47 protein-coding genes and 4 pseudogenes (2 of these 51 only partly in view) are annotated in these 57,671 nt (G+C 62.8%); 17 read left to right on the forward strand and 34 right to left on the reverse strand.

The features are described 5' to 3' along the window. The 5 genes and pseudogenes from ACAX43_RS05955 to ACAX43_RS05975 form a co-directional block, all read right to left on the reverse strand. Window positions 1-639: the start of a DUF6531 domain-containing protein gene (locus ACAX43_RS05955; RefSeq protein ID WP_370707484.1), read on the reverse strand. The gene continues 1,518 nt to the left of window position 1, outside the view; the window shows 639 of its 2,157 coding nt (coding positions 1-639); its start codon is at window positions 637-639; the stop codon falls past the left edge of the window. Window positions 640-1,619: 980 nt separating this feature from the next. Then, window positions 1,620-1,928, reverse strand: a pseudogene (locus tag ACAX43_RS05960) (alcohol dehydrogenase catalytic domain-containing protein); the annotation flags it as partial. Between the two features lie 68 nt (window positions 1,929-1,996). Continuing rightward, window positions 1,997-2,435 (reverse strand): annotated as a pseudogene (locus tag ACAX43_RS05965) (ABC transporter permease); the annotation flags it as partial. Continuing rightward, window positions 2,427-2,645, reverse strand: a pseudogene (locus ACAX43_RS05970) (ATP-binding cassette domain-containing protein); the annotation flags it as partial. The pseudogenes ACAX43_RS05970 and ACAX43_RS05965, both read right to left, overlap by 9 nt. A 23-nt stretch (window positions 2,646-2,668) precedes the next feature. Then, window positions 2,669-3,649, reverse strand: a complete 981-nt coding sequence (locus ACAX43_RS05975; RefSeq protein WP_370707485.1) for a helix-turn-helix domain-containing protein — start codon at window positions 3,647-3,649, stop codon at window positions 2,669-2,671. A 385-nt stretch (window positions 3,650-4,034) separates the two neighbouring features. Between ACAX43_RS05975 and dalD the strand changes: the two genes are divergently transcribed. The 3 genes from dalD (at window position 4,035) to ACAX43_RS05990 (ending at window position 8,019) form a co-directional block, all read left to right on the forward strand. Beyond that, window positions 4,035-5,444: a D-arabinitol 4-dehydrogenase gene (gene dalD / locus ACAX43_RS05980; protein WP_370707486.1), complete on the forward strand. Its 1,410-nt coding sequence runs from the start codon at window positions 4,035-4,037 to the stop codon at window positions 5,442-5,444. Between the two features lie 67 nt (window positions 5,445-5,511). Further along, complete coding sequence (gene xylB, locus ACAX43_RS05985) at window positions 5,512-6,993, forward strand: xylulokinase (protein ID WP_370707487.1); 1,482 nt, start codon at window positions 5,512-5,514, stop codon at window positions 6,991-6,993. A gap of 78 nt (window positions 6,994-7,071) precedes the next feature. Continuing rightward, on the forward strand, window positions 7,072-8,019 hold the full coding sequence (locus ACAX43_RS05990) for a sugar-binding transcriptional regulator (protein WP_370707488.1): 948 nt from the start codon (window positions 7,072-7,074) through the stop codon (window positions 8,017-8,019). Between the two features lie 44 nt (window positions 8,020-8,063). Here ACAX43_RS05990 and ACAX43_RS05995 read toward each other — a convergent pair whose 3' ends face one another. From ACAX43_RS05995 to ACAX43_RS06025, 7 genes are all read right to left on the reverse strand, one after another. Continuing rightward, entirely contained in the window at window positions 8,064-8,360 is a 297-nt protein-coding gene (locus ACAX43_RS05995) for a DUF1330 domain-containing protein (protein WP_370707489.1), read from the reverse strand. Window positions 8,361-8,434: 74 nt separating this feature from the next. Next, window positions 8,435-9,544, reverse strand: coding sequence for an ABC transporter ATP-binding protein (locus ACAX43_RS06000; protein WP_370707490.1), 1,110 nt, complete (start codon window positions 9,542-9,544; stop codon window positions 8,435-8,437). 151 nt (window positions 9,545-9,695) lie between these two features. Continuing rightward, window positions 9,696-10,409, reverse strand: a complete 714-nt coding sequence (locus ACAX43_RS06005) for an HAD family hydrolase (protein ID WP_370707491.1) — start codon at window positions 10,407-10,409, stop codon at window positions 9,696-9,698. Further along, window positions 10,406-11,239 (reverse strand): carbohydrate ABC transporter permease, encoded by an 834-nt coding sequence (locus ACAX43_RS06010; RefSeq protein WP_370707737.1) that lies wholly within the window; start codon window positions 11,237-11,239, stop codon window positions 10,406-10,408. Before ACAX43_RS06010 ends, ACAX43_RS06005 begins: the two co-directional genes overlap by 4 nt. Before the next feature lie 38 nt (window positions 11,240-11,277). Then, window positions 11,278-12,213, reverse strand: a complete 936-nt coding sequence (locus tag ACAX43_RS06015) for a carbohydrate ABC transporter permease (RefSeq protein WP_370707492.1) — start codon at window positions 12,211-12,213, stop codon at window positions 11,278-11,280. A gap of 194 nt (window positions 12,214-12,407) precedes the next feature. Continuing rightward, a complete protein-coding gene (locus ACAX43_RS06020) occupies window positions 12,408-13,730 on the reverse strand; it encodes a sugar ABC transporter substrate-binding protein (protein WP_370707493.1) in 1,323 nt (440 codons plus the stop codon). 84 nt (window positions 13,731-13,814) lie between these two features. Then, entirely contained in the window at window positions 13,815-14,597 is a 783-nt protein-coding gene (locus ACAX43_RS06025) for an L-iditol 2-dehydrogenase (RefSeq protein WP_370707494.1), read from the reverse strand. Window positions 14,598-15,096: 499 nt separating this feature from the next. Between ACAX43_RS06025 and ACAX43_RS06030 the strand changes: the two genes are divergently transcribed. Genes ACAX43_RS06030 through ACAX43_RS06040 form a run of 3 tightly spaced genes read left to right on the forward strand, consistent with a single transcriptional unit; the run spans window position 15,097 to window position 17,802 of the window. Then, on the forward strand, window positions 15,097-16,065 hold the full coding sequence (locus ACAX43_RS06030; RefSeq protein WP_370707495.1) for a metal ABC transporter solute-binding protein: 969 nt from the start codon (window positions 15,097-15,099) through the stop codon (window positions 16,063-16,065). After that, on the forward strand, window positions 16,062-17,027 hold the full coding sequence (locus ACAX43_RS06035; protein WP_370707496.1) for an ABC transporter ATP-binding protein: 966 nt from the start codon (window positions 16,062-16,064) through the stop codon (window positions 17,025-17,027). The genes ACAX43_RS06030 and ACAX43_RS06035 overlap by 4 nt, the downstream gene beginning before the upstream one ends. Next, on the forward strand, window positions 17,020-17,802 hold the full coding sequence (locus ACAX43_RS06040; protein WP_370707497.1) for a metal ABC transporter permease: 783 nt from the start codon (window positions 17,020-17,022) through the stop codon (window positions 17,800-17,802). Before ACAX43_RS06035 ends, ACAX43_RS06040 begins: the two co-directional genes overlap by 8 nt. 143 nt (window positions 17,803-17,945) lie before the next feature. On the opposite strand, the gene fghA is transcribed toward ACAX43_RS06040, so the two are convergent. From fghA to ACAX43_RS06055, 3 genes are all read right to left on the reverse strand, one after another. Then, window positions 17,946-18,797, reverse strand: a complete 852-nt coding sequence (gene fghA, locus ACAX43_RS06045; protein ID WP_370707498.1) for an S-formylglutathione hydrolase — start codon at window positions 18,795-18,797, stop codon at window positions 17,946-17,948. 33 nt (window positions 18,798-18,830) lie between these two features. Further along, window positions 18,831-19,937: an S-(hydroxymethyl)glutathione dehydrogenase/class III alcohol dehydrogenase gene (locus ACAX43_RS06050; protein WP_074282323.1), complete on the reverse strand. Its 1,107-nt coding sequence runs from the start codon at window positions 19,935-19,937 to the stop codon at window positions 18,831-18,833. Window positions 19,938-20,161: 224 nt separating this feature from the next. Further along, on the reverse strand, window positions 20,162-21,811 hold the full coding sequence (locus tag ACAX43_RS06055) for a xylulokinase (protein ID WP_370707499.1): 1,650 nt from the start codon (window positions 21,809-21,811) through the stop codon (window positions 20,162-20,164). A gap of 424 nt (window positions 21,812-22,235) precedes the next feature. Here ACAX43_RS06055 and ACAX43_RS06060 point away from each other — a divergent pair, with 424 nt between their 5' ends. Next, window positions 22,236-23,645: a nucleobase:cation symporter-2 family protein gene (locus ACAX43_RS06060; protein ID WP_370707500.1), complete on the forward strand. Its 1,410-nt coding sequence runs from the start codon at window positions 22,236-22,238 to the stop codon at window positions 23,643-23,645. 181 nt (window positions 23,646-23,826) lie between these two features. Here ACAX43_RS06060 and ACAX43_RS06065 read toward each other — a convergent pair whose 3' ends face one another. Genes ACAX43_RS06065 through ACAX43_RS06075 form a run of 3 tightly spaced genes read right to left on the reverse strand, consistent with a single transcriptional unit; the run spans window position 23,827 to window position 29,836 of the window. Beyond that, window positions 23,827-25,374 (reverse strand): efflux transporter outer membrane subunit, encoded by a 1,548-nt coding sequence (locus ACAX43_RS06065; protein ID WP_370707501.1) that lies wholly within the window; start codon window positions 25,372-25,374, stop codon window positions 23,827-23,829. A 1-nt stretch (window position 25,375) separates the two neighbouring features. Further along, window positions 25,376-28,585 (reverse strand): efflux RND transporter permease subunit, encoded by a 3,210-nt coding sequence (locus ACAX43_RS06070; RefSeq protein ID WP_370707502.1) that lies wholly within the window; start codon window positions 28,583-28,585, stop codon window positions 25,376-25,378. Between the two features lie 18 nt (window positions 28,586-28,603). Next, window positions 28,604-29,836 (reverse strand): efflux RND transporter periplasmic adaptor subunit, encoded by a 1,233-nt coding sequence (locus ACAX43_RS06075; RefSeq protein ID WP_370707503.1) that lies wholly within the window; start codon window positions 29,834-29,836, stop codon window positions 28,604-28,606. A 430-nt stretch (window positions 29,837-30,266) separates the two neighbouring features. Between ACAX43_RS06075 and ACAX43_RS06080 the strand changes: the two genes are divergently transcribed. Beyond that, the gene (locus ACAX43_RS06080) at window positions 30,267-30,935 is read left to right on the forward strand and encodes a TetR family transcriptional regulator (protein ID WP_370707738.1); all 669 of its coding nucleotides are present in this window, start codon (window positions 30,267-30,269) and stop codon (window positions 30,933-30,935) included. A gap of 115 nt (window positions 30,936-31,050) precedes the next feature. Here the strand turns inward: ACAX43_RS06080 and ACAX43_RS06085 are convergent, their stop codons facing one another. Further along, window positions 31,051-31,683 carry a cysteine hydrolase family protein gene (locus ACAX43_RS06085; protein ID WP_370707504.1) on the reverse strand — a complete coding sequence of 211 codons (633 nt, stop codon included), beginning with the start codon at window positions 31,681-31,683 and terminating at the stop codon, window positions 31,051-31,053. A gap of 185 nt (window positions 31,684-31,868) precedes the next feature. Between ACAX43_RS06085 and ACAX43_RS06090 the strand changes: the two genes are divergently transcribed. Then, on the forward strand, window positions 31,869-32,864 hold the full coding sequence (locus tag ACAX43_RS06090) for a helix-turn-helix domain-containing protein (RefSeq protein WP_370707739.1): 996 nt from the start codon (window positions 31,869-31,871) through the stop codon (window positions 32,862-32,864). A 4-nt stretch (window positions 32,865-32,868) separates the two neighbouring features. Here the strand turns inward: ACAX43_RS06090 and ACAX43_RS06095 are convergent, their stop codons facing one another. The 6 genes from ACAX43_RS06095 to ACAX43_RS06120 all read right to left on the reverse strand — a co-directional run bounded on the left by ACAX43_RS06095 (window position 32,869) and on the right by ACAX43_RS06120 (window position 38,641). After that, window positions 32,869-33,630, reverse strand: a complete 762-nt coding sequence (locus ACAX43_RS06095; protein ID WP_370707505.1) for a CoxG family protein — start codon at window positions 33,628-33,630, stop codon at window positions 32,869-32,871. Between the two features lie 33 nt (window positions 33,631-33,663). Beyond that, on the reverse strand, window positions 33,664-34,056 hold the full coding sequence (locus ACAX43_RS06100) for a DUF427 domain-containing protein (protein ID WP_370707506.1): 393 nt from the start codon (window positions 34,054-34,056) through the stop codon (window positions 33,664-33,666). A gap of 151 nt (window positions 34,057-34,207) precedes the next feature. After that, on the reverse strand, window positions 34,208-34,705 hold the full coding sequence (locus ACAX43_RS06105) for a carboxypeptidase regulatory-like domain-containing protein (RefSeq protein WP_370707507.1): 498 nt from the start codon (window positions 34,703-34,705) through the stop codon (window positions 34,208-34,210). A gap of 292 nt (window positions 34,706-34,997) precedes the next feature. Then, window positions 34,998-36,515 (reverse strand): DegQ family serine endoprotease, encoded by a 1,518-nt coding sequence (locus tag ACAX43_RS06110; RefSeq protein WP_370707508.1) that lies wholly within the window; start codon window positions 36,513-36,515, stop codon window positions 34,998-35,000. 157 nt (window positions 36,516-36,672) lie between these two features. After that, window positions 36,673-37,974 carry an ATP-binding protein gene (locus ACAX43_RS06115; RefSeq protein WP_370707509.1) on the reverse strand — a complete coding sequence of 434 codons (1,302 nt, stop codon included), beginning with the start codon at window positions 37,972-37,974 and terminating at the stop codon, window positions 36,673-36,675. Window positions 37,975-37,978: 4 nt separating this feature from the next. Next, a complete protein-coding gene (locus ACAX43_RS06120; RefSeq protein WP_370707510.1) occupies window positions 37,979-38,641 on the reverse strand; it encodes a response regulator in 663 nt (220 codons plus the stop codon). 195 nt (window positions 38,642-38,836) lie between these two features. On the opposite strand from ACAX43_RS06120, the gene dacB reads away from it, so the two are divergent. The 3 genes from dacB (at window position 38,837) to ACAX43_RS06135 (ending at window position 42,955) form a co-directional block, all read left to right on the forward strand. After that, the gene (gene dacB, locus ACAX43_RS06125) at window positions 38,837-40,480 is read left to right on the forward strand and encodes a D-alanyl-D-alanine carboxypeptidase/D-alanyl-D-alanine-endopeptidase (protein ID WP_370707511.1); all 1,644 of its coding nucleotides are present in this window, start codon (window positions 38,837-38,839) and stop codon (window positions 40,478-40,480) included. Between the two features lie 194 nt (window positions 40,481-40,674). Beyond that, window positions 40,675-41,625, forward strand: coding sequence for a sterol desaturase family protein (locus ACAX43_RS06130; RefSeq protein ID WP_370707512.1), 951 nt, complete (start codon window positions 40,675-40,677; stop codon window positions 41,623-41,625). A gap of 82 nt (window positions 41,626-41,707) precedes the next feature. Further along, window positions 41,708-42,955 (forward strand): SGNH/GDSL hydrolase family protein, encoded by a 1,248-nt coding sequence (locus ACAX43_RS06135; RefSeq protein WP_370707513.1) that lies wholly within the window; start codon window positions 41,708-41,710, stop codon window positions 42,953-42,955. A gap of 112 nt (window positions 42,956-43,067) precedes the next feature. Here ACAX43_RS06135 and ACAX43_RS06140 read toward each other — a convergent pair whose 3' ends face one another. The 9 genes from ACAX43_RS06140 to ACAX43_RS06180 form a co-directional block, all read right to left on the reverse strand. Further along, window positions 43,068-44,123: an L-threonylcarbamoyladenylate synthase gene (locus tag ACAX43_RS06140; protein ID WP_370707514.1), complete on the reverse strand. Its 1,056-nt coding sequence runs from the start codon at window positions 44,121-44,123 to the stop codon at window positions 43,068-43,070. An 11-nt stretch (window positions 44,124-44,134) separates the two neighbouring features. After that, the gene (locus ACAX43_RS06145; protein WP_370707515.1) at window positions 44,135-45,331 is read right to left on the reverse strand and encodes a 5-(carboxyamino)imidazole ribonucleotide synthase; all 1,197 of its coding nucleotides are present in this window, start codon (window positions 45,329-45,331) and stop codon (window positions 44,135-44,137) included. Between the two features lie 101 nt (window positions 45,332-45,432). Further along, on the reverse strand, window positions 45,433-45,951 hold the full coding sequence (gene purE, locus ACAX43_RS06150) for a 5-(carboxyamino)imidazole ribonucleotide mutase (RefSeq protein ID WP_370707516.1): 519 nt from the start codon (window positions 45,949-45,951) through the stop codon (window positions 45,433-45,435). A gap of 52 nt (window positions 45,952-46,003) precedes the next feature. Beyond that, window positions 46,004-46,894, reverse strand: coding sequence for a phosphoribosylaminoimidazolesuccinocarboxamide synthase (locus tag ACAX43_RS06155; protein WP_074282302.1), 891 nt, complete (start codon window positions 46,892-46,894; stop codon window positions 46,004-46,006). Window positions 46,895-47,015: 121 nt separating this feature from the next. Then, window positions 47,016-48,080: a class II fructose-bisphosphate aldolase gene (gene fba / locus ACAX43_RS06160; protein WP_370707517.1), complete on the reverse strand. Its 1,065-nt coding sequence runs from the start codon at window positions 48,078-48,080 to the stop codon at window positions 47,016-47,018. A gap of 396 nt (window positions 48,081-48,476) precedes the next feature. After that, window positions 48,477-49,913: a pyruvate kinase gene (gene pyk / locus ACAX43_RS06165; protein ID WP_370707518.1), complete on the reverse strand. Its 1,437-nt coding sequence runs from the start codon at window positions 49,911-49,913 to the stop codon at window positions 48,477-48,479. Window positions 49,914-50,355: 442 nt separating this feature from the next. Then, window positions 50,356-51,549 (reverse strand): phosphoglycerate kinase, encoded by a 1,194-nt coding sequence (locus ACAX43_RS06170; protein WP_370707519.1) that lies wholly within the window; start codon window positions 51,547-51,549, stop codon window positions 50,356-50,358. A gap of 272 nt (window positions 51,550-51,821) precedes the next feature. Next, on the reverse strand, window positions 51,822-52,145 hold the full coding sequence (locus tag ACAX43_RS06175) for an AzlD domain-containing protein (protein WP_370707520.1): 324 nt from the start codon (window positions 52,143-52,145) through the stop codon (window positions 51,822-51,824). Next, window positions 52,142-52,888 carry an AzlC family ABC transporter permease gene (locus ACAX43_RS06180; RefSeq protein ID WP_370707521.1) on the reverse strand — a complete coding sequence of 249 codons (747 nt, stop codon included), beginning with the start codon at window positions 52,886-52,888 and terminating at the stop codon, window positions 52,142-52,144. Before ACAX43_RS06180 ends, ACAX43_RS06175 begins: the two co-directional genes overlap by 4 nt. Window positions 52,889-53,197: 309 nt before the next feature. Between ACAX43_RS06180 and ACAX43_RS06185 the strand changes: the two genes are divergently transcribed. The 5 genes and pseudogenes from ACAX43_RS06185 to ACAX43_RS06205 all read left to right on the forward strand — a co-directional run. After that, on the forward strand, window positions 53,198-54,121 hold the full coding sequence (locus ACAX43_RS06185) for a branched-chain amino acid transaminase (protein ID WP_370707522.1): 924 nt from the start codon (window positions 53,198-53,200) through the stop codon (window positions 54,119-54,121). 78 nt (window positions 54,122-54,199) lie between these two features. Beyond that, window positions 54,200-54,394: a zinc-finger domain-containing protein gene (locus ACAX43_RS06190; protein ID WP_017772808.1), complete on the forward strand. Its 195-nt coding sequence runs from the start codon at window positions 54,200-54,202 to the stop codon at window positions 54,392-54,394. A gap of 263 nt (window positions 54,395-54,657) precedes the next feature. Continuing rightward, complete coding sequence (gene waaF, locus ACAX43_RS06195; protein WP_370707523.1) at window positions 54,658-55,683, forward strand: lipopolysaccharide heptosyltransferase II; 1,026 nt, start codon at window positions 54,658-54,660, stop codon at window positions 55,681-55,683. Window positions 55,684-56,204: 521 nt separating this feature from the next. Continuing rightward, window positions 56,205-57,245 carry a phage tail sheath family protein gene (locus tag ACAX43_RS06200; RefSeq protein WP_370707524.1) on the forward strand — a complete coding sequence of 347 codons (1,041 nt, stop codon included), beginning with the start codon at window positions 56,205-56,207 and terminating at the stop codon, window positions 57,243-57,245. Between the two features lie 159 nt (window positions 57,246-57,404). Next, window positions 57,405-57,671: pseudogene (locus ACAX43_RS06205) on the forward strand (IS5 family transposase); it runs 1,138 nt beyond the window's last position.

Here is a 57,671-nt window from a genome sequence, read left to right on the forward strand (position 1 = left end):
ATTACTGCTTCCGTCATAGCCGTATTGCGTAAGGCCGCCGCTGGGGTCTGTCATGCGGTAGACACGGCCTACCGTGTCGTACTCAAGCTTGATCGACAGTAACTCATACTTCGGAACCGCACCTGCCGCACGCTGGTTGATGGTCGCGAGCCGCCCCGCGCCGTCATAGGTGAGTGTTCGGGTGAAGCCGGTATGTGTTTTTTCGGACAGCAGGACGCCCTGTGCTGAATACGATTCAACGGTGTCTGTCGTTAGGTCCGTCAGAGCCCATCCAGAACCGTTCTGAGCGAGAGCGAGCCCACTGAAGCTGCTCGTTTTCCACTGTCCGTTTGTAAGTCGGAAAGTGAGCGGGTGGCCGTTTGCACGATAGGCTATGACCTGGGGTGAACTACCGCTCGTCCCAACCACGTTGAGTTGTCGCTGCCAGTTATTCATCCATACCGGCCCCATAGCGGCAGCCGATTTGAGAAACGGCGAGGATAGGTAGCTTCGAGTGAATGTCAGCGGTATTCCATCGCCGCTACGGAAGTCGTTTTCCGAGAGCGTTACCTTGCCGTTGGCCGCATAGACCGGATCGGCAACCGGACAAGACTCGTCGGGATCCGTAGGTGTGGCGCACCACTCGTCAATTGCCGCCATGTCGTTTCTACATCCGTAACTACCCATGCCGCTTGGGGTATTGCTTGCCACGTCCAGACGGCAGCTCGCTGTACCCGGCGTCGCGCCGGACTTCGAATAAAGCGTCCAGCAGTCGTCAGCGCACACAGTGGAGGTCACCAGCAGTAACGCCCACGCGGCCATCAGACGGGCTAGCTTGCCTCCAATCCCGCAAGGGGGGGACTTTTATTCTCATACATCTCCCTTTTGTAGTACGTCGTTAGAAATGCGTAACAATTCGACGTTGCATCAGGGAGAACCGAAACTAGAATAGGAACAGTCTGAAAATGCCAGTCGCGCTATAAATCTTTACAAATCGGCTGGAATCAGCAGCACCAGGAAGGACCGACGCTAGCGGCGCACCAATAACCTCCCATTGAGGGCACTCGATGATAGTGAAAAGCGCCAAGGTGACGACCTACGATGAACGGAATAACTCGGCGCGAGTCATCGTTGACCATGGCGCCGTGAACGATTTGCAGGTTGCATGAGGTTCGGCCCTTGACCTCAACACACCTTGCGGCGTCATCGAACTGAGCGAGTTGGAAATGGGCGCAGACGAAGTACAATCGCTATAACACGTGACCAATGAAAAGACCCGTTCGCGTGCGAGCCGTGGAACTCCATTCGCAATCTGCGAGCCGGGCGGACACAGTTATGTTTTAGACGCGATTTTCCGCTACACCATCGGCGTACCAATCGCAACCAATAGCGCGCATATCACTCATCGTGCCGTACAGCCGCCATCAATTGGCAAATCACCGCAACAGAATCGCAATCAAAGCTGGATCTCACTTCGCAGGATCACCCCCGCCTGCGCCGGCGTTGGCGTCAAAGTCACAGTGGGATTGACGCTATTCGTGACCAGCTTCAACGCCGGATACAAATCTGTCTAGACGTCGAGCGCTGTTCACGCAACGCCATCCACAACGCATCCGGCCGCGCGCGTTCAATCAGTGTCAATAGCGACACTTGCCGCACGGCACCTTCTGTTCGACGATCATACGGGTTGCCGAGCTTCAGGCCAAAATGGTCGGCCACGCCCTCGTCGATTTCTTCGACGAACCGTAGAACTCGTGGCCCGGAATCACCAGCGCATTGACCCACGGACTTGGTCTGCCCCCAAACATTTCCGAGCCCGAATGGCATTTTCAATCGCTAGCGCAGATGTAGCGCGCGGCGATGCAGATCACCGGATCATGCGCAAGGGCCTTAGGCTTTGCCACTTGTTCGGCGCGATAGTCGTTAAGAGCATAGACAATGGCCGTCATGTTCTGCTTATCGGATTAGTGAATTGAGTCATTGCATGGTCCTGCTAAAAGAGGAAGTCAGTGAAGAGTTACTTTCTACGGTCGCGGCTGATGTAGATCGCGAGCAAAATAATTCCTCCCTTGATCACGTTCTGCGCATATGGAGTCACGCCGACCATGTTCAGGTCATTGTTAAGTACGCCGTGCAACAATGCACCGATCAAGGTGTCGATGATCGAGCCGCGTCCGCGAGAGAGGTTCCCCCATCACCAAAGCGGGGATGGCGTCGAGCTCGAGGCCGACGCCCGCGTTCTGCTGACCGCTCATCAAACGCGCGCCAAGCGCACGCCGGATCAGCGCGTCGCCTGCTCGTTACCGTTGATCGCATACACGTACGGGCCGAATGGCATGCGTTCGAGCAACACACACGCGATCGCGTAGATCACAACCGGCGCCTGGATGCCAAAGATCTTGCCGCTGCAGAAGAAGCACCCAATCCGGCAGGCCGTCGATCAGATTGCCACGCGTCGGTTCGTCGAAGATAAGAGTGTTGGTGTGCTGGTTCGGCCAGCGCGCAATCATCACCTTCTGCTGATTGCCGCCGGCGAGCGTTGCGACTTCGGTGTGCCTCGTCGGTGCTTCGAAGCCCGCGCGTTTCATGATGTCGGCAGTGACGCGCGCCTCGCTTCGCTGATCGATGTAGAAACGCAACGAGCGATACCTGCCGGGGTTGTTGACTTCGGCCTAAACCTTGCGCGTCACTACGTGACTGGATAAGCAGCCGCGACGGTACAAGGCAAACCGGGCGCGAGCACGATCGCGGGCGCATCGCCAATGCCCGCGCCGCGCGCGGCCGCTTCTTCGGAAACATCGCGGCTCGCGTCATTCAGTTGCTGACAGCGACGGAATTTCGAAGGCGCCATGCCCTTCACCGCGAGGAACTGCCGGTTGAAATTCGACAGGTTGTTAAAGCCCGCCTTGAAGCAGATATCAGTGACGCTCAAGTCATCGTCAGTGAGCAATTGGCATGCGAGGTTGATACGCATCCGGTTCACGTACTGCACGAATGGCAGGCCCGTATGGCGACGGAAGTAACGCGAAAACGCACTGACGCTTTGCCCAGCCAACTGCGCCAGATCCGACTCCCGCAAATCGTTTGACAGATTCTTGCCAATATACGAGAGCGCGTGGTTGATGCGAGTCGACGCGAAACCGGTCGGGTCCGCCTGGTAGGCAGGACTCGCAAGCATCTCGCGATCCTCGGCGTTCATCAGAATGTCGACTATCGACATGAACAGCACGAGACGGCGCAGCCCGCGTGCAGCCAGCAATTCAAGGAACAACGGCTGGACCGCCGCGCTCGTCTGCATTCCGAACGACACACCGCGGCGCGAGTCGGCGAGCAGCGCTTCAACCTGACGCCATTCAGGAAAACTGTCCACGCAACTCGCCACGAACGCCTGCCCAAACTGCACAACCAGATTGCGTTGCGCAATGCTCTCGCCTTCCGGTACGTCGCTAACCCAGTTGTGCGGCAGGTTCGGCCCCGTCAACACCAGGTTGCCGGGCGCGAAGTTGCTGATATGGTCGCCGACGAACATCTTGCCGGTCGTCGCCACGATCAGATGGAGTTCGTATTCCGGGTGAAAGTGCCAGCGCACCGTGCGATACGGATAGCCGTGCGACCACACTTTGAACGATTCGTCACGGCGTACGGCAACGAGTTCGAGATCGGGTTGCATTGCGTCTTCCTCCATGAAGCGGCACGTTGCAGGCGCCGCTGACCTTCGTCTTGTATAACGAAAAGTAGTCCTCAAACGCGCTCTTCACCACTAAAAATGAAACCGCAGACCGATACTTTTTTGCATTCGGGTTAGTCCCGACCCACTTAAAGTCAAATTTTGTGCAATGCAATACACACGGCAAGACGCGTCCTGCAACGCACCGGCCTCTCGCCTGCCATGCCGAAAGCCGCGCCACGCCGCGCTGCGCCACAAAAAGCCCGGCACGTCGCCTTGACTTTCGTTTCACCGGGTACGATCATTCGCTCACAGACAGAGCAAATGCTCCACATCAAGAAAAACGCACGCTGCGAGCCGTGCGATCAAAGACATTCAGGAGACGCACATGAACAGCGGGCAAGGCAGCGGCGCGGCCGCACACGTGATCCTGCACATCGGCGCGGGATCGTTTCATCGCGCGCATCAGGCGTGGTATCTCCATCGGCTGAACGAGGCGAAGGTGCCCGGCGAGCCGCACTGGTCGCTGACCGTGGGCAATATCCGCAGCGACATGAATGCCGTGCTCGAGGCGCTCGCCGCGCAAGACGGCGTCTATACGCTCGAAACCGTCACGCCGCAGGGCGAACGCGCTTACGAGACGATTCGTTCGATCGAACGCGTGCTGCCGTGGTCCGAGAGCCTCGATATGCTGATTGAGGCGGGCGCCGATCCGGCCTGCAAGATCATCGCGTTCACGGTCACCGAAGGCGGCTATTACCTCGACGAACAGGACGAACTCGACACGGCCAATGCCGATCTCGCGGCGGACCTGAAAGGCGGCCACACCACGATCTACGGCGCGCTCGCGGCGATTCTCGACGCACGCATGAAACGCGGCGCCGGCCCGGTCACGCTGCAGACCTGCGATAACCTGCGCAGCAACGGCGAGCGTTTTCATGCGGGCATGAGCGAGTTTCTCGAACGGCGCGGCGCGGACGAACTGGCGCAATGGTTCGACGACAACACCGCATGCCCGAGTTCGATGGTCGACCGCATCACGCCGCGTCCCACGCCGGACGTGCGTGAGCGCGTGAAAGCCGCCACCGGCGTCGACGATGCCTGCCCGGTGATGGGCGAAGCGTTCATCCAATGGGTGATCGAAGACCGTTTCATCGCCGGACGTCCCGCGTGGGAAAAGGTCGGTGCGGAACTGGTCGACTCGGTGCTGCCGTACGAGGAGGCCAAGATCCGCATCCTCAATGCGCCGCATAGCTGCATTGCGTGGGCTGGCACGCTGGTCGGGCTGAACTACATCCACGAGGGCACGCTCGATCCGGACGTTCACAAATTCGCCTTCGACTACGTGACCGAAGACGTGATTCCGTGCCTCACGCCGAGCCCGCTCGATCTCGAACGCTATCGCGACGTGGTGCTCGAACGCTTCGGCAATCCGTATATTCAGGACACCAACCAACGCGTCGCGGCCGACGGCTTTTCCAAGCTGCCTGGCTTTATCGCACCGACGCTCGCGGAGTGCTTCGAGCGCGGCGCCACGCCGGCGGCGACGGCGATGCTGCCGGCCCTGTTCTTCCGCTTCCTCGAACGCTGGAACGCCGGCAAGCTGCCGTATGCGTATCAGGACGGCGTGATGGACGAACGCGTGGCCCGTGGCTTTTTTGCCGCGCCCGATCCGTTGCAGGCATTCGCCGCTGACCGGTTACTGTGGGGCAGCATGGCGCAGACGCCTGAGCTTGAATCGGCATTGGCGGGCGCATTGGCGCGCGTCGACGTGTGGCTGGCCAAACGCCAGGCATAACGCGCATGGCACCGCCCGCCATGTGCGGCTAAAGTAGCGCATCCCTAACGACGAAGGTTCCGCGCCCATGTATCTCGGCATCGACCTCGGCACGTCCGAAGTGAAAGTCCTGCTGCTCGCCTCCGATGGACGCGTGATCGGCACCGCAGGCTCACCCTTTACCGTTTCGCGTCCGCATCAGCGCTGGGCCGAACAGAATCCCGAAGACTGGTGGGCCGGCACGCGCACGGCGTTGGCCGCGTTGCGCGCCAAACATCCCGACGAGTTCGCGCAGATTCGCGGCATTGGCCTGTCCGGGCAGATGCACGGCGCCGTGCTGCTGGATGCAGAGGACCGCGTGCTGCGGCCCGCGATTCTGTGGAACGACATGCGCAGCGACAAGGAATGCGCGGAGCTGACCGAGCGCGCGCCGGAACTGCACACCGTCGCAGGCAATCTCGCGATGCCCGGTTTCACCGCACCGAAGCTGCTCTGGGTCGCGCGTCACGAGCCCAAAATATTCGCGCAAACGGCCTGCGTGCTGTTGCCGAAGGACTACCTGCGTTTGCGGCTGACCGGCGGCAAGGTGTCCGATCCATCAGATGCCGCCGGCACGCTGTGGCTCGACGTCGCCCAACGTGACTGGTCCGATTCGCTGCTCGCCGCCTGCAACATGACGCGTGCGCAGATGCCGAGCTTGTGCGAAGGCAGCGAACCGTCCGGCACCCTGCTTCCCCACGTGGCGCGCGAGTTCGGTTTGAGCGACGGCGTGATCGTCGCGGCCGGCGGCGGCGACAACGCCACGAGCGCGATCGGCATCGGCGCGACGCAACCGGGCGACGGCTTCGTGTCGCTTGGCACCTCGGGCGTGCTGTGCGTGGTGGGCGACAGTTTCCGGCCGAATTCGGCCTCCGCGGTGCATGCGTTCTGTCACGCGATTCCGGATCGCTGGCATCAGATGAGCGTGGTGCTGTCGGCGGCCAGTTGTTTGCGCTGGGTCTGCAGGCTCACCTCCACGGACGAGCCGACTCTGCTCGCCGAAATCGAGGCGCTCCCATCGGACGCACTCAACACCGCACCGCTCTTCCTGCCTTATCTGTCGGGCGAACGCACGCCGCACAACGACCCGTATGCGCAGGGCGTGTTCTTCGGCATGAATCACGCGACCGATCGCGCGTTGCTTGGCTATGCGGTGCTCGAAGGCGTGACGCTCGCGCTCACCGACGGCCTCGACGCGTTGCGCGCAGCCGGCACGGAGGCGAAGGCCCTGTCCCTGCTCGGCGGCGGCGCTCGCAGCGACTACTGGGCGCAATTGCTCGCCGACGCGCTCGACACCGCCACCCGCAAACACGGCGGCGGCGAAACCGGCGCGGCGCTCGGTGCGGCACGCCTCGGCTGGCTGGCGACCGGCGGCGACCCGGCCAAGGTGCTGACCAAACCGCCGATCGAAAAGGAGTTCACGCCGAACCCGCACCGGCACGCCGAACTGCGCAAGCGGCTCGAAGCGTATCGCGCGCTCTACCGCCACGTGCGCCCGCTGTTCGACTCCGCGCGCCAGCCACTCGCCTAAACCGGCAAACCGCAGCCGGTTCTCGTTGATACGCGAGGACCGCTGCTATCATCGGCGCACTTCAAGCGAACCGTCACCGTGCCCAAGTCCACAGAAAAATTAGATCTTGCTACCCGCGCCGCGTGGCTTTACTACGTCGCCGGCAATACCCAGAACGAGATCGCCGAGAAATTGCAGGTGTCGCGCCCGGTCGCGCAACGGCTGGTCGCCTTTGCTGTCGAGAAGAATCTGATCCGCGTGCGCGTCGATCATAAACTGGCCGATTGCCTCGCGCTCGCCGATCAGCTGTCGAAGCGCTATGGTCTGAGCATGTGCGAAGTGGTGCCGATCGACAGCGATACTTCCGAGGAAGTCGACCGCAAGCTGGCCGTGGCCGGCGCGCAGGTCATGGAGCGCTATCTCGGCGAGGAAAAACCGATGGTGGTCGCGGTGAGCAGCGGCCGCACGCTAAAGGCCTCGGTCGATCAGATCGCGCAACTGGAGCGTCCGCAGCACCGATTGGTATCGATGGTCGGCGCGATCGCCCAGGACGGCTCCTCGAACCGCTATGACGTCGCGCTGCACATTTCCGAAAAGACCGGCGGCAAGCATTTTCTGCTGCCCGCGCCGCTACTCGCCGATAGCGAGGCCGAGCGCGCGCAATGGTGCAATCACCGGCTTTACCGGATCGTCGAATCGCTCTCGGCTGAGGCGGATGTCGCGTTCGTCGGCATCGGCAATATCGGGCCGAAATGCCCGCTGCACGAAGACGGCTTTATCACGTCCGCGGAAGTGGATGAGTTGATGCAGAGCGGTGCCGTGGCCGAAATGCTCGGCCTGCCGATCGATTCAGCCGGCGCGCACGTCGAGTCGCCGACCGGCCGGCGCGTGACCAGCATCGCGCTGGAGTCCCCGCCGCGACGCCCCACCATCGGTTTTGCCGGCGGCGAGCGCAAGCGTGAAGCGCTGATCGCGGTGCTCAAAGGCGGCTGGCTGTCGGGACTCGTTACCGACGAATTGTGCGCGCGCGCCGCGCTGGAAGCCTGAGCGGTCGAATTGCGCGAGCTCACTGAGCACGCGGCGCCCTGCCGCTACAACACTGGCAGCCCTTCCGTGATGATGATGCGATACTCGCCGCCCTGCAGCCGCGTTTCGCTGACCGCCTGATACGCCGGGCTGCGATACCACGCGATCGCTTCGTTGTAGCTGGGGAATTCGAGGATCAGGATTTCTTCGATCGGCGGCCCCTCCACCACTTCTTTCTGCCCGTGGCTCGCCAGCACCATGACCGGATGCTTCTCGAAGACTGCCGGCGCGTCCTGTTTGTATTCCTCCAGTTTGGCGGGGTCGAGCGTTTTCTCGCGCGTAATGACGACGTAGGCAGGCATGAGCGTTTCCTGGAGCGTGAATAAACCTGACTGGACGGGAAAGCGGCGCGCCCGCCGCTTTCCCAATCACCTACTCACGCGGCCAGCACTTCGACGATCTTACGCTGGAATGCTTTCCCTTCGCTGTCGAACAAATGGCAGTGTTCCGGCGTCGCGCCGAGCCTTTGTGTCTCGCCCTTGGTGTGCCGTTCGAGCGGCGGAATGCGCGCGATGAGGCCATCGGGCGCGACGCTCGATTCCGCATACAAATACGCGGCATCGCCGAGCGATTCGACCGCCATCGTGCGCGCCGACACGCCGTCGTCGCTCATGCCGACGTGCAGATGTTCGGGACGGATGCCGACCGTCACCTTGTCGCCCTGCTTCACCACGCCTGGTTCCACCGCGACGCGCTGCGTCTCGCCGGTTTCGTAGCGAACGGTGACGCCGTCGTGCGTCACCGACTGCACCACGCCTTCCATGAAGTTCATCTTCGGCGAGCCGATGAAGCCGGCGACAAAACGATTGGCCGGCGCGTGATAGAGCATGGTCGGGCTGCCGACCTGCTCGACGTTGCCCGCCGACAGCACCACGATCTTGTCGGCTAGCGTCATCGCCTCGACCTGATCGTGCGTCACGTAGATCATCGTGGTCTTCAATTCGTCGTGCAGGCGCGCGAATTCGAGGCGCATCTTCACGCGCAATGCGGCGTCGAGATTCGACAGCGGTTCGTCGAACAGAAACACTTTCGGTTTGCGCGTAATCGCGCGGCCGATTGCGACACGCTGGCGTTGACCGCCGGAAAGCTGCTTCGGCTTGCGATCGAGCAAATGGTCGATGTGCAGGATCTTCGCCGCGTTGCGCACGGCGGCGTCGATCTCGGGCTTCCTGGTGCCCGCGAGTTTCAGGCCGAACGCCATGTTGTCGTACAGCGTCATGTGCGGATACAGCGCGTACGACTGGAACACCATCGCGATGCCGCGCTTGGCGGGCGGCACGTCGTTCACTCGCGTGCCGTCGATGGTCAGATCGCCGCCGCTGATGTCTTCGAGGCCGGCGATCATCCGCATCAGCGTCGATTTACCGCAACCGCTCGGGCCCACGAACACGACGAACTCGCCGTCCAGGATGTCGAGGTTGATGTCGCGCATCACTTCGTTGTCGTCGTAGGCCTTTCTGATGTTGCGCAGAGTTACGCTTGCCATGATGTGTCTCCGTGTAATGCTGTGTGTCGCGTATCCGTTGCTTCGGCTGCTTCTATCGTTTCAATTGCTTCAGCAGCCGGGTTGATTCGCTTCTCGATGTACCGTCCATGTGCACCTGTGTGCCGCTCATTTGCCGTGACATGTGCCGCGCTCACGGCGCGGCCGCCGTCGCGCTCAGCGTCCATTGCGCGACCAGTTCCGGCAACTGCTGCATGTCGTCGAATACGTGACGCGCGCCGGCTGCATGCAACGCGTCGATCTGCGCGTCACTCGCATGGCCGCCACCGATGAACCCCAACACCGTCATGCCCGCCGCGGTCGCGGCCGTCACGCCGGTCACGCTGTCTTCCACCACGAGACAGGCGGACGGGGCGAAGCCGACACCTCGCGCGGCGGCCAGATAGACATCGGGCGCGGGCTTCGGATTCGGCACCGCGTCGGCGCAAAAGAGGCGGTCGCCAAAGAACCTCACGAGGCCCGTGCGTGCCAGCACGTGCTCCACATACGGCCGGAAACTGTTGCTCGCGCACGCTTTGGTGAGCGGCACCTGCGCCAGCGCGGACTCGATCCCTGCAACGGCGGGCGCTTGCATGGCCGCCGCTTCCACCGCTCGCCGGATCGCATCGATATCCTCGACAGACAGGCTCTTACCGAGTTGCGCCGCCGTGCCTTGCAACACCTTTTCGATGCGCAAGCCGAGCAGGGGCAGTACCACCGGCTCGACATTGGCATCGGGCCAGCGAGCTTCGAGTTCGTGCACCAGCATGCGCGCCGCCACGGCTTCGCTGTCGATCAGCACGCCATCGCAATCGCAGATCAGCGCGAAATTACCTACATGCGCGCTTGCAGTCGTGCCTGCTGTCATTTGACCGCCCCGAAGGTAAGGCCGCGCACCAGTTGCTTCTGCGACAGCCAACCGACAATCAGGATCGGCGCAACCGCGAGCAACGATGCAGCAGAGAGCTTCGCCCAGAACAGACCTTCAGGACTCGAATACGACGCGATGAACACGGTCAGCGGCGCGGCGTTCGAACTCGACAGGTTGATGCTCCAGAACGCTTCGTTCCACGACAGGATGACCAGCAGCAGCGCAGTGGACGCGAGCCCCGGCAGCGACATCGGCATCAGCAGGTAGACGATTTCCTGCCACGTCGCGGCGCCGTCGATCCGGCCTGCTTCGAGAATGTCGCGCGGAATTTCGGCGAAGTACGTGAACGACATCCACACGGCAATCGGCAGATTGATCAGCGTGTAGACGATCACCAGACCCGATACCGTATCGAGCAGGCCGCTGTTCTTCCACAGCAGATAGATTGGCACCAGCACGCCGACCGACGGCATCATCTTGGTCGACAGCATCCACAACAGCACTTTCTGCGTGCGGCGTGTCGGAAAGAAGGCCATGGCGTAAGCAGCCGGCACGGCGAGAATCAGGCACAGCACCGTGACACCCGCCGAAATCAGGATTGAATTCCACGCGAACGAAAAGTAGTTGCTGCGCGCGAACACCTCTCGGAAGCTATCGAGCGTCGGGATGAAAAACAGCGACGACGAATACGCCTGCTGCTCCGTCTTGAACGCGGTGATCGTCATCCAGAAGATCGGGAAGAACAGCAGCAAAGCGACCAGCCAGGCAATCACGCCGGGAATACCGCGGCGAATCGCGGCGAACGGCGACTTGGCCGGCACGGTCATGGGCGCCGTGCTCGACGCCGGTGTAGAGGCAACGTGGCTCATTTTTCGTACTCCCCTTTCAGGTTCTTCGCGAGCATCCGCACAAGGAAGAACGACACGATATTGGCCAGCACGACAGCGAGAATGCCGCCTGCCGAAGCGAGACCGACGTCGAACTGTTGCAGACCCAACGAATAGATCAGGTACGACAGATTGGTGGTCGCGGTGCCCGGACCGCCGCCTGTGGTCGTATAGATTTCAGCGAAGATCGACAGCAGGAAAATCGTCTCCATCATCACCACGACCGCGATGGCCCGTTTCAGGTGAGGCAGCGTGATGTAGAAAAACATCGAGAATGGACCCGCACCGTCGATACGCGCCGCTTCCTTCTGTTCCTGATCGAGCGACTGGATCGCGGTGAACAGAATCAGGAACGCGAACGGCAACCACTGCCACGCCACGATCATGATCACCGCGGTGAGCGGGTACTCGGCGAACCAGTCGATCGGCTGCAGGCCGATCGCGCGCATGCCCTGTGCGATCAGGCCATACACCGGATGCAGGATCATGTTCTTCCAGATCAACGCGCTCACGGTCGGCATCACGAAGAACGGTGCGATGGCGAGCAGCCGCGCAATGCCCTGGCCGTAGAACTTGCGGTCGAACAGGATCGCCATCAGCACACCGCCGACCACCGTGATCACCAGCACCGAGATGATCAGTTCCAGCGTGTGCCCGATCGAAGGTCCAAACGACGGATCGCTGGCGAGATATTTGTAGTTGTCGAAACCGGCGAAGCCCTTCAGATCCGGATTCAACAGGTTGTAGCGCGAGAACGAAAACCAGATCGTCATCGCAAGCGGAATCGCCATCCACAGTACCAGGACTGCAACCGAGGGCGAGACTAGCCAGCGGGCGGAATTGGCTTTGCGGACTTCGCGTTCTTTTTCTGTCTGGGGATGGGCATGCATGAGAGGTAGGCGCAGAGGACGCATGATTGACCACCTGTTCGCTAATGCGCGGGCCATCCGCCTTCGCCGCTTTCACCGCATGAGCTGCCACGACACAATGCGTGCGTCGCGGTGCGTGCGCGGCAAAGACGGCCCGCTGTGCTGCGTGAGCCGGCTGACGGGCGTCAGCCGGCGCGTGCCACGTGACTCGCGTGGCTTACTTCTGCTTTACTTCCGCTTTACTTCTGGTAACCGGCCTGCTTCACCGCGCGATCCGCGGTGGCCTGACCGGCTGCCAGCGCCTGATCGACCGTCATCTGCCCGGCCACCGCGCCGGAGATGCTCTGACCGACCACCGTGCCGAACGACTGGAACTCAGGAATCCCGACGAACTGCACACCGGTGTACGGCACCGGCTTGAGCGTCGGATGATCCGGGTCCGCCGTTTCGATTGCCTTCAGCACGAAGTCGCCGAACGGTGCAGCCTGCTTGTACTCGGAGCGTGCGTAGGTGGATTGACGCGTTCCCGGCGGCACCGAGGCCCAGCCTTCATCCTTCGCAACCAGTTCGATGTACTGCTTCGACGTGGCCCACGCGATGAATTTCTTCGCCGCGTCCGCCTGCTTCGACGACTTCGGGATCGCCAGCGCCCAAGCCCACAGCCAGTGCGAACCCTTCGGCGTGACGGCAATCGGTGCCGGGGCGAAACCGACCTTGTCTGCAATCTGTGACTGCTGCTTGTTGTAGAGCATGCCGGCCGCGACCGTGGCGTCGATCCACATCGCGCACTTGCCCGACGACATCAGCGTGAGATTTTCGTTGAAGCCGTTCGAACTGGCTCCCGGAGGGCCGTCTTTCTTCAGCAGGTCGACGTAGAAGGTGATGGCCTTTTTCCATTCGGGCGAGGTGAGCTGCGCATGCCACTTCTCGTCGAACCAGCGGCCGCCGAAGGTGTTCACCACCGTCGTCGCGTACGCCATGTTTTCGCCCCAGCCCGCCTTGCCGCGCAGGCAGATGCCGTACATGCCGTTGGCTTTGTCGGTGAGCTTGTCGGCGAACTGCGCGATCTGGTCGTAGGTGGGCTGATCGGGCATCTTCAGACCCTTCGCCGCGAACAGATCCTTGCGGTAATACGTCATCGAGCTTTCGACGTAGAACGGCAGCGCGTACAACTGGCCGCCGCTCGAGAGGCCGTCGCGGGCCGTCTTCACCACGTCGTTCAGATCGTAATCGGCGGGCAGATTGGTGATCGGCGTGAGCCAGCCGCGCTTGCCCCACTGCGGCGTTTCGTACGCACCGATCGTCATCACGTCGAACTGGCCGCTGCCGGTCGTGATGTCGGTGGTGGCGCGCTGACGCAGCACGTTTTCTTCGAGAATCACCCAGTTCAGCTTGATGTCCGGATTCGCCTGCTCGAAAGCGGGCGAGAGCTTCTTCAGCTCGATCATGTCCGGATTGTTCAACGTCGCGATCGTCACCGTGGCCGCCTGAGCGTTCAACGCAAAGCATGCGACAGCGCCGGCACTAACCGCTTTCAGCGCGGATTTGAGGGCTGGTTTCATGTGTTGTCTCCTTTCTCGTACGTTATGTGGTGCTGCGTTTGTTCTACGAAATGACGCCGGATGACGCGGGTGCGGCTGATCCGCTCAACTCATCCAGTTGCCGCCGTCGACGTTCAGGGTTTGCGCGGTGATGTAATCGGCATCCGCCGACGCGAGAAACAGGGCGGCGCCGGTCAGATCGTCCGGCACACCCATGCGGCCGAGCGGCACCGCTTCACCGACCAGGCGCTTCTTTTCGCCGAGCGGCCGGTTTTCATAGCGGGCGAAGAGCGCGTCGACGTCGTTCCACATCGGCGTATCGACGACGCCCGGCGCGATGCCGTTCACGTTGATCTTGTGCGGCGCGAGTGCCAAAGCTGCGGATTGCGTATAGCTCAGCACAGCAGCCTTGGTCGCGCAGTAGTGCGACACCAGCGCCTCGCCGCGCCGTCCGGCTTGCGACGACATATTGATGATCTTGCCGCCGCGGCCCTGCTCGACCATCTTCCGCGCAACGGTTTGCATCAGGAAGAACATGCCCTTCACATTGACCGCGAAGAGACGGTCGAACACGTCCCAGGATTCATCGAGGATCGGGCGCATATCGAAGAGCGCCGCGTTGTTGAACAGGATATCGACCCGGCCGAAGCGCTCCAGCGTGCCGGCGAGGATGCGTTCGATATCGTCGCGGCGTGTGACGTCGGCGCTGACGGTCAGCACGCGATCGCCGTAAGCGGCGCGCAGCAAGCCGCCGAAACTGTCCGCCGGTTTCACGTCGACCAGCACGCAACGCGCGCCTTCGTCCAGATATCGCCGAGCCACGGCTTCACCGATTCCGCTTGCCGCGCCCGTCAGAATGGCCACCTTGTCTTGCAATCGTGCCGCCACTGCCTGTCTCCGGTTCGTATCGCTTTTTGAGGCGCAGTGAGCGAACGCTCATTGCGCGAACAATTGCTCGGTTAGTGATCGAATGATCGGATACGCACCGGGTCATGTCAAGGCGCGCGACCAGATTTCGATGGTGCAGCGCGGCAGGACCCCGGGGCGCTCTTTCCCTGTTCCAATCGACCCCAATCCGCGAAACCGAGGACCGCTCATCCGCTTTATGCGCAAGTCGCTGACAAAAAAATTGAGATACGTTATATCATTTCGATCTCATTTCGCTTCGAAGCCCTTCTGCGCGCGCACGGCTTCGCGCATCGGACGGAATCGAAGAACGCGTTCGTTGACGGTTGCGAAGCCGGCGGCCCGCACGGCAGCCAGTTTCTGATGTGCGATGGGTGCAGCGCGGTCCGCGCCGTGCCGGCGCGTCGGCCGGCATGAACGCGAAAGCGCGCCATTCCTAACGTTGGTGGTTCATTCAACTCTCTCGCAGCAGGAATCAACGATGAAGAAAATCGACTCGATGTTGAACGGGGCGCGCCGCGCGCTGAGGCTGTCGAAGTTCGTGGCCGTGGGCGCCGCTATGTTTGCGCTCGGCCATGGCGCGTTTGCCGCGGAGGCGAAGATCCCGGTGGTCGCGGCGGAAAACTTCTATGGCGACGTGGTGCAGCAACTGGGCGGCGAGCACGTCGACGTGACGAGCATCCTCAGCAATCCGGATCAGGACCCGCATCTGTTCGAAGCCAGCCCGAAGACGGCGCGTGCGTTGCAGCATGCGAGTCTTGTGGTCTACAACGGCGCCGACTACGATCCCTGGATGGCCAAACTGCTGGGCGCCTCGAAGAGCGCGAAGCGCACCACGATCGTCGCCGCTGATCTCGTCGGCAAGAAGAGCGGCGATAATCCGCACCTCTGGTACGACCCGGCAACCATGCCGAAATTGGCCAGCGCGGTGAGCGCGGCACTCGTCGCGGCTGACCCGGCGCACAAGTCCGCGTACGATGCGAACCTCGCGAAGTTTCTCGATTCGCTGAAACCGGTCGATGCCAAAATCGCCGAACTGCATGGCCGCTATGCCGGCGTGCCGGTAACGGCAACCGAGCCGGTGTTCGGCTACATGTCGGACGCGGTGGGCCTCTCGATGCGCAATCTGCGCTTCCAGCTGGCGACGATGAACGACACCGAAGCAAGCGCGGCCGATATCGCCGCGTTCGAACGCGATCTGCGCGAAAAGCGCGTACGCGTTCTGATCTATAACAGCCAGGCAACCGAGGCCCTGACCAAACGCATGTTGAAGCTCGCGCAGCAATCGAAGGTGCCGACCATGAGCGTCACCGAAACCGAACCGGCCGGCAAGACCTATCAGACGTGGATGCTGACGCAGCTCGATGCGCTGGGCACGGCGCTGGCTGCAGGCGATGCGAGCGGAGCGAATGCAGCGGCGGCAACCAGCGCCAAAGGAAAACCCCAATGAACGTGACTGGCCGCAGCACGCCAGCTGAGGTACGAACCGGCGCACGCACCAACGCGCCCGTGCTCGAACTCGAGCACGTGACGCTCGAACTCGGCGGCCGCTCGATTCTGCGCGACACCGGGTTCGTGGTGAACCAGGGCGAATTCATCGGCGTGCTCGGGCCGAACGGTGCGGGCAAAACAACGCTGATGCGCGCCGTGCTCGGTCTCGTGCCGGCCGCGAGCGGCGCGATCCGCGTGCTGGGGCAGCCGGTCGAGCGCGGCAATGCGTCAATCGGCTATATGCCGCAGACGCGCAGTGCGCTGGCGGGGCGCCGCGTGCGTGGCCGTGATTTCGTCGCGATGGCCGCCGACGGACACCGCTGGGGCCTGCCCCATGCGGACAGCAAGACCCGGGCGGATGTCGAGCGGGTGCTGGATCTGGTAGGCGGCCGCACGCTCGCAGAACGGCCGTTGTCGGAACTGTCCGGCGGCGAGCGTCAGCGGCTGCTGCTTGCGCAATGCCTGCTCGGCAATCCGAAACTGCTGCTGCTCGACGAACCGCTGATCAGCCTCGATCCGCATCATCAGAAGAGCGTCGTGGAACTGGTGCGGCGCGTGCAGCAGGAACTCGGCATCGCCGTGCTGTTTTCGGCGCATGAATTGAATCCGCTTCTGAACTCGCTCGATCGCGTGCTGTATCTCGGCAGCGGCGTGGCCGCGCTCGGCACCGTCGATGAAGTCATTACGAGGCCGGTGCTGTCGCGCCTCTATGGCTCGCCGATCGACGTGATGCGCGTGAACGGCCGCATCTTTGTGATGTCGGGCGACGTCGAAGTCGAAAAACACGATCACGAGCACGAACACGACGAGAACGGCGGCGCCAGTCACGCGCACTCGCACGGGCATTCGCACGACCACGGCGGCACGCACAGTCACTCACATCAGCACGACTCACGCGACGGACACACGCACGATGTTTGAATACGATTTCATGGTGAACGCGTTCGCGGCGTCGGGGATCGTCGCGGTGCTGGCCGGGATAGTGGGATATTTTCTGGTGATGCGCGGACAGACCTTCGCGGGCCACGCGTTGTCGCATGTCGGCTTCACGGGCGCGACTGGCGCGGTCCTGATCGGCATCTCGCCGATCTGGGGGATGATCGGCTTCACACTTGCGGCGGGCGTCGGCATGGGCGCGCTCGGCGAGCGCCTCGCCGGCCGCGACGTGGCGATCGGCGTGATCCTCTCGCTGTCGCTCGGCTTCGGCTTGCTGTTCCTGCACTTCTTCACGGCGTACGCGACGCAGGTCACCGCCCTGCTGTTCGGCAACGTGCTCGGCGTGAATGCATCGACGCTCGGCGTGCTGGCGGCGTTGGGCGTCGTCAGTTTGCTGGCGCTTGCGGCGATCATGCGGCCGTTGCTGTTTGCTTCGTTGCAGCCGGAGTTGGCCGAAGCCAAGGGCGTGTCGCTGCGCCTGGTGTCGGTGCTGTTTCTGGCGATTGCCGCGCTGGCTGTGGCGGCGTGTACGCAGATTGTCGGCGTGCTGCTGGTGTTCACACTGATGGTCGGCCCGGCCGCCGCAGCGCAAAACGTGACGACGCGGCTTTCAACCGGTCTCGTGCTCGCGGCCGTGTTCGCGCTGGTGCAGGCGTGGCTAGGTCTGACGCTGGCCTTCTATACCGATTGGCCGACGAGCTTCTGGATCACCGTGCTGTCGGCAGTGGTGTATGGCGGGAGTTTGTTGGGGCGGCGTTGAGCGGCCGGATCCGCTTGGGCGAGGTTGCCGGCCTTGGCGGCGTCATCGGCATTGAGCGGCTTCGGAAACTTTAGTCCGCCTTCGGCCAGAGACGACGATGGCGGCGGCACACCTGCATACCGCCGCCATCGTCCTGCAAGACTTCAACCGAGTAGCACCTTCGCGTGATGCGCGAGATGATCCTCGATGAAAGTCGAGATGAAGTAATACCCGTGGTCGTAGCCGGCGTGACGGCGCAGCGTCAGCGGTTGTCCCGCGGCCTTGCAAGCAGCTTCGAACACATCCGGGTTCAACTGCTCGCCGAGGAACTGATCCGCCAGCCCCTGATCGATCAGAATGCCTTCCGCGAAGTGGTGCGACGCGTGCGCGACCAGCTCGCTCGAGTCGTACTGCTTCCACGTTTCACGGTCTTCACCCAGATAGCCGCTGAACGCCTTCACGCCCCACGGGCACTGTGAAGGCGCGGCAATCGGCGCGAACGCCGACACCGACCGATAGATCTCCGGATTGCGCAGCGCCAGCATCAACGCGCCATGACCACCCATCGAATGCCCGAAGATGCCGAGACGCGCGCCGTCCACCGGCAGATTCGCGAGTACCGTTTCGCGCAATTCATCGCGCACGTACGCGTACATCCGATAGTGCTTCGCCCACGGCTGCCGGGTCGCGTCGATGTAAAAGCCCGCACCCACGCCGAAGTCCCACGCCGCGCTTTCGCCCGGCACGCCGGCACCGCGCGGACTGGTGTCCGGCGCGACCAAAGCAATGCCATGCCGCGCAGCAAAGCGCTGCGCCCCGGCCTTGATCGGGAAGGTTTCTTCCGTGCAGGTCAGGCCGGCGAGGTAGAACAGCGCGGGCACGTTCGCATTGGCCTGCAAGGCCTGCGGCGGCAGATAGACCGAGAAGCGCATCGACAGACCGATGGTCTGCGAGTCGTGCCGGTAGATACGTTGCTCGCCGCCATGGCAGGCATGCGACGACAAGAGTTCAAGCATCGCCCCGCTCCTTTTTCAGTGCCCAGTGCCGCGTTAGTACAGCACGACGGAGCGGATCGACTCGCCCTTCTTCATCAGATCGAAGCCTTCGTTGATGCGTTCGAGCGGCAGGCGGTGCGTGATCAGATCGTCGATATTGATCTTGCCTTCCATGTACCAGTCGACGATCTTCGGCACATCGGTACGGCCGCGCGCGCCGCCGAACGCCGAGCCCTTCCACTCGCGGCCCGTCACCAGCTGGAACGGACGCGTGCTGATTTCTTCGCCCGCCGCCGCCACGCCGATGATGAACGACTGGCCCCAGCCCTTGTGCGTGCACTCCAGCGCCTGACGCATCACCTTCGTATTGCCGATGCATTCGAACGAATAGTCGGCGCCGCCATCGGTGAGTTGCACGATGTGATCGACCACGTTCTCGACTTCGTTCGGGTTGATGAAGTGCGTCATGCCGAATTTCTTCGCCAGTTCCACGCGGCCCGGGTTGATATCGACGCCAATGATCTTGTCCGCGCCGACCATCTTCGCGCCTTGAATCACGTTCAGGCCGATGCCGCCGAGACCGAACACGACCACGTTCGCGCCCGCCTCGACCTTCGCCGAATACACGACGGCGCCGACGCCCGTCGTCACGCCGCAGCCGATGTAGCAGATCTTGTCGAACGGTGCGTCCTCACGCACCTTCGCGACGGCAATTTCCGGCACGACGATGTAGTTCGAAAACGTGGACGTGCCCATGTAGTGAAAGAGGGGCTTGCCGTCCAGAGAGAAACGCGAGGTGGCGTCGGGCATGAGACCCTTGCCTTGCGTCGAACGGATCGCCTGGCACAGGTTGGTCTTGCGCGACAGACAGAATTTGCACTGGCGGCATTCCGGCGTGTAGAGCGGAATGACGTGGTCGCCCTTCTTCAACGTGCCGACGCCAGGACCGACGTCGACGATCACGCCGGCACCTTCGTGACCGAGAATCGCCGGGAAGATGCCTTCCGGATCGGCGCCGGACAGCGTGTAGTAGTCGGTGTGGCAGATGCCCGTCGCCTTCACTTCGATCAGCACTTCACCGGCGCGCGGACCTTCCAGATCCACCTCTTCGATCGTCAAGGGGGCGCCGGCTTTCCATGCGATTGCTGCTTTGGTCTTCATCGTGAATGCTCCTGTGAGTCTGTGAATGCCTGGCGCGTCGCGTGAGAGAGGTCGCGTCGCGCAATATTCCGGTTCGGCCGTGGCACCTCGTTCGCACGTGACGCTACGGGCGGCGGTTGCTGCGGGCGGACGGCATGGCGTGCCGACTTATAAGTTAACGTGCGAAAGCCGTCATGGTATTGCAAAGTGCGTCGCGACATTGTCTGTACCTGACATTGCTGCCGTCACCGAAGCGGGACGTCGCCGAACCATGTTTCGACGCGGCCATACAGATCGAGAAAGCGCGCGTAACGTTCGGCGAGCGCCGCATCGCCTTGCGGACCGGCAACCCGCGTCGCGCCAGGCGCAAGCGCGGCGAGATCGCTCGCGTGCCAATGCCCGCTCGCCAACCCGCCGAGGATTGCAGCGCCACGCGGCGCGGCGTTCGGACAATCGACCGCGTAGAGCTCGACGTTCAGCGCGTCGGCGAGCAACTGCCGCCAGCGCGCATCGACTGAGCCGCCGCCCGCGAGCTTCAACGTCGTCACCGTCGCGCCGCTTGCGCGAATCGCGTCGAGCCCGGCCCGCAGCGAGAACGCGACGCCTTCGAATGCGGCACGCATCATCGTGCCGCGCGTGTGATCGAGCGCGAGGCCGAGCCAGCCGCCACGCGCGGCCGGGTTGAGCCATGGGGTGCGCTCGCCGGTGAGGTAGGGCAAGAAGGTCAAACCCGCTGCGGCGCTTACGGTAACGCCTGTTGCATCAACAAAGGCACCGCCGGATACGTTGCCGGAGAGACCGCCGGATGCATTGCCGATCGCTACGCTCGACGCATTGCCGGACGCACCGCCCGATACGTTGCCGGGGGCACCGCCGGATGCATTGCCGGACGCATCGCCGGATGCATTGCCGGATGCACCGCCGGATGCATTGCCGGACGCACCGCCGGATACACAAGCGGACGCGTCGCCGAAGGCATCACGATAAGCATCCGCCCATTCATACGAAAGCCAGCCGCGCACGCGTTCGAGCGCGACGCCGACGTTTTGCATCGCCGCCATCCGATACCAGTGATCGCTCGCCGCTCGATAGCGATGCAAGCCCTTTATCGCTTGCGGTGCATGCTCCGCGAGCACCACGATTTGTCCACCGGTGCCGGTGGTCAGCAACGCGTCGCCATCGCGCGAGAGACCGCTGCCGAGTGCCGCGCAGGGCGTGTCGGCGGCGCCGGTCGCGAGGACGATGCCGGCGCGCAGACCCAGTTCCTGCGCGGCTTTCTGCGACAAAATACCCCCCGCTGCATAGGACGGCGCGAGCGGCGCAAACCATTCATGCGGCAGCCCGAGCCGCTCAAGCAGCGCCTGATCCCACACGCCGGCGGGGTCGGCGAGCGCGGTCGCGCAGGCGTCGGACGGGTCGGTTGCAATCGCGCCACCCAGTGCGACGCGCAGCCAATCCTTCGGCTGCAGCGCCCAACGTGTCTTGCGCGCGGATTGCGGTTCGTTCTGCACGATCCAGCGCAGCAAAGGACCGGCCATGCCGGGTGCAACGGGATTCGGCTGCGGCTCGGGCCACTGATCGAGCAAGGCCAAAGCACGCGTGTCGGGCCAGAGCATCGCGGGACGCACGGCTTCGCCCTCGGCGTCGATCAGCACGACACCGTGCATCTGTCCGGAGAAGCCGATCGCCTGTACGTCGCGGCGCAAACCGGCAGGCAACCGCGCCGCCGCTTCGCCTAGCGCACGCCACCAGGTTTGCACCGAGATTTCCGCCCATCCCGGATGCGGCGTTTCGAGCGCGTAAGCGACACTGGCCGCTGCCTGCTCGCGGCCGTTTTCGTCAACGATTGCGACTTTGAGGGAGCCGGTGCCGAGGTCGATACCAAGAAAACTCATGGGCGATAGGACTTCAAATTAGGCATGGGGATGAGCGCGCGAAGGGTGCCTGCCATGATGCATTTTCCGTGACCGCTGCATGGCTTTGGACGCACGCCCGAATGCACGCCGAAAAACGAAATCGCGGGTTAACCCGGCCACGACGCGGGCCGCCTGAAAACAGTACTATGCGGCGAGCGAGATACACCTCATTGATTCTCACACATATCTCATTGAATCGTGCGCGCGCGGTACGCGGCCGCGCATCGCCACTGGACGGGGCTGACCGCCGATTTGTGCGGCGCACGCATTTCTTTTGGCTTTCAAACCGGCCTCACCCATATCGTCACCGGGAATGCCGGAATAGGCCCCAGTGGTCTTGTTGCACTTTTTCGTTCCGCATACCTTGGAGCCATCCCAAAACGAGATGGTGGAGAGAGACAAAATGCAATCGAACACGGTTCACCCGTGCGACGAGCGGCTGCCCGCGGGCCAGTTGCTGACGCTCGGCATTCAGCACGTTTTGGTGATGTACGCAGGCGCAGTTGCGGTGCCGCTCATCGTCGGCGCCGCGCTGAAATTGCCGAAAGACCAGATCGCGTTCCTGATCAGCGCCGATCTGTTTTCCTGCGGCATCGCCACGCTGATTCAGACGCTCGGTCTGTGGATCTTCGGCATCCGTCTGCCGGTCATCATGGGCTGCACGTTCGCGGCGGTCGGTCCGATGGTCGCGATCGGCACCAATCCTTCGCTCGGCATTCTCGATATCTTCGGCTCGACGATCGCGGCCGGCGTCATCGGCATCCTTCTCGCGCCGGCGGTCGGCAAGCTGCTGCGCTTTTTCCCGCCGGTGGTGATCGGCGTGGTGATCTCGGTGATCGGTCTCTCGCTGATGGAAGTGGGCATCAACTGGGCGGCCGGCGGCGTGGGCAATCCTGATTACGGCAACCCGATCTATCTGGGGCTGTCGCTGATCGTGCTGATGCTGATTCTGCTCATCAACAAGTTCGCCAAGGGCTTCATTGCCAATATCTCGGTGCTGCTCGGCATCGTCGCGGGCTTTGTGATCGCGCTGGCACTCGGCCGCGTCAACATGGAAGGCGTCACGCACGCGCCGTGGGTCGGCTTCGTGATGCCGTTCCACTTCGGCCTGCCGCATTTCGACCCGCTCGCGATCGCGACGATGGTCACTGTGATGTTCGTCACCTTCATCGAATCGACCGGCATGTTCCTCGCGGTCGGCGACATGGTCGATCGTCCTGTCGATCAGAAGACGCTGGTGCGCGGTCTGCGCGTCGACGGTCTGGGCACGTTGATCGGCGGCATCTTCAACTCGTTTCCGCATACCTCGTTCTCGCAGAACGTCGGCCTGATCGGCGTGACGGGCGTGAAGAGCCGCTTCGTCTGCGCGATGGGCGGCGTGATTCTGGTGCTGCTGGGCCTGTTCCCGAAGATGGCGCAAGTGGTCGCGTCGGTACCGGCGTTCGTGCTCGGCGGTGCGGGGATCGTGATGTTCGGCATGGTGGCGGCGAACGGCATCAAGGTGCTGGCCAAGGTCGACTTTGTGAAGAACCACCACAACCTGTTCATCGTCGCGGTGAGTATCGGCATGGGCCTGGTGCCGGTGGTGTCGCCGCATTTTTTCTCGAAGCTGCCGCCGGCGCTGTCGCCGCTGTTGCATAGCGGAATCTTGCTGGCGTCGGTGTCGGCGGTCGTGCTGAACCTGATCTTCAACGGTGTGAAGAGCGAGAAGAAAGCGCAGTGCGAAATTCGCAAGGCCGGACATGATTTCGACAGACGCGGCGGCAATGAACCGCAACGCGATGAGATGCTGCGTGCGGCGGATCTGCACTGAGCATCGGCAACCAGCGCCGTGCGACTGAAATCGCCCGAGCGCTGAGTCGAGTTGAGTTGAGCATTAACAAAAACGCCACGGCATTGCCGTGGCGTTTTTTTATTACCGGCTGCGCCGGACGGCTTTCCTGACAAAACCGAAAGCCGCCCCAAGCGCCCGCTGTTACGAGACTACAGACTTATTAACCTGCGGTCGCTGCCGAAGCCGCCACCGGCGCACTCGCCGCACCGTAATCGACCGGTGCGTCGGCCGGACGCGGCTCTTCGCCGTCCCGCTCGATCCAGCCGCCGCCGAGCGCCTGGTACAACGTGACCAGGTTCTGCAGACGCTGCATGCGCGCGGTAATCAACGACTGCTGCGACGAATACAGATCGGTCTGCGCGGTCAGCACCGACAGATAACTGTCGACGCCGTTCGTATAACGCAGATTCGACAGATCCAGCCGACGCTGTTCGGCAAACGTGTTGCGCTCCAGCGCCTGGATCTGCTGATCGTACGTGCCGCGTGCCGCGAGGCCGTCCGCCACTTCGCGGAAGGCTGTCTGGATCGCCTTTTCATACGTGGCGATCTGAACCTTCTTCTGGATGTTGGCGAGATCGAGGTTGGCGATGTTCTGGCCGCCTTCGAAGATCGGCAACGTGATCGACGGCGCAAAGCTCCATGCCGCCGAACCCGCCTTGAACAAGCCACCGAGCGACGGGCTCAGCGTGCCGAAGCTGCCTGTCAGCGAAACCTTAGGGAAGAACGCCGCGCGTGCAGCACCGATATTCGCGTTGGCCGCCAGCAGATTCTCTTCGGCCTCCATGATGTCCGGACGACGCGTGAGCAGATCGGACGGCAGACCGGCCGGAATATCCGTGAGGAGATTCTGGTCGCTCAACGACAAGCCAGGCGGGAGATCGTCGGGCAACGGTTCGCCGAGCAACAGCACCAGCGCGTTTTCAGCCTGAGCCCGCAGACGCGCCTGCGCCTGCAGATTCGCACTAGCCGTCTCGACCACGGTTTGCGATTGCCGCAGATCGAGTTCCGAACCCGTGCCGTTATCGAATTGCAGCTTGGCGATCCGATACGACTCCTGCGACGTCTTCAGCGTGTTCTGCGTCACCCTCAACAGATCGTCGAGTTCGAGCACCGTGAGGTACTGATCCGCGACTTGCGACACCAGCGAGATTTCCGCCGCCTTGCGCGCCTGGGCAGTGGCCAGGTACTGCGCCAATGCCTGGTCCTTCAGGCTTTGAATGCGCCCGAAAAAGTCGATTTCCCACGAGGCGTTCAGGCCGACCGAATAGGTGTTGGAAATCGTCTGGCCAGTGAATGTCAGATCCTTCGGCGTGCGCGATTTACTTTGCGACGCCGCGGCGTCGAGCGTCGGGAACAGACCCGCACGAACGATCCGGAACTGTGCCTGCGATGCCTGCATATTCAGCACCGACACGCGCAGATCGCGGTTGTTCTTCAGCGCGACCTCGATCAACCGCTGCATGCGTGGATCGACGAAGAAGTCACGCCAGCCGATATCGGCCGCAGCCTGGCCGCCGGCGCTGCGCGCCGCGGCCGACTTGCCCGTTTGCCCCGTGCCCGGCTGGGTCGCGCCGGGCTGCGTTTCGTACACGCCGCCGGTCGGGAAGGTGCCCGTCACGGGTGCGGCGGGACGCTCGTACTTCGGCGCCATCGTGCAACCCGCGGCGAACAACGCAACCGCCACTGCAATCAAAGAGTGTTTTTGCATCTCAATGTCCGTCCTTGCCCGAGCCCTCACCAGCCGAGCCGCCACCTTGGCCGTCATGCGGATGGTGCTGGTTGTAGTGTGCGAGTGCCTCATCCGGGTCTTCCGTCTCGCCGCCGAACTTCGCGCGGATCACGACGAAGAACATCGGGATCATGAAAATCGCGAGGAAGGTCGCCGTCAACATTCCGCCGATCACGCCGGTACCGATCGCGTGCTGGCTGGCCGAACCCGCGCCGTTACTGATCGCGAGCGGCATCACACCGAGAATGAACGCGAGCGAGGTCATCAGAATCGGACGCAACCGCAGACGCGCTGCTTCCAGCGCGGCCTCGATCGGCCCCATCCCTTCGCCTTGCTGCAGTTCGCGGGCGAATTCCACGATCAGAATCGCGTTCTTCGCGGACAGCCCCACCGTGGTCAACAGACCCACCTGGAAGAACACGTCGTTCTCGAGCCCGCGCAGCGTAGCGGCCAGCAACGCGCCGATCACGCCGAGCGGCACCACCATGATCACCGAGAACGGGATCGACCAGCTTTCATACAGCGCCGCGAGACACAGGAACACGACCAGGATCGAGATGCCGTACAGAATCGGCGCCTGCGAACCGGACTGGCGTTCCTGCAACGACAAGCCCGTCCATTCGTAGCCGATACCGGCCGGCAGCTTCGCCACCAGTGCTTCCATCGCCGTCATTGCCTGACCGGTCGACTTGCCCGCCGCTGCCGCACCCTGGATTTCCACCGCCGAGATACCGTTGTAGCGCTCGAGCTTCGGCGAACCGTAGCCCCATGAGCCGCTTGCGAACGCGGAGAACGGCACCATGCCGCCAGCCGTATTGCGCACGTACCAGGCGTTCAGGTCTTCCGGAGTCATCCGGAACGGTGCGTCGCCTTGCAGATACACCTTCTTGATCCGGCCGTCGGTATCGAGGAAGTTGTTCACGTATTGCGACGCCCATGCGATCGAGAACGTCTGGTCGATCGCCGACAACGACACGCCGAGCGCCGAAGCCTTCTCGTGGTCGATGGCCACCTTGAACTGCGGCGTATCGTTCAGGCCGTTCGGACGCACCTGAGCCAGCGTCGGATCTTTCGCCGCCATGCCCAGCAGCATATTGCGTGCTTCCATCAGCTTTTCGTGGCCGACACCCGCGCGATCCTGCAGTTCGAAGTCGAAGCCCGCAGCCGTGCCGAGCTCAGGAATCGACGGCGGATTCACCGGATACACCAGCGCGTTCTTGTAGCTCGAGAAATGCATGAAGAGACGGCCAACCAGCGCCTGTACCTTCTGGTTCGCATGCTGACGCTCCGCGTAATCCCTCATGCGCACGAACACGAGACCCGCGTTCTGGCCGCGACCGGCGAAGCTGAAACCGTTCACCGTGAAGGTCGATTCGACAATGCCCTTCTCGCTGTTGAGCAGGTAGTCGGAAACGTCCTTCAGCGCGCGCGCCGTGGTTTCCTGGGTCGAGCCCGAGGGCGTCTGCACCAGCACGAACATCGTGCCCTGGTCTTCGTCGGGCAGGAACGACTTCGGCAACTTCACGAACAGCAGACCGACCGCGAGGATCACCACCATGTAGATGATCAGCCAACGGCCCGAGCGCTTGATCACGTGGTGCACGCCGCTGTGATATTTGTCGCGGCTCTTGTCGAACGTGCGGTTGAACCAGCCGAAGAAGCCCTTCTTCTCTTCGTGATGGCCTTGCGGAATCGGTTTGAGAATCGTCGCGCACAGCGCCGGCGTGAGAATCAACGCGACCAGCACCGACAGCACCATCGCCGCCACGATCGTCAGCGAGAACTGCCGGTAAATGGCGCCGACCGACCCGCCCGAAAACGCCACCGGCACGAACACCGCCGACAGCACGAGCGCCACGCCGACCAGCGCGCCGGTAATCTGGTCCATCGCCTTGCGGGTTGCATCTCGAGGCGATAACCCCTCCTCCGCCATCACCCGCTCGACGTTTTCCACCACCACGATCGCATCGTCCACCAGCAAGCCGATCGCCAGCACGAGCCCGAACATGGACAGCGTATTGATCGAGAAGCCCACCAGACCCATGATCGCGAACGTGCCCAACAGCACCACCGGCACGGCGATCGTCGGGATCAGCGTGGCGCGCAGGTTCTGGAGGAACAGGTACATGACCAGGAACACCAGCACGATACCTTCGAGCAGCGTCTTGACCACTTCTTCGATCGACAGGCGCACGAACGGCGTGGTGTCGTAAGGGTACTTCACGACGAGGCCGTGCGGGAAGTACTTAGACAGCTCGTTGATCTTAGCGCGCACGGCCTTGGCGGTTGCCAGCGCGTTCGCGCCTGTGGCCAGCTGAATCCCGAAGCCCGCGGTCGGCTGACCGTTGTACTTGGTGTCGAAGTTGTAGTTCTCGCCGCCGAGCTCGACGCGTGCCACGTCCTTGATCCGGACCCGCGAACCGTCCGGATTCACCTTAAGCAGCACGTTGCCGAACTGTTCAGGCGTGTTCAGCAGCGTGGCTTCCGTGATGGTCGCCTGCAGCACCTGGCCCGGCACCGACGGCGTGCCGCCGAGCGAACCGCCCGCGACCTGCACGTTCTGCGCCTGCAAGGCCGCTTGCACGTCCACCGGCGTGAGGCCGAAGTTGGTCAGTTTGTTCGCGTCCAGCCAGATCCGCATTGCGTACTGCGAGCCGAACAGCGTCACCGTACCCACACCGTCGAGTCGGCTGATCGGATCCTGAATGTTCGACGCGACGTAGTTCGCCAGGTCGTACTTGTTCATGCTGCCGTCTTCGGACACGAACGCCATCACCAGCAGGAAGCTGCTGCTCGACTTCGTGACCTTGGTGCCCAACTGCTGCACGGCTTGCGGCAACAGCGGCGTGGCAAGCTGCAGCTTGTTCTGCACCTGCACCTGCGCAATGTCAGGATTGGTGCCGGCCGCGAACGTCAGCGTGATGGTTGCCGTACCCGAGTCGTCCGAGGTGGACGACAGATACAGCAAGTGGTCGAGACCACTCATCTGCTGCTCGATCACCTGCGTAACGGTGTTTTCCACCGTCTTCGCCGATGCGCCCGGGTACGTTGCGCTGATCTGCACGGCCGGCGGCGCGATGGTCGGATATTGCGCGATCGGCAACGTAAAGACCGACGCGATACCCGCGAGCATCAGAATAATGGCGATCACCCATGCAAAAATCGGGCGATCAATAAAGAACTTTGCCATGAGGCGGGCTCCCTGTTATTACGCGCCCGATGCAGCAGAGGCAGGTTGAGCCGTCTGCACAGCACCGCTGGCGGCCGGCCCACCCTGAGCAGATGCGCCGGAAGCAGGTGTGGCGGGAAGTTGCGCGGCAACGGCCTTGACCTGCTGGCCCGGGTGCGCCTTGTCGGTGCCCTGAACGATCACGCGGTCGCCTGCCTTCAGACCGCTTTCGACCACCCAGTTAGAACCGTACGTACCCGACGTGACGAGCTGGCGCAACGCGACCTTGTTGTCCGGACCGACAACCAGCGCGGTCGGTTGACCCTTCTGGTCGTGCGTGATGCCGACTTGCGGCACGACGAGCGCATTTTCGTTGACGCCTTCTTCGATCTTGGCGCGCACGAACATGCCCGGCAGCAGCACCTTGTCCGTGTTCTTGAAGATCGCGCGAAGCGTGACCGAGCCGGTGCTCTGGTCGACCGTAACGTCGGTGAACTGCAGCTTGCCCTTTTCCGAATAGGTGTGGCCGTCTTCAAGAATCAGCGAGACCTTGGCGGCATCCGGGCCGGTTGTCTTCAGGCGCCCTTCCTGCACTTCGCGGCGCAACTTCAGACCGTCGAGACTCGATTGCGTCAGGTCCACGTAGACCGGGTCGAGTTGCTGGACCGTGGCCATCAGCGTGGCGGCGCTTGCCTGCACATACGCGCCCGGCGTGACTTGCGACACGCCGATCTGGCCGGTCACCGGCGAGGTGACGTCGGTGTAGCCGAGGTTGATCTGCGCCGTATCGACCGCCGCCCTGCCCGCGGCGACGTCAGCCGCGGCCTGGCCTTGCGAGGCCACCGCGTTGTCGTAGTCCTGCTTGCTGACCGCATTGGCGGCAACCAGCACCTTGTAGCGGTTGGCTTGCGCGGTGGTCGACGCGAGGTTGGCCTGCGCCTTCGCCAGCGTGGCCTTCGCGTTGTTCAAGGTCGCGATGTAGGGCGCCGGATCGATCTTGTACAGACGCTGCCCGGCCTTGACCTGGCCGCCTTCGGTGAATTCGCGGCGCAGCACGATGCCGTCGACCCGTGCGCGCACTTGCGCGACGAGGAAGGCACTGGTGCGGCCGGGCAACTCGGTGACGACGGGCACAGCCGTCGGCTGGACGGTGACGACGCCGACTTCGGGCGTTTGTGGCGGCGGGGCAGATTGTTTTGGTCCGCACGCTGCCAGCAATACGGCAGCCGTCGCGGCACTGATTAAGCGGAATGGAACCCGTTCGACGCGCATGGAGCGACCTCTGTCAAAGACTGAGAATGAAAAAGTGCGCGCATCCCTACCCCGGGGACGACAGCGCACACATGCGTCTTACGACGCTTGACCGGAAGCCCGCGGAAGCAAACAAAACCTGCAGGGCATCCTGATGCGAAATGCGCCATACCGGGGAAATGCCGCACGGCGCCGCCCATCCGGACACGGCGCAAGAGCGTTTTGAAAGGCAACAGTGACGGATATTAACCGGTCGTCACAGCTTGGGCTATCCGATCGTAGGGTGCTATTATATATACATCCACGAATGCATGTAAAAGTGCGTTTGCATCTCTTGCAGGCAGGGGGCCCGCAGGATCGGTTCAAAAATTGCTTACCCGTAGACAGATTGTCACTGGGCGTACTTAACAACGTCCGGGAAAACCCCACGATCAGCCCAGGTCACACCCATATGGTCAGAAGAACCAAAGAAGAGGCGCAGGAGACGCGCAACAGCATTCTCGACGCAGCCGAACGGGTTTTCTTCGAGAAAGGCGTATCGCGCACGTCGCTCGCCGACATCGCGCAAGCCGCCGGCGTCACGCGCGGCGCAATCTATTGGCATTTCGCCCACAAAGGCGACTTGTTTACCGAAATGTTCGACCGCGTGCTGCTGCCGCTGGACGAACTCAAAGCCGCCTCGCAAGACCCCAACGAACCCGATCCGTTGGGACGCCTGATGGAAATCTGCACGGTCTGCCTGCGCGACACCGCCAACGACCCGCGCCGCCGGCGGGTGTTCGACATCCTGTTTCTGAAGTGCGAGTTCGTCGAGGAAATGGGCCCGGTGATGGTCCGCTACCAGACCAATATGCGCGAAGGGCTCGCCAAGATCGAGGGCGGGCTGCGCAACGCGATCTCCAAAGGCCAGATGCCGGCCGATCTCGATACGAAGATGGCGGCGTCGATGGTGCATGCTTTCGTCAGCGGTGGCTTGCGCGACATGCTGTTTCTGCCGGATGCAACCGATTTCGGCAAGCACGCCGAGCGGATGGTCGAAGGGATGTTCGATGCGCTACGGCTAAGTCCGGCATTGCGCCAGAGGAATGGCGCCCAGCTATCCAATCAGTCAGCTACCTAGTTAGATAGGGCAGCCACAACAAGGCGGGCGGGTGTGCATACGCGCAATCGCCCGCCGTCGCTCATGCAGTGCCGACTTTTACTGCTGCCCGTTGCCCTTGCCTGTTGCAGCAACTTTATGCAGCCGCCCGGCTGGCCCGCGCCCGCTGGTTCGACGCATAGATACTGCCGCGTTCGAGCGGTACCCCGCCCTGCACCGCCGCCACCCACTCGTCCGTGCTCGCCACGGCCGCGAAGCGCGACTGCAGGACCACGCTGAATACCCGATGAATGTCCTGTGCGCTGGCAAAACCCGCGCTGTTCTCGTAGGGCACCGAGCCCGTCGCGTCGTGCAGGAATTCGACGGTGAGACCGAGGTGGACTGCGTGATTGATCGTCGATGCGTCACAGTTGTGGGTCATGTAGCCGACCACCGTCAAGGTGTCGATCTGCTGCGCGGCGAGCCAGTCGGCCAGATCGGTCCCGGCGAACGCGCTCGGTAGCGACTTTTCCATATAGTGATCATGGGCGCGCGAGCCCACCACCTGATGCAACGCCGCTCCCACGCTGCCGCGCGCGAACAGCGGCGAGGTGGCCGGCGCGAAATTCTGCACGACTGCCACCGGCACACCAGCGGCACGGGCCGTATCCATCGCACGGCCAATGTTCGCGAGCGACGTTTGCACGTCCGGATATTCAATCGGCAGATTGCCGGTGACGTATTCGTTCTGCACATCGATGACGATCAGCGCGCGGCGTGGTGAGGTCATGGCAACTCTCCTGTCAGTTAAGCGCTTAGGGCGCGCGCTGCGCGGCATTGGCCTTGAAGCAGGCAGCGGCGATGACTGCATTGTTGGCCTGCCGAAGTTTTCGCGATAGCGACCCGAATGACAAGATTCGCTAGAATTGGGCCATCGTTGGATCATCGTTGAATTTCACCGGGCGACTGCGAATGATGGCTACCCCCACTTCCTTTACCGCGGAGCGCGACGACGCGCCTCGCCACATCGTCGCGGTGGTCGCGTTCGACCGCATCAGCCCGTTCCATCTTTCGGTGCCGTGTGTGGTCTTCGGCGAGGACCGCACTGGCGGCGGCTTGCCCGATTTCGACTTTCGCGTCTGCGCCGCTGAAACAGGCGTGCTGACCACCACGGCCGGGTTCTCGATCGCCGTCACGCAGGGACTCGAAGCGCTTGCCGACGCGCACACCATCATCGTGCCGAGCTGGCGCGATCCGGACGAGCCGCCGCCGGTCGCGCTGCTCGACGCACTGCGCGCCGCCCTTGCACGCGGCGCCCAGCTGGTCGGGCTATGTCTGGGCGCGTTCGTGCTGGCCGCTGCCGGCATCCTCGACGACCGGCCGGCCTCCACTCATTGGGCGTGGGCGGACGACTTCGCGCGCCGTTACCCGCGCGTGCGGCTCGATCCCGACGTGCTCTATGTCGACGATGGCAACGTGGTGACCTCGGCCGGCACCGCCGCCGGCCTCGACTGCTGCCTGCATGTGCTGCGCAAGATGTGCGGCGCGCAGGCGGCGAACTATGTAGCGCGCCGGCTGGTGGTGCCCCCGCATCGGCAGGGTGGCCAGGCGCAATACATTCAGCAGCCGGTGCCGCCGAACCTACGCGGCGACCGCTTGTCGGGTCTGCTTGATTGGGTCAGCGGAAATCTGGATGCGCCGCATTCGCTCGACACGCTCGCCGAGCGCGCACTGATGAGCCGCCGCACCTTCACGCGACGCTTCCGGCTCACCACCGGCACGACCGTCGGCGCATGGCTGCTGGCCCAGCGACTCGCGCGGGCGCAGCAGTTGCTGGAAAGCACCGACGAATCAGTCGAAGCGATCGCGGGGATCGCGGGATTCGGCTCGACAGCGTCGCTGCGGCAACACTTCGCGGAAGCGTTCCGCACCTCACCGTCCGCATGGCGGCGGGAGTTTCGCGGCGTTTAAGCCGTCAATGCTCGCTAAGCCAGCGCGCCACATACAGCAGCAGCGCCACCAGAAAAATCATCGCCGCCCACGCCCAGTTCGGAACGGCGTGCGGACTGGGCTCGTGATGCGAGACGCCATGCGACACGCCATGGGCCGCACCATGCGACGCGCTCGCTGCACGCCCGGTCAGCGCATTGCCGTGATCCCCGCGCGTGCGCCGAGCCATGCCGCCGAGCGTGATCGGCCGCAGAAACACATGCTGACGACGCGCCGCCGAACCGCGTGCACGGTTCGGCCCCTCCCCATGCTTGGCGCGAACGACCGCGCCGAACTCGTCGAAAAAATCTTCAGCCAGCTGATGCAGCGCGTTTTCGAGCTGGCGCGTGGGAAGTTCGGCAAGCGGTCCCGACGACGTCGCCCAGATCGTGTAATCGATCCGCGTAGCCCGGTCCCTCCCGACGCCGTGCGCGCCGTCTTCCGAACGCAGCCGTATTTCGATCTGCCCACGCAGCGAGCCGATGCCCTCGGCTCGAGCCTTGAAGTTGATGGTACGGCGCTGCGCGTCCGCCGGTCCGGAATCCTGGCCCGCTACGTGGGCGCGTGCTTCGTAACGTGCACGCAACGGTCCGAGCGGCACCGTCAGGGTCAGCGCATATTCGCCGTGGCTAAGCCGCGTGAACGACTCGCAGTTGTCGAGGCTGGCACGCAACAAGGCGAGGTCCTGCAACGCGTCCCAAACGTCGGGCAGCGCAAGCGGAATCCGTAACGCGTCGTTCAATTCCATAGCGGCCTCCCCGATGAACGCGGCACTGCGGGATCAGGACGTCTGATCGATGCGGTCGACGCGCGATGCGTAAAACGCCAGATACCCTTTGATTCGTATTGCCGGCTCGAGCGGCGTCTCATAGGTCCACACGGCATTTTCGATCAAACCGTCTTCGGTGCGCAGATGGAAATAGGACGCCTCGCCTTTGAACGGGCAGTGCGAGGTATGCGTCGAGCGTTCCAGGCGCGCCATGTTCACGTCGCCGCGCGGGAAATAGAAGACATCCGGCAGACCGGTTTCCGTGAGCGTCAGCCCCGCCTGGGTGTCGGCCATCGTCACGCCGCCATGGATCACACGCACCCGGTGATTGTTGCCGGAAATCCCGATGGTGTGGCCGCCCGTGCTCGCGCCGGGGCTTCCGTGAGGTGTCAAGGCATCGCTCATGTCTCGGCTCCGTGATGGTGTGCGGTCGTACAAACAGGAAAGCCACGGGGATCCCCGTGGCTTCATTATCGGCCAAACTCCAGCCGATTGTGCGGCCTTCCTGCACGCCGCCAGGACGCCTGGCGCGGCGTCGTTCAGGAAAGCGATGCGCTTATTGCATATTCCAGTAGAAGGCGGCCTTGGCCGTGCCCTTGCCCGGAACCGTCACCGCCTTGACTTGGTCGCGATCCTTGTACTGCGCATGCACCGTATAGCGGCCCGGACGCAGTTTGACCAGCATGTACGGCCCACGCGACGTAGTGCTCAACACCTCGCCGTTGTGCGCATCGACCACCCGCACGTGAACGTCGGCGAGATAGTCGGACCCCGGGCCCGTGAAGCGCAGCGACAGCGGCCACTCGCTTTGCGCCGCCTGCAGTGCCTTCGATTCGTCGAGACCGACGCCGCCCGACACGAACGAGACGTCGCCCTGTTGCTGAATTTGCGGCAAACCGCCACCGTTGGCATTGCCCGCGCTGCTTTGGTCGGTGGTCGTGCCACCGGTTACTTCGCTCGCCTGCTGTGCATAAGCACCGCCCGCCAGACCGAGCGTGAGCGCCGCGCATACCGCGGCGGCTACGATCCTTCGCTGATTGCGTTGGGGTTTCATCGGTTCGCTCCTTATTAAGGTCCTTGTCGTCCGGTGTCCATCGATGGGTCCGGACTCAGGCAGATGCAACCTGCGTGCCAACCAGCAGATCGCGTCGTTTGGAAACCGCTGCCGCACCAAGCCGCGCGGCGCGGAGCGCCCTATTTCACGCTTTGAAACAGGTGAAAAAATGCCGGTCCGTCGGCAGTAAATGCAAGGACCGGCAAGCGTTACTTCAATTTCCAGGCGGATCGGCCAGCGTGTCAGTCCAGGTGCCGGTCAGGCGAACCGCCAACCGATCCGCCTATCCTCATCAACCGAGATCAACCGGCACGAAGATCTGCGCGTTGTCACGCTGGATCAGCAAGGCGATGCTGTTACCGGCGTCGGTGATCATCTGCTTCAACTGGTCGACGCTCGTGACCGGTCGGCCGTTGACTGCCAGAATCACGTCGCCCGGCTGGATGCCGGCGCTTTCAGCCGCGCCGCCCGATTGCTGCACCAGCAGCCCGTGCGACACTGACGCACTGCTCTTCTCTTCCGGGGTGAGTGGCCGCACTGCGACGCCGAGACGGCCTTGCATCTGGGCCGGATGATCGGCCTTGTCCGAGGCCACCTTGGCATCCGACAACGAGCCGATGGTCACCTTCAGATCCTTGGTGGCCTTGTCGCGCCATACCTGCATGGTGGCGGAGCTGCCCGGCGCCAGACCCGCAACCTGCGCAGGCAGATCCGACGAATCGCCGACGGGTTCGCCATTCAACGACAGAATCACGTCGCCCGGCTGCACACCAGCCTTGGCCGCCGGACCACCCGGATCGACCGAGCTGACGAGCGCGCCTTGCGGCTTTTGCATACCGAACGAATTGGCGAGCGTCTGGTTCATGCCCTGCACCGCCACGCCGAGACGTCCGCGGCTCACGTGGCCGGTCTTGAGGATGTCGTCCTTGACCTTGATCGCTTCATTGATCGGGATCGCGAACGAAAGGCCCTGGAAGCCGCCCGTGCGCGAATAGATCATCGAGTTGATGCCGATCACTTCGCCTTGGAGATTGAAGAGCGGGCCGCCCGAATTGCCCGGGTTCACCGGCACGTCGGTCTGGATGAACGGCGTGTAGTTTTCATTCGGGAGCGAGCGCGACTTCGCGCTGATGATGCCCGAGGTCACCGTGTTGTCAAAACCGTAGGGCGAGCCGATCGCGACCACCCACTGACCGACCTTGCTCTTGCGCGGATCGCCGATCTTCACGGTCGGCAGATTGCTCGCGTCGATCTTCAGCACGGCGACGTCGGACTGCTTGTCGGCGCCGACCACTTTCGCCTTGAATTCACGCTTGTCGGTCAGCTTCACGGTGACGACGTTCGCGCCGTCCACGACGTGAGCGTTGGTCAGGATATAGCCGTCGCTGCTGACGATGAAGCCCGAGCCCAGACTTGCGCTCGGCTGATCGGCCGCATCGCCGCCGTCGCCCCCTTGCATGCCCGGCACGCCACCGAAGAAGTGCTTGTAGAACTGATAGAACGGATCGCTCGGGTCGATCGGCAACTGGTTGCCGCCGTTGGCGCCATTACCTTCGCGGCCGCGCAAGGCCGTCTGCTTGACCACATGCTTCGCGCTGATGTTGACGACGGCCGGACCGTAGGTTTCGACCAGCCCCGAGAAATCGGGGATGCCGGTTTTGGCGGCGGCTTCGGCGGGCATCATCGCGGCTTGCGCCGGCGTGATCATCTGCGGCGCGGGCACGTCGCGATGACCCGCCACATAGCCGGCGGAGAGCGCCACGGCGACAGCCACTGCAACAGCGCTGCGGGACAAGGTTTTCGCGTTCATCGTGTACTCCTGACTGGGAGAAAAAGGCTTTGGAATGACTGGAAGCGTACGTGGCATCGCTTAAAAGAGTCTTAAGCAGCGTCAGATCGCTATAAGCCCATTTTTGAGGTTCTTTTAAGTCTGGTTTAAGCCTCTTTACGAACAGAAAGCCTCACCTTCAGAAGCGCAAGGTGACCTGCAAGCCGCCTGCCGGCGATTCGTCGAGCGTCACCGCCGCATGGTGTTGCGTGGCGATGCGGCGCACGATCGCGAGACCCAGCCCGCTGCCCGCGACGTCGGTGCGCGCACGGTTCGCACCGGCGCCGGCCCGGTAGAAGCGATCGAACACGCGGTCGCGTTCAGCCGGTTCGATGCCCGGTCCGCTGTCGGCGATCCGTACTACCGGATGCCCCTCCTCGACACGCAGACCGACATCGACGCGCCCGCCTCGCGGCGTGTACTTGGTTGCGTTATCAACGAGGTTGTTGAACATGACGCGCAACGCGTCGGCGTCGCCGATCACCGTGGCGGGTTCGCTCGCCTCGATGCCCAGGTCGACGCCGCGATTCTGCGCAAGCGGCGCGTAAGTCACCACGCAGTCTTGCAACAGCGCGCACAGATCGATCGCGTTGGCGGCAGCGAGGCCGTCCGGTTCTGAACGCGCGAGCGCCAGCAGTTGTTCGGCAAGACGCGTGGCGCGCGTGACGCCGGCTTGCAGATCGGCCAGCGCTTCGCTGCGCGCGGCGTCGTCCTTCGCGCGCGCCACCAGTTGCGATTGGATCTGCACGGCGGCGAGCGGCGTGCGCAGCTCGTGCGCGGCATCGGCGACAAAGGCTTTCTGAATGTCCAGCGCGGTGGCGAGCCGTTCGAGCAAGCCGTTCAACGCACGCACGAGCGGCTGCACTTCGAGCGGTAAACGCTGATCGGGCAAGGGATCGAGCGCCTCGGGGTGACGCGCGTCGAGCGCGCTGGTCACGCGCCGCAACGGCCGCAGTCCGCGCCCGACCACGACCCACACCGCCACGCCCAATAGCGGCAGCAGCACGATCAACGGCCACAGGGTCCGCAACGCGACATTGGCCGCGAGCCGGTTGCGCACCGAAAGCGGTTGCGCCAGTTGCACGACGTTATCGCCGACAATCGCGCCATACACGCGCCAGTCGCCGCGATCCGTGTGCTCGGTCGAAAAGCCGAGTTCGGCGCGCGGCGCGAGCGGCGCACGCGGACGCGAGTAGTACATCAATACGCCGTTGCGATTCCAGATCTGCAGCACGATGCCTTCGTCGCCCGTATCGCGCGAACCGAGCACTTGCGAGAACGGTTCCGACGGCAACGCCGCGGCGATCTGCTCCAGTTGGTAATCGAACAGTTCGTTGGCTTCGGCCAGCGCCTGCCGGTAGATCAGCCACCCGGCGATGCCGACGCCGAGCAACACCAGCGCCAGCAGCCAGAACAACAATTGACGGCGAATCGAACGCATCGGCTCAGGCGTCCTTGGCGATCATGTAGCCGAGACCGCGCACATTGCGGATCAGATCGGCGCCGAGCTTTTTGCGCAGCGCGTGAATGTAGACCTCGACGGTGTTGCTGCCGATTTCCTCGCCCCAGCCGTACATTTTTTCTTCCAGCTGGCTCTTGGAAAGCACCGCGCCCGGCCGTGCAAGCAGCGCTTCCAGCAAAGCGAATTCACGCGCGGACAACGCGACCGCTGTGCCGTCGAGCGTGACCTGGTGCGAAGCCGGATCGAGCGTCAGATTGCCATGGCGAATCGTCGAATCACTGCGTCCCGATTGGCGCCGGATCAGCGCGCGCATGCGGGCGCCGAGTTCGTCGAGATCGAAAGGTTTGACGAGGTAATCGTCGGCACCGGCGTCGAGGCCTTTGACGCGGTCGGCGACCGCATCGCGGGCGGTGACGATCAGCACCGGAATGGCCTGGCCTTTGGCGCGCAGCGTGCGCAGCACGTCGAGGCCGTCGCGTTTGGGCAGGCCGAGATCGAGCAGCACCAGATCGTAAGGTTGGCTGGCCGCCGCGCTGAGCGCCGCTTCGCCGTCTTCCACCCAGTCGACCGCGAAGCCTTCGCCGCGTAGCGCCTTGCGCACGCCTTCAGCGATCATCCGGTCGTCTTCGACTAGCAATATGCGCATGGTGGGTACGGTCCCGAAACATTTGATGATGCCGCATTCTAGCGCCCGGCACCGGCGTGCGCGCCGCGCGACGCTTTTTCACCGCAGCCTGGCGGCATGTCTCTACAATGGGCGCTTTGCGTCGCGCAGCCCGGATTGCCGCGTGCCCCACGCCCTGACATTTTGCTTTTTCGCCCGTCCATGACGCACGCTTTCATGTCTTCTCTCGCACGCCGTGTGGCGCTGCGTCCGCGCTTTACCTCTCTCACTGCTCCTGCCGATTCCATGCCGCGCCGGTTCGCGCCGCGCGCGGCGGCGTTGCTGCTCGCCTGCGCCGTGCTCGGCTGCGGCATAGCGTTGCCGCTCACCGCGCAGGCGCGCGTCAAGGCCGCGCATCCGAGCGTCAACGTCACGACGGTGCTGCCGCAGCCGGTGATGATCGGCCTGCAGCGCGCGCACGTGCCCTTGTCGTCGATCAGCGTGGTGGTCGAAAAAGTCGGCGACCGCACGCCGATCGTCGCGCTGAACGCCGGCAAGCCGATGATGCCCGCCTCGACGATGAAGCTCGTCACCACCTACTCCGGCCTGTCGATCCTCGGACCCGACTATCGCTGGCGCACGAGCGCCTACACGGACGGCACGCTCGACGCCAACGGCATGTTGCACGGCAATCTGTACATTCAGGGCACGGGCGACCCCAAGCTCGTGCCCGAAGAACTGATCGACCTCGTGCAGAAGATCCACAAAGCGGGCATCAACGGCGTCGACGGCGCGCTGGTGCTCGACAAGCGCTATTTCGACGCCTCCACGCGCGATCTGCCGCCGTTCGACGACGACGACACCGCGCCGTACAACGTCGGCCCCGATCCCCTGCTGTATGCATTCAAATCGCTGTCGTTCACGCTGACGCCTTCCCCGGATGGCAGCGTCGCAATCGACGTGCTGCCCGCGCTCGCGCAGTTGCAGATCGACAATCAGATGCGTGCCGTCAACGGCCCGTGCCGCGGCAACGCGGCGTCGGTCTCGCCTACCGTCACGCCGCAGCCCAACGGCACCGTGGTGGCGTCATTCGCGGGCGACTACCCGGTGCGCTGCGGTCCGCGCACGGTCAACGTCGCGGTGCTCGATCACTCCGCGTTCTTCGCGGGCGGCTTCCTTGCGCTGTGGCAGCAAACCGGCGGCACGTTTAGCGGCGCCACCCGCGAAGGGCCGGTGCCGGTGGGCGCGAAACTGGTGGCGACGCACCTGGGGCCGATGCTGTCCGACATCGTTCGCGACATCAACAAGTTCAGTAACAACACGATGGCGCGCAACCTGTTCCTGACGATCGGCGCGGCCGAAGAAAAGCCGGCCGCCACGCCTGCGAAATCGGCCCGTGCGATCAAGGCGTTTCTGCGCCGCGACAGCATCGACATGGAATACCTGACGCTCGAAAACGGCTCCGGCCTCTCGCGCGAGGAGCACGTCACCGCGCTCGCGCTTGCCGATCTGCTGCAGCGGGCCAATGCGAGCCCGGTCGCTCAGGTGTTCGTGGAGTCGCTGCCGATCGCGGGCGTCGATGGCACGATGCGCAACCGCTTGATCAACCGGGGCGCGGACGGCAATGCACACATCAAAACCGGCACCTTGCGCGACGTGCGCGCGATCGCGGGATATGTGGCGTCGGCGGATGGCAACAGCTATGTGGTCGTGAGCCTGATCAACGACCCGCATTCGGAAGCCGCGCGAGCCGCGCACGACGCCTTGCTCGAATGGGTGTACCAGGGACCGGCTCAGGGATTCACCAAGGTTGCCGAACCCGTCGCCGAACCGCGCAGCAGCAAGCCCAGGAAAAACCCGCACAAGCGCGGAGCCCATTGAGGAAACCTTCTAGCGAAGCCGCGCGCCGCAACGCGCCCAAGCGTGTACGCTGTCGGGCAGTGTTTGAGGCGCGCGTAAAACGCGATGCGTGACGCACAAGCCGCGCACCCGTTACGGGGCGTGGCCCAATCAAACGATAACGACAACGTCCGTTGCGGCAAACGCAGCGGCCAGGGACCACGGAGGAAGACACAATGCAATTCGATGCCGAATTGCTGCTGCTCGCCATGGCGCCAGTCTTTCTCGCATGCATCGGCTGGGAGGCGTGGCACCTGCGGCGCACGCGCCCTGGCGCGCAGCTCTATAGCTGGCGCGACACGCTCTGCAATGCCGGGCTCGCACTGATGCAGCAAGCCGCCGACAAACTCGCGTGGCTCGCGATCATCCCCGTCTATGCATTTTTCTACGATCACTACCGCGTCACTACGTGGCAGGCGAACTGGGTGCCGTTCGTCGTGCTGTTCGTCGCTCAGGATCTGCTCTATTACGTATTTCACCGCAGCAGCCACCGCATGCGCTGGCTGTGGGCCGCGCATGTCGTGCATCACTCGTCGGAGCGGATGAATTTTTCGACCGCATTCCGCCAGAGCCTGATGTATCCGATCGCCGGCATGTGGCTGTTCTGGATTCCGCTTGCCGTGCTCGGCTTCGCGCCGAAGCAGATCGTCGCCATCGTGCTGATCAACCTCGGCTTCCAGTTTTTCGTGCATACCCAGGCGATCGGCAAGCTCGGCTGGCTCGAATACGTATTCAACACGCCGTCGATTCACCGCGTGCATCACGCGCGCAACGACCGCTATATCGATCGCAACTATGCCGGCGTGCTGGTGATCTGGGATCGTCTGTTCGGCAGCTACGTCGAGGAAGATCCACACGATGCGCCGGTGTATGGCATCGTCGAACCGCTCCACACGCATAACCCGCTGAAGGCGACGTTTCACGAATGGGGATCGATGGCCGCCGATTTCGTGAGCGTGCACGGCTGGCGCAACAAGTTGCGTGCACTGTTTGCACCGCCTGCATGGGCTGCGGATTATCACGCGCATCGTGCGTCCGGGTCAGCAGTATCGGGCGGAGAGTCAAGCGTGAATGAAAACAATACGGCCGCGTTTCAAACACCGCGCAGGCCGCAGAAGATTCTGTAAGCTGTCGTCACGCCGCCGACGCGGTGGGCGCTGCCTGCAACACATGGCATAAGAGCCACACATAAGAGGAGATGTAGTCAACATGAAACAAACAGCATCGAGGAAACGCACTTTCGTTCGCGTCACGCAGATCGCCATCGCCAGTGCGGCGTTTGCGTTGCTGGCGGCTTGCGGCGGCGGCGGCGATAACAACAATTCGAGCAGCAGCACGCCGGTGGGCGGCGTGAAATTGCAGGTCGTGTCGTTCGGCGACAGCTTGTCGGACGTCGGCACGTACGCGCCGGTGATTCAGTCGAGCTTCGGCGGCGGCCGCTTCACGACCAACCCGGGCGAAGTGTGGACCCAGAAAGTCGCGGAGTACTACGGCGGCACGTTGACCGCCGCGTATGTGGGCGGCTTCGGCCAACCGCTGGTCGCGGCGGGCGGGTATGGCTACGCGCAAGGCGGCTCGGACGTCGTCAACGCCCAAGGCGAAGGTTGGGCACCGAACAACATGGCGGCCACGACGGTGCCGGTGGTGACCCAAGTGGCAAACTACCTGAGCGCCCATACGAGCTTCAACTCGAACCAGCTCGTGCTGGTGAACGGCGGCGCGAACGACATCTTCCAGTTCTCGACCACCGCCAATCTGGCGACGCTCGGCGCCGCGCTACAGACGCAATACCCGCAGCTCGTGCAGGCCGGCAAGCTGCCGAACTCGCAGACGGGCCAGGTCGCGTTCATCGTCGGCTACCTGCAGCAGTTGACCAACCCCCAGGTCGCGCAGGCCGCCGCCCAGCTCGCCGCGCAAGTCCAGACCATGGTCAACTCGGGTGCGACCCACGTGGTGGTGTCGACGGTGCCGGACATCGGCAATACGCCGCAAGGCGTCATAGCCAATGCAGCCTCGCCTGGTGCGGCTCAACTGTTGACGGGGATTACCGCGGCGTATAACTACCTGCTGGTCCAGAACCTGACGGCCCTCGGCCTGACGGGTACGGGCAAGGTCATCGTGGCCGATGCGTTCACGTGGCTGGACCAGCAGTTGCCGAACTACCAGGCGCTGGGCTTCACGGTGTCCAACTCCGGCACGGCATGTAACCTGACGTCGATGGAGGCCAACGCAACCGCGTACGCCACCGCCAATCCGAGCGCAACGAACGGGCTGACCCCGGCTCAATACGGCGCCCAGTTCGGCTCATCGCTGTTCTGCTCACCGCAGACCTACACGGTGGCTGGCGCAGACCAAACCTACATGTTCGCGGACCTGGTCCACCCGAGCACGCACACGCACGCCTTGTTCGCGCAGTTCGTCGAGCAGCAGATCGCGGCGACGGGTTTGGGAAAATAAGTTGAAGGTGGCCGCGTAGCGGCAACAGGATGGCGTTGTGCGAATGCCCGGCTTGCTGGTCAAGCCGGGCGTTTTTTTATCTTTGTCGCGCGCGGCACGAACCAGCCCACCGCTACCCTTTCGCTTCGAATGCGGCCGCGGCCCGACCGAGCCGGTCATTGACCGCGATCCATTCAATCGTATCCGGCAGCTTCTCGATCAGAATCCGCGACACGTTCGCGCGATCCAACGCTCTGAGCAAGCCATATAACTCGCGCGCATACACGTGCGGATCTTCAGGGGCGGCGATGAAATGCACCCCCTCCACATCCGCCCAGTGCCCGGCACGCGACGCCCGCGCTACCAAGGCCACACGCTCACCCGCTTCGCGCGTGGCAAGCAGAGACTCCAGCGCGCCAAATGGCAATAACGCCAACGGCGTGCGCGGCGCATAGTGCGCCTTCAACGTACCCGAAGCCCGCGGCGCAGTCGCATCCGACCCGTCGGCCAAACGTGGCGCCTCACCGAGCACGTCGGCGATATCTTGCGGCGTCACCCGTCCCGGCCTCAACAGCGCCGGAAATCCGCGCGACAGATCCAGAATCGTCGATTCGATCCCGACATCCGACGCGCCGCCGTCCAGCACATGAATCGCGCCGCCGAACTCGTCGCGCACGTGCTGTGCCGTGGTCGGACTCACATGACCAAAACGATTCGCCGACGGTGCAGCAACACCACCATGCCCGCCACGCAATGCGCTGAATGCTTCCAGCAAAGCCTGCGCAACCGGATGCGACGGGCACCGCAAACCCACTGAATCCTGTCCACCACTCACCGCTGCATTTATCCGCGCCGCGCGCTTCAAGATCAATGTCAGCGGCCCCGGCCAGAACGCATCGATCAACCGTTGCGCCTGCGCCGGCAAATGTTCGACCCAGTAGTTCGGATCGCCCTGCGGCGCCAGATGCACGATCACCGGATGATTTGCCGGCCGCCCCTTTGCCGCGTAAATGCGCGCGACCGCGTCCGGACTTTCGGCGTCGCCGCCGAGGCCGTAGACCGTCTCTGTCGGGAACGCGACCAGATTGCCCGCGTCGAGCAGCGCGGCCGCGTGCCCGATCTGAGCGGCGCTCACAGGCAACGCGCTCCTCGCGGCGCCTTCTTCGGCAGGTTTGCTTTGATCCGGCATGGGCGCTCGCGTCAGCTCGTTAGGATATGCAAGAGCCGCGCACAATCGCGGCCGGCCGTGCGGGCTTCCTCGAGCGTCGCGGCCGTGAAGTTCACGTGGCCCATCTTACGGCCGCAACGTGCTTCTTCCTTGCCGTACAGATGCAGACGCGCCGCCGGCATGGCGGCGACTTCGTGCCACGGCGGGGTAACCGCCGCGTGCTTCGGGCCGTCTGGAAACCAGACGTCACCGAGGATGTTCAGCATCACCGCCGGCGAATGCTGGCGCGTGTCGCCAAGCGGCATGCCGGTCATCGCGCGTACCTGCTGTTCGAACTGGCTGGTCGCGCAGGCATCCACGGTGTAGTGGCCGGAGTTGTGCGGGCGCGGCGCCATTTCGTTGGCCACCAGCGAACCGTCTTCGAGAATGAAGAACTCGACGCACAGCACGCCCACATAGCCGAGCTTGTCGGCGATTTGCAGCGCGGCTTGTTGCGCTTGCTCGACCAGCATCGGGCTCGCGTCCGGCGCCGGGACGATGGTGTGCGAGAGCACGCCGTCGCGATGCGTGTTCTGCGCGAGCGGATACACCACCGAGGCGCCGCTCGCCGCGCGTGCAATCAGCGCGGACACTTCGAACTTCAGCGGCAACCGCTTTTCCAGCACGCAGGGCACACCCGCCAGCGACGCATGCGCCTCGCGCACTTCCTCGGCGTTGCGCACGCGAATCTGGCCTTTGCCGTCGTAGCCAAGACGCGCGGTCTTGAGAATGCCGGGCAGCACGGCTTCGAGCTTCGCATCGTCGAGCGCGGCAAGCGCATCGGAGGACTCGATCACGACATGCGGCGCCACCGTCACGCCCGACGACGCGATAAAACGCTTCTCGGCGATCCGGTCTTGCGCCACGGCGACGCACCGGCCCGCCGGACTCACGAAGGTGGTCTTCGCAAGGAAGTCGAGGCTCGCGGCCGGCACGTTCTCGAATTCGGTCGACACCGCCGCGCACAGCCGCGCGAGTTCGGTCAGCGACGCTTCGTCGTCATACGCCGCGCGCAGATGGCGATCGGCGACGGCGCCCGCAGGACTGTTCTCGTCCGGGTCGAGTATAGCGACGCGATAGCCCATCGCCTGAGCGGCAAAGCAGAACATGCGGCCGAGCTGGCCGCCACCGACCATGCCAAGCCATGCGCCGGGCAGAATCGGTGAAACCGGTGTGTTGTCTGGGTTCATCTTAGTGGTCGGTCGCGGCCGGATGTGCTTGCAGTCGTGCATAACAAGCACCCGGCCGGGGGTCGGACAAAGGGACGTCTAAAAGCAATCAGCCTTCGCGCTTACAGCGCGGGCAGCACCATGGCGTGGGCCGCTTCGTTCTGGCGCAGGCGGAACGCAGCCAGTTTCTCCGCATACGCGGCGCTCGTGCCGCTCAGGAGCGACACCGCGAACAACGCCGCATTCGCCGCGCCCGCTTCACCGATCGCAAACGTGGCGACCGGCACGCCCTTGGGCATCTGCACGATCGAGTGCAACGAATCGACGCCCTTCAGATATTTGCTCGCCACCGGCACGCCGAGCACCGGCACCGTGGTCTTGGCGGCCAGCATGCCGGGAAGATGCGCCGCGCCGCCCGCGCCGGCAATGATCGCGCGAATGCCGCGCTGACGCGCACTTTCGGCATACGCGAACATCTCGTCGGGCATCCGGTGCGCGGATACGACCTTCGCTTCATACGGCACGCCGAATTCCTGCAGAATCGCCACGGCGTTCTTCATCACTTCCCAGTCGGAACTGGAACCCATCAGCACGCCAACGACGGGCGCGTCATGCTTATGGGCAGTCTGGACTTCACTCATCTTACGGCTTCCTTGTTTCTTGAGCGGCGCGAATCCAACCAGGCGCGCGCAATTAAGCGAGCTTATGCCCGGTCAGGCGTTCGAGCGCTTCCTGGTACTTCTCGCCCGTTTTCGTGACCACGTCGTCGGGCAGCTTGGGTGCGGGCGGCTCTTTTTTCCAGGGCTGGGTTTCGAGCCAGTCGCGCACGAACTGCTTGTCGAACGACGGCGGGTTGGTGCCGACCTGATACTGGTCGGCCGGCCAGAAGCGCGACGAATCCGCGGTCAGCGCTTCGTCCATCAGATACAGTTGGCCGTGGTTGTCCAGACCGAATTCGAACTTCGTGTCCGCGATGATGATGCCGCGCGTGGCGGCGTAATCAGCGGCTTCCTTGTACAACTTGATCGAGATGTCGCGGATCGTGGCCGACAGTTCAGTGCCGATGCGGCGTTCCATCTCGTTGTACGTGATGTTTTCGTCGTGGTGGCCCATTTCGGCCTTGGCTGCCGGCGTGAAAATCGGCTCGGGCAACTTCTGCGCGTTTTGCAGGCCCGGCGGCAGTTCCACGCCGCAGACCGAACCGGTTGCCTGATAATCTTTCCAGCCACTGCCGGCCAGATAGCCGCGCACCACCGCTTCGACGAGGATCGGCTCGAGGCGCTTCACCACCACCGCACGGCCCTTCACCTGCTCGACTTCGTCTGCCGCCACCACGGATTCCGGCGCCACGCCCGTGAGGTGATTCGGCACCACATGCTTGAGTTTCTCGAACCAGAAGTTCGCCATTTCGTTGAGCACGCGGCCCTTATTCGGAATCGGCTCGCCCATGATGACGTCGAACGCCGACAGACGGTCGGTCGTGACGATCAGCAACTGGTCGTTGCCCACCGCATAGTTGTCGCGGACTTTACCGCGGCCGAGCAGCGGCAGCGAGCGGAGCGTGGATTCGTAAAGGGTAGACATCGTCGTGGTTCGCTAAAAATGGGGCAAAAAGTATGACCGGAACAAAAGGGAAACGCCGTTCCCCGGATGATGCGGGAACGGCGATCGAACGACAACCTGGCCTTTCAGCCAGGCGTAGCGCTTAGCGGACGACTTGCGCGAGGTCGCCCGATTTGTACTTCTCCGCGATTTTATCAAGCGAAACCGGCTTGATCTTGCCGGCCTGGCCTTCGCAGCCAAATTGCGTGTAGCGCTCGATGCAGATCTTCATCGCGGCTTCACGCGCGGGCTTCAGGTAATCGCGCGGATCGAACTTGCCCGGATTCTGCGCCATGCAGCGGCGGATCGCACCGGTGATTGCGAGGCGCAGGTCGGTGTCGATGTTGACCTTGCGCACGCCGTTCCTGATACCTTCCTGGATTTCCTCGACCGGCACGCCGTAGGTTTCCTTCATATCGCCGCCGAATTCGCGGATTTCCGCGAGCAGTTCCTGCGGCACCGACGACGAACCGTGCATGACCAAGTGCGTGTTCGGAATGCGCTGGTGGATTTCCTTGATGCGCTGGATCGACAGGATGTCGCCCGTGGGCTTCTTGCTGAATTTGTACGCGCCGTGCGACGTGCCGATCGCGATCGCCAGTGCGTCGCACTGGGTCAGCTTGACGAAGTCGGCAGCCTGCTCCGGATCGGTCAGCAGCTGTTCGCGGGTCATCGTGCCTTCCGCGCCGTGGCCGTCTTCCTTGTCGCCCTTCATGGTTTCCAGCGAACCCAGCACGCCCAGTTCCGCCTCAACCGTAATGCCGATCGAATGCGCCGCTTCAACCACTTTACGCGACACGTCCACGTTGTACTCGTACGACGCGACCGTCTTGCCGTCGGCTTCGAGCGAACCGTCCATCATCACGCTGGTGAAGCCACTGCGGATCGCCGCCATACAGACCGCCGGCGACTGGCCGTGGTCCTGATGCATCACGACGGGAATATGCGGATACGACTCGACCGCTGCTTCGATCAGGTGGCGCAGGAACGCCTCGCCCGCGTACTTACGCGCGCCGGCCGACGCCTGCATGATGACCGGGGCATTGACCTTGTCGGCCGCCGCCATGATCGCCTGCACCTGCTCCAGGTTGTTCACGTTGAATGCCGGAAGGCCATAACCGTTTTCGGCGGCATGGTCCAGCAGTTGACGCATTGATACGAGAGGCATGCTGTAACTCCTTAAATTGAAACGAATTCTGTGCCGTCGGCATCTTTTGGGGCGATTTTAACGCGAAGCAAGCCGCATGCCCTTTCACACATTCCCTAAAGCGCCGAGCGTTCCTATTCGCTTCAACGCGCGATTGGAGCCTGTGCGCCGCCTCTCGCGGGGCATGACAACCTGCTTCGCTCAATCGCGCCGGTGCCGATCGAGCAGTTTTCTGTGTCGGTGGGAGTTAGCGCTTTAGCGCTTACTCCCACCCCACACAGAGTGAGTCGGCAGGAGTTAGCGCTTTAGCGCTTACTCCCACCCCACACAGAGTGAGTCGGTGGGAGTTAATGCTTCAGCACTTACTCCGATCCCACGCAGAGCGCTCCTATCCCATGCAAGACGGTTGCCGCCCAATCAATACGGCTCGCCGACCCGCACGATTTTCAGCGTGTTCGTGCCGCCGGCCTGGCCCATCGGCTCGCCGACGGTCAGCACCACCATGTCGCCGCGCGACGCGTAGCCCTTGCTGACCACGGTTTCCAACGCCTGTTGCAACGCGGTGTCGCGGTCCGTGTTGGTGTCCAGATGCAGCGAGGTCACGTTGCGGTACAGCGCCATCACGCGTTCGCTGCCGACTCGCGGCGTAAGCGCAAAAATCGGCACGTGCGTCCAGTGACGCGACATCCACAGCGCAGTCGAACCCGACTCGGTCAGTGCGACGATCGCCTTCGCGCCCAGGTGATAGGCCGTGAAGAGCGCGCCCATCGCAATTGACTGGTCGATCCGGGTGAACGTCCGATCGAGGAAATCCTTGTCCAGTTCGGGCTGCTCGGACTTCTCGGCTTCCACACAGATCGCCGCCATCGTCTCGATGGTTTGCACCGGATACTTGCCCGCCGCCGATTCCGCCGACAGCATCACCGCGTCCGTGCCGTCGAGCACCGCATTCGCGACGTCCGACACTTCGGCGCGGGTCGGCACCGGCGCGTAAATCATCGACTCCATCATCTGGGTCGCGGTGATCACGAACTTGTTCGATTCACGCGCCATCCGAATCATGCGCTTTTGCAGCGCGGGCACTGCGGCATTCCCCACTTCCACGGCCAGATCGCCGCGCGCGACCATGATGCCGTCCGAAGCGTCGAGGATGCCTTGCAGCGCCGGAATCGCTTCCGCGCGCTCGATCTTGGCGATCATCTTCGGCTTGATGCCGTACGGCGCGCCGGCAATGTTCGCCAGTTGACGGGCCATTTCCATGTCGGTGGCGTTCTTCGGGAACGATACCGCGACAAAATCGACACCGAGCGACATCGCCGTGCGGATGTCTTCCATGTCTTTCGCGGTCAGCGCGGGCGCCGACAAGCCACCGCCCTGGCGGTTGATGCCCTTGTTGTTCGACAGTTCGCCGCCGATCTTGACGATCGTGTGGATCTCGCTGCCGATCACGCGTGCCACGTCCAGCACGATCAGGCCGTCGTTGAGCAACAGTACGTCGCCCGGTTTCAGGTCACGCGGCAGGTCTTTGTAGTCGAGACCGGCACGTTGCTCATTACCGAGTTCGCACTCGGCGTCGAGAATGAACGGCTCGCCGGCGACCAGCATGATTTTGCCGTTTTCGAATTTGCCGACCCGGATCTTCGGGCCTTGCAGATCGGCCATGATGGCAACTTCACGGCCGGCCTGGCGGGCCGCCTCGCGCACGAACTCGGCGCGCTGGCGGTGGTCGTCGGCGGTGCCGTGCGAGAAATTGAGCCGCACCACGTCGAGACCTGCCCGAATCATTTGCAGCAGGATTTCCGGCGTGTTGGAAGCCGGTCCGATGGTAGCGACAATCTTGGTGGCGCGATGCATGAGTCTCCTCGTCTGGATAGGATCGCTGGAATGAGCGCTGCGAGTCGGATGCGGAGGCTGCGCACCGAAGGATGCTGCCGGGGGCTGCGCGCCGGTTGAAACCAGCGTCGCTTTATGGGGTGAAGCGGTGTTCGACACCGGCACGTGGGGTGCCGGTTGGAGTGCGAGCGCGACCTCTTCGTCCGGGAGTTCTGCCGGCGATTGGGCGGCTTGCACAGCGTCTGCGCTGGACAATTCCGCTGCTTCGCTGGCAGTGGTCAACTCCGCGAGCGCGAGGGGCGACCCGGGTTCTTGCGGCTGCGGGGCAACCGGGCCCGCTGCCGCCGTTATGGCGGTGGAGCGCGCTTCGCGCTCCCCTGCCGTTGCTGCTGCGGTGTTGCGCGGCAACTTGCTGCCACGCGCTTTTGCAGAAGACTTCGCTGAGGAGGAGCGCGTCGCCATGTTAAGCCCGCGATTCCAGAACGACGACCGCTGGCAGCTTCTTGCCTTCCAGGAACTCGAGGAAGGCGCCGCCGCCCGTCGAGATATAGCTGACCTTGTCGTGGATGCCGTACTTGGCAATCGCCGCGAGCGTATCGCCGCCGCCGGCAATCGAGAAGGCCGACGAGTTGGCGATCGCGTCAGCCAGCGTCTTGGTGCCGTTGCCGAACTGGTCGAATTCGAATACGCCGACCGGGCCGTTCCAGACGATCGTGCCGGCCTTTTCGAGTTGCGCGGCGAGCACCCTGGCGGTTTCCGGCCCGATGTCGAGGATCAGGTCGTCGTCTTGAACATCGGCGACGGCCTTGACTTCGGCCTTGGCGGTCGGCGAAAACTCCTTGGCCGTGACCACGTCGGTCGGGATCGGCACGGAGGCGCCGCGGGCTTTCGCCGCGTCGATGATGGCTTTGGCTTCGTTGACCAGATCGGCTTCGGCGAGCGACTTGCCGATCTTCAGACCCGCCGCCAGCATGAACGTATTGGCAATGCCGCCGCCGACGATCAGCTGGTCGACCTTCTCGGCCAGCGACTTCAGAATGGTCAGTTTGGTAGACACCTTCGAACCGGCGACGATCGCCACCAGCGGACGCTTCGGCGCGCCCAACGCCTTGCCGAGCGCTTCGAGTTCGGCGGCCAGCAGCGGGCCGGCGCACGCGACGGGCGCGTACCTGGCAATACCGTGCGTGGTGGCTTCGGCGCGGTGCGCGGTGCCGAATGCGTCGTTCACGTAGATATCGCAGAGCTTCGCCATTTTCTGGGCGAGTTCGTCGGAATCCTTCTTTTCGCCCTTGTTGACGCGGCAGTTTTCCAGCAGCACGACTTGGCCCGGCGCCACGTTCACGCCGTTTTCGACCCAGTTCGCGACCAGCGGCACGTCACGGCCGAGCAGTTCGGCCAAGCGCTTCGCGACCGGCGCGAGCGAATCTTCCGGCTTGAAGTCGCCTTCGGTCGGGCGGCCCAGGTGCGACGTGACCATCACGGCGGCGCCGGCGTCCAGCGCGGCCTTGATCGCCGGCACGGAAGCGCGGATACGGGTGTCTTCGGTGATATTGCCTTGATCGTCCTGCGGCACGTTCAGATCGGCGCGGATGAACACGCGTTTGCCGGATAGCTTGCCTTCGGCGATCAGATCGGAGAGACGCAATACCTTGTTCATGGGCGTTTGTGTGCGAGTTGATGAGAAGGCGGTGGCGGACGACGCGCTGGAACCTTCGCGCGGCAAACTCCAGCGCATCGGCACGGCAGCGGCTCCACTGAATCGGGCACCGGCGGCAGGGCCGCGGCTGTCGCGCCATGCACCGGCGCGCTTATCCCGGAAACATCCATTTTAACTGATCCACACGGCCTTCTGACCCGCAACCGGGCGAATGTCCCGTATTTGAAGAATGCGCGGGGCATGTCGCGGTGCAGCATATTCCGTCTGATCAATTACATGAAGAGGCGCAAGAGCGTGAACACGATCATTCCCACCACAATTGTGCCCAGCATGGTGCGCCGCCACAAAAACCACGCGAGCCCGGCGAGCGACGCGTAAAACTCGTGGTTCGACGGCGCGAACGAGAGCCCGTCCGGCGTCGCCAGCACATCGGGCAGGACGACGGCGGCAAGCGCCGCAGCCGGCGCATAGCGCAGCATCCGCTGGACGCGCGCCGGCAAAACCGTGCGCTCGCCGCCGATTAGAAACATCGCGCGTGTCACCGTGGTGACGAGGGTCATGCCGATAATGGCCAGCCAGATCTGCATGGATGTCATTGGGAATCTCCGGCGCTATTACGGATGCGGCGCAAGTCGGCACGCTCGACCATCAGGTCGGCGGCGCTGCCCGCGATGATCGCCGCGATCACCGCGAGCGGCAGTGCGAGCCGGTACGGCAGGTCGAAAGCAAGCAGCGAGACCACGCCGGCGATGCAGACAGCGACCAGCGTGGAACGCGTCGCAATCGCCGATACCATGATGGGCAGCAGCGCCAGCGTGCCCGCCAGTGCCAGGCCCCAGTTGTCCGGAATCAGGTTCGCCAGCAGAATGCCGACGATCGACGAAACCTGCCACGACAGCCAGCTGCAAACCGCCATGCCCCAGTAGTACGCCTCTTTGCCCGGCACGTAACCGGGCGTGAAGCTCTTCTTCTGGAACAGCAGATAGATCACGTCGCCGTTGAAGTAGCCGAGGACGATGCGCCGCCACATCGGCAGATACGAGAAATGCGGCGCCATGCCGGCACTGAAAATCACGAAACGCATATTGACCATTGCGGCCGTGAGCAACACGGTCCAGACCGGCAGCTTCGCCGCGAGCAGCGGCAGCACCGCCAGTTGCGACGAACCCGCGTAGCACAGCAGCGACATGGTGAGCGCCTGCGGCAGCGTGAGCACGGACTTGCTCATGGCGATGCCGGTAACGAGACCCCAGGAAAAAATCGCCATCAGCGTGGGCGAATAGTCGCGCGCGCCCTCACGAAAGGCACGGCGATCGGTATCTGACAAACGAGCGAGCATGAGACGAAACGCGGACGTCAAGGGGCGCCGCAACGAAGGGAGGTCGGCGCCAGGTCGTCAAGCACCCGCTGGCGCATCCGGATGTGAATTATGCGTGCGCCGAATTATAGCGCCGACTATGCGGCCAAATGCCCGTTCCTTGTGCAAAAGACGCTAAAATAACGCTCTTCGCACAACCCCACGAGAAAACGCCGGGCCACCCCACGTTTTCCGCCCTGAAGAAAATCCCCATGGGGGATGGCCCCTCGGGGGCCTGACGCGCAGCGCCAGGTTTGGAGGCACTCACAAACGCACCCGCTGGAGAATCGTATGTCAATGGCCGACCGCGACGGCAAGATCTGGATGGATGGCAAGCTCATCGACTGGCGCGATGCCACGATCCACGTGCTCACCCACACGCTGCATTACGGCATGGGCGTTTTCGAAGGCGTACGCGCCTACAAGACGGCGGACGGCGGCACGGCGATTTTCCGCCTCCAGGAACATACCAAGCGTCTGCTGAACTCGGCCAAGATCTTCCAGATGGACGTGCCGTTCGACCACGAAACGCTGGCCGCCGCGCAAGTGGAAGTGGTCCGCGAAAACAAGCTGGAATCCTGCTACCTGCGCCCGATCATCTGGGTCGGCTCGGAAAAGCTCGGCGTGTCGGCCAAGGGCAACACGATCCATGTGGCGATCGCCGCGTGGCCGTGGGGCGCATACCTCGGTGAAGATGGTATCGCCAAGGGCATTCGCGTGAAGACCTCATCGTTTACACGCCATCACGTGAACGTGTCGATGGTCCGCGCCAAGGCGTCGGGCTGGTATGTGAACTCGATCCTCGCCAACCAGGAAGCGATTGCCGACGGTTACGACGAAGCGCTGCTGCTGGATGTGGACGGCTATGTGTCGGAAGGCTCGGGCGAGAACTTCTTCCTCGTGAACAACGGCAAGCTGTACACACCCGACCTGGCCTCGTGCCTCGACGGCATCACGCGCGACACGGTCATCACGCTGGCGCGCGACGCGGGCATCCAGGTGATCGAAAAACGCATCACGCGTGACGAGGTCTACACCTGCGACGAAGCATTCTTCACGGGCACGGCCGCCGAAGTCACGCCGATCCGCGAACTCGACAACCGCACGATCGGCTCGGGCGCACGCGGCCCGATCACCGAGAAGCTGCAATCGGGCTTCTTCGACATCGTGAACGGCAGGAGCGAGAAGTACGCGCACTGGCTGACCAAGATCTAACGCGCGCTGCGCCGGCCCGCGGCCCGCGGCCTTTTGACGGCGCAACGCACGCATCCTGCATACAACGAGAAAGTCCTCATGAGCGAAATCAAGGAAATGCCGCTGGTCGAACTGTCGGCGAAAGATCTGCCGGCATATTGCCCGAACCCGTCGATGCCGCGTTGGAGCACGCACCCGCGTGTCTTTATCGACGTGACGCACGGCGAAGCGCGCTGCCCGTATTGCGGTACGCGCTACAAGCTGCGTGATGGCGAAGTGGTCAAGGGTCACTAACTTGAACATTGCGCTCTGAGCGCTGATCGTTTGCGGCGCTCGTTACCGGCGCGCCCGCTGCCCGGTTCGTCATGTGACGGGCCGGCTTTGCCTTTGCAGCAGGTGACGGCGAAACAAACGCGTCGCAGCAAAGCCGCAGCCGCGGCAAGGCCGGACATATTGGGCCCGTGCCGCACGGCGCGCGGCCTTTCCTCTTTTACACAATCGAACGCCACGCGCATGGTTCGCGCGGCGCTTCGTTTCGACACCGGACACTCACTCTGATGCGTCGCGCGTTGGTTATCGCACCGAACTGGATCGGTGACGCATTGATGGCGCAGCCGCTATTTGCGCGCCTCGTGAAATTGCATCCGCGCATCGTGATCGACGCGGTCGCCCCTTCGTGGGTCGCACCCGTGCTCGAACGCATGCCCGAGATCCGCGACGTGTACGCGACCGACCTCGCGCACGGCAAGCTGCAAATGCTGCGCCGCTGGCAACTGGCGAGCGACTTGCGCGACGTCGGCTACGACGCAGCGTATGTGCTGCCGAACTCGCTGAAGTCGGCGTTGATTCCGTGGATGGCGGGCATTCCGCTGCGCATCGGCTATACCGGCGAAAGCCGTTACGGCCTGCTGAACGTACGTCACGCGAATCCGCGTAAAGACGAGCGCCCGCCGATGGTCGGCCAGTACGCCGCCCTCGCCTACACGCCTGACGCCAAGATTCCCGACGACCTGCCGATGCCGCGGCTCGACGCGGACCTGAACGAAGCGTCGCGGGTATCGGCGCGCTTCAATCTGGATACGCGCGTGCCGCTGCTGGTGTTCTGCCCGGGCGCCGAGTACGGTCCGGCCAAGCGCTGGCCGCCCGAGCATTTCGCGGCGCTCGCGCAAATGGTCGGTCAGTCGTTCCCTTACACCCAGATCGTCGCGCTCGGTTCGCCGAAAGACGCCCCGCTCGCCCAGGCCATTGCCGACAAAGCGCCGAACGTGCGCAACCTGTGCGGTCAAACCGCGCTGGGCGAAGCTTGCGCGCTGATCTCGCGGGCCAACGCGGTCGTTACCAACGATTCCGGTCTGATGCATGTGAGCGCCGCGCTGCGCCGCCCCCTGGTGGCCGTGTACGGTTCGACCGATCCGCGTCACACGCCGCCCTTGTCCGAGCTCGCGAAGGTGCAGTGGCTTCATCTCGAATGCAGCCCCTGTTTTGCGCGCGAGTGTCCACTCGGTCATCTGAACTGCCTGAAACAGTTGAGCGCCGAGCAGGTGTTCGGCGATTTGCGAGGTATGTTGCTGACGCAACGCTGAACTTGGGCGGCAGGTGCTGACTCGCTGCCAACCAAGTATCTTTCAAGCTAAATCTCTCTGCCGGCGTTCGTAGCCCACCAGATAGGGTCGCGAGCTCGGTCGTCTCAATTCAAACGGCGCCTTCAACGCGGCCCCCTCCCCCGAAAGCGGACCGCTCGAATCGAGTCTGTAGTAGCCGCGGCATAATAAAACCGAAGTCAACGACTCCTTATTTCAAGAAACACAGCAACTAGCTTCACACAGAATTTAAATAAACATCTAAATTGCTTTTATTACGTCCAGATAAAATGTTTTGGCCATCACGCGCAACAATCGCAAATTTCAAACAAACAGGATCAAATACATCCCTGCATCAAATTGCCACTTGTTTTTTCTAGCTGCCTCGACTAATTTTAGCAAGAACAATCATCACCGAACCAGGTCGATAAGTCTTCATAAATCAATTTTCAATACGGCATTGATCTATAAATCAACCAAAACGGCACCAATCGATTTCCTAAACCTTTTTAGCGAAAAAACAGATGACTACGACAACCAGTTATCCGGGCGTTTACATTGCAGAAGACGCTTCACCCTCGATTTCCGTCCAGGTCACGGACACCACCGTACCCATAATCGCACTGTATAGCTTACCCAACGGCCCTGCTCAAAAATTCAATAATTTTCTCGAGTTCAACAGGTCTTCCGTAGCACGGGGAGCCGATTTGGACTATATGAGGGCTTATTTTGAATGTGGTGGAGGACCTTGCTACGTTGCGTCATATAAAAGCTTCTTAACAGAGGCTCCACTCTATGATGACATAACTTTGCTGGTCACTGGAGGGGAACCCTCCATTTATAACGGCGCAGTTGATCTTTGCCAGCCCGGAATCGGACTATTTACTATTCTGGACGGCCCGACCCTGGAGATAACTGACGGCAACGCGGCAGCGAGTTATCCGGAAAGTCCATTTGGTGCGGTTTATTATCCCTACCTGAAACCAGCCTGGACAACCCAAGCCATTCCGGCCAGTTTTGTAATGGCGGCTTTATACTGCGCATCGGATCGCACTCGCGGCGTATGGAAATCGCCTGCAAATATGGCCTTGCCGGCTGATTATCAAGCGTGCTATACCGTCACAGATGATCTTCAAGGTCAATATAATAGTGGCAAAGCAATCAACATGATTCGCAAGATCGACGATCGCAGCCTTGTTGTCTGTGGAGCACGGACTCTGGAAGACAGCGACAACTGGCGTTATATCTCCGTACGACGCCTGTTTAACAGTGCGGAGCGGGACATTAAAGCCGCCATGCAGACTATGGTATTTGAACCGAATAATCAGCCCACGTGGGAGAAGGTCCGCAGCGCTATTATCAATTATCTTTACAACCTGTGGCAGCAAGGTGCGCTAGCCGGTGCGACTGAACAGGAAGCCTATTTCGTCAAAATAGGTAAGAACATCACTATGTCCGATGACGACATTGCACAGGGAAAAATGACTGTCCAAGTGGGGATGGCGGCAGTGCGTCCGGCAGAATTCATTATTTTGCAGTTCACGCAGAACGTGGATCAAGGTTAGCCTCTGGAGCGCGTTTTTATCGCGTTTCGCCCACCTAGTCGGACCTGACCAATCTTCAAAGCCCTGCGGGATGAGGCTTTGAGTCCGAAATGCGTTTGTGGGAATGGCAGGGACCTGGCATATTAACGCGTGAATCCTGCATTTTTCGACGAGGTGCAGATGGGTCCGAAGACGCCTGTGACGGCGGGAGATTTCTTCCGGCAACCGCTGCGAGAACAGATCAACCTGAAACATCCGCTGGTGCGCCTGACTGACCTGATCAACTGGGAGCGGCTGGACGCGTCGATGATCGAGAGCTTCGTGTCGGGCAAAGGTCGGCCAGCGAGCTCGCCACGTCTGATTGCGGGGCTGCTGTATTTGCAGCATGCGTTCGATCTGTCCGACGAAGAGGTCGTCTGGCAATGGGCGGAGAACCCGTACTGGCAG

It is taken from the genome of Paraburkholderia sp. IW21 (assembly GCF_041321145.1).
Taxonomy (GTDB): domain Bacteria; phylum Pseudomonadota; class Gammaproteobacteria; order Burkholderiales; family Burkholderiaceae; genus Paraburkholderia.

Coding starts and splice junctions, on each gene's coding strand:
- ACAX43_RS05975 (WP_370707485.1), bottom strand. CDS start 3,649: ATGCAACCCGATCTCGAACTCGTTGCCGTACGCCGTGACGAATCGTTC.
- dalD (WP_370707486.1), top strand. CDS start 4,035: ATGAACAGCGGGCAAGGCAGCGGCGCGGCCGCACACGTGATCCTGCAC.
- xylB (WP_370707487.1), top strand. CDS start 5,512: ATGTATCTCGGCATCGACCTCGGCACGTCCGAAGTGAAAGTCCTGCTG.
- ACAX43_RS05995 (WP_370707489.1), bottom strand. CDS start 8,360: ATGCCTGCCTACGTCGTCATTACGCGCGAGAAAACGCTCGACCCCGCC.
- ACAX43_RS06000 (WP_370707490.1), bottom strand. CDS start 9,544: ATGGCAAGCGTAACTCTGCGCAACATCAGAAAGGCCTACGACGACAAC.
- ACAX43_RS06005 (WP_370707491.1), bottom strand. CDS start 10,409: ATGACAGCAGGCACGACTGCAAGCGCGCATGTAGGTAATTTCGCGCTG.
- ACAX43_RS06010 (WP_370707737.1), bottom strand. CDS start 11,239: ATGACCGTGCCGGCCAAGTCGCCGTTCGCCGCGATTCGCCGCGGTATT.
- ACAX43_RS06015 (WP_370707492.1), bottom strand. CDS start 12,213: ATGCGTCCTCTGCGCCTACCTCTCATGCATGCCCATCCCCAGACAGAA.
- ACAX43_RS06020 (WP_370707493.1), bottom strand. CDS start 13,730: ATGAAACCAGCCCTCAAATCCGCGCTGAAAGCGGTTAGTGCCGGCGCT.
- ACAX43_RS06030 (WP_370707495.1), top strand. CDS start 15,097: ATGAAGAAAATCGACTCGATGTTGAACGGGGCGCGCCGCGCGCTGAGG.
- ACAX43_RS06035 (WP_370707496.1), top strand. CDS start 16,062: ATGAACGTGACTGGCCGCAGCACGCCAGCTGAGGTACGAACCGGCGCA.
- ACAX43_RS06040 (WP_370707497.1), top strand. CDS start 17,020: ATGTTTGAATACGATTTCATGGTGAACGCGTTCGCGGCGTCGGGGATC.
- fghA (WP_370707498.1), bottom strand. CDS start 18,797: ATGCTTGAACTCTTGTCGTCGCATGCCTGCCATGGCGGCGAGCAACGT.
- ACAX43_RS06050 (WP_074282323.1), bottom strand. CDS start 19,937: ATGAAGACCAAAGCAGCAATCGCATGGAAAGCCGGCGCCCCCTTGACG.
- ACAX43_RS06055 (WP_370707499.1), bottom strand. CDS start 21,811: ATGAGTTTTCTTGGTATCGACCTCGGCACCGGCTCCCTCAAAGTCGCA.
- ACAX43_RS06060 (WP_370707500.1), top strand. CDS start 22,236: ATGCAATCGAACACGGTTCACCCGTGCGACGAGCGGCTGCCCGCGGGC.
- ACAX43_RS06065 (WP_370707501.1), bottom strand. CDS start 25,374: ATGCAAAAACACTCTTTGATTGCAGTGGCGGTTGCGTTGTTCGCCGCG.
- ACAX43_RS06070 (WP_370707502.1), bottom strand. CDS start 28,585: ATGGCAAAGTTCTTTATTGATCGCCCGATTTTTGCATGGGTGATCGCC.
- ACAX43_RS06075 (WP_370707503.1), bottom strand. CDS start 29,836: ATGCGCGTCGAACGGGTTCCATTCCGCTTAATCAGTGCCGCGACGGCT.
- ACAX43_RS06080 (WP_370707738.1), top strand. CDS start 30,267: ATGGTCAGAAGAACCAAAGAAGAGGCGCAGGAGACGCGCAACAGCATT.
- ACAX43_RS06085 (WP_370707504.1), bottom strand. CDS start 31,683: ATGACCTCACCACGCCGCGCGCTGATCGTCATCGATGTGCAGAACGAA.
- ACAX43_RS06090 (WP_370707739.1), top strand. CDS start 31,869: ATGGCTACCCCCACTTCCTTTACCGCGGAGCGCGACGACGCGCCTCGC.
- ACAX43_RS06095 (WP_370707505.1), bottom strand. CDS start 33,630: ATGGAATTGAACGACGCGTTACGGATTCCGCTTGCGCTGCCCGACGTT.
- ACAX43_RS06100 (WP_370707506.1), bottom strand. CDS start 34,056: ATGAGCGATGCCTTGACACCTCACGGAAGCCCCGGCGCGAGCACGGGC.
- ACAX43_RS06105 (WP_370707507.1), bottom strand. CDS start 34,705: ATGAAACCCCAACGCAATCAGCGAAGGATCGTAGCCGCCGCGGTATGC.
- ACAX43_RS06110 (WP_370707508.1), bottom strand. CDS start 36,515: ATGAACGCGAAAACCTTGTCCCGCAGCGCTGTTGCAGTGGCTGTCGCC.
- ACAX43_RS06115 (WP_370707509.1), bottom strand. CDS start 37,974: ATGCGTTCGATTCGCCGTCAATTGTTGTTCTGGCTGCTGGCGCTGGTG.
- ACAX43_RS06120 (WP_370707510.1), bottom strand. CDS start 38,641: ATGCGCATATTGCTAGTCGAAGACGACCGGATGATCGCTGAAGGCGTG.
- dacB (WP_370707511.1), top strand. CDS start 38,837: ATGTCTTCTCTCGCACGCCGTGTGGCGCTGCGTCCGCGCTTTACCTCT.
- ACAX43_RS06130 (WP_370707512.1), top strand. CDS start 40,675: ATGCAATTCGATGCCGAATTGCTGCTGCTCGCCATGGCGCCAGTCTTT.
- ACAX43_RS06135 (WP_370707513.1), top strand. CDS start 41,708: ATGAAACAAACAGCATCGAGGAAACGCACTTTCGTTCGCGTCACGCAG.
- ACAX43_RS06140 (WP_370707514.1), bottom strand. CDS start 44,123: ATGCCGGATCAAAGCAAACCTGCCGAAGAAGGCGCCGCGAGGAGCGCG.
- ACAX43_RS06145 (WP_370707515.1), bottom strand. CDS start 45,331: ATGAACCCAGACAACACACCGGTTTCACCGATTCTGCCCGGCGCATGG.
- purE (WP_370707516.1), bottom strand. CDS start 45,951: ATGAGTGAAGTCCAGACTGCCCATAAGCATGACGCGCCCGTCGTTGGC.
- ACAX43_RS06155 (WP_074282302.1), bottom strand. CDS start 46,894: ATGTCTACCCTTTACGAATCCACGCTCCGCTCGCTGCCGCTGCTCGGC.
- fba (WP_370707517.1), bottom strand. CDS start 48,080: ATGCCTCTCGTATCAATGCGTCAACTGCTGGACCATGCCGCCGAAAAC.
- pyk (WP_370707518.1), bottom strand. CDS start 49,913: ATGCATCGCGCCACCAAGATTGTCGCTACCATCGGACCGGCTTCCAAC.
- ACAX43_RS06170 (WP_370707519.1), bottom strand. CDS start 51,549: ATGAACAAGGTATTGCGTCTCTCCGATCTGATCGCCGAAGGCAAGCTA.
- ACAX43_RS06175 (WP_370707520.1), bottom strand. CDS start 52,145: ATGACATCCATGCAGATCTGGCTGGCCATTATCGGCATGACCCTCGTC.
- ACAX43_RS06180 (WP_370707521.1), bottom strand. CDS start 52,888: ATGCTCGCTCGTTTGTCAGATACCGATCGCCGTGCCTTTCGTGAGGGC.
- ACAX43_RS06185 (WP_370707522.1), top strand. CDS start 53,198: ATGTCAATGGCCGACCGCGACGGCAAGATCTGGATGGATGGCAAGCTC.
- ACAX43_RS06190 (WP_017772808.1), top strand. CDS start 54,200: ATGAGCGAAATCAAGGAAATGCCGCTGGTCGAACTGTCGGCGAAAGAT.
- waaF (WP_370707523.1), top strand. CDS start 54,658: ATGCGTCGCGCGTTGGTTATCGCACCGAACTGGATCGGTGACGCATTG.
- ACAX43_RS06200 (WP_370707524.1), top strand. CDS start 56,205: ATGACTACGACAACCAGTTATCCGGGCGTTTACATTGCAGAAGACGCT.